This is a genomic window from Pseudomonas sp. PA-4-8C (assembly GCF_021606625.1).
GTDB lineage: Bacteria > Pseudomonadota > Gammaproteobacteria > Pseudomonadales > Pseudomonadaceae > Aquipseudomonas > Aquipseudomonas lactis.
This window is the reverse complement of the sequence record NZ_WKCD01000026.1, coordinates 1-40,647: the sequence shown is the minus strand read 5'-3', so window position 1 is coordinate 40,647 and position 40,647 is coordinate 1. Positions and strand designations below refer to the sequence as shown.

The following is a 40,647-nucleotide window of genomic DNA, read 5'->3' as shown; positions in this document are numbered from 1 at the left end:
GTTCAAATGGTTGCCGCCGACCTGCGGATACCGCCTGGTCAGCGAGCGCAAGGACTTGCCGCTGTGGCATCACCTGGTCTGCGGCGACCGTGACGCGGTGCACCACGAACGCATTTCCCAGTCCGGGCGCATGCTCAGCGAAGGCAGCGTGCCCGAGGATGACTGGGAGGATTACCTGATTTTCCGCGCAGGCTGAACGAGGAGTGTGTATGAAGGTGGCCGCCAAGTGGGCAGCGGGCCTGGTCGTGCTGGCGCTGAGCGGGCCGGGCTGGTGCGCGAAGAAAGTCGACCTGGATTACCACATCAAGCTGTTGCCCCAAAGCCAGCAGGCCGAGGTGCGCGTCAGCCTGTCCCAGGGCGCGGCGGTGCGCAGCCTGAACTTCGACCTGGGCCGCGACGGTGACTACAGCGACTTCAAGGCCGATGGCCAGTGGCAGGTCACCGGCAACCGTGGCCTGTGGCAACCCAGCGCCGACAAGGCCAGCCTGACCTACCGGGTGCGCCTGGCCCATGCGCGCAAGCCCGGGGTTTATGACACACGGATCACGCCCGGCTGGGCGTTACTGCGCGGCGAAGACCTGGTACCGGCCGCACGTCTCGATCAGCAAGACGGCATCGAGCTGGTCTCACGCCTGCTGTTCGAACTGCCTACCGGGTGGAAGAGCGTCGAAACCGCCTGGCCGCGCATCGGCCAAAACAAATTCCGCATCGACAACGTGTCCCGCCTGTTCGACCGTCCCACCGGCTGGATGCTGGCGGGCAACCTCGGCAGCCGCCGCCTGCGCCTGGGTGAAACCGACGTCACCGTGGCCTCGCCAAAGGGTCAGGGCATGCGCCGTATGGACGTGCTGACGCTGCTGACGTTTGTCTGGCCCCAGGTGGAAGCCGCCTTCCCGCGCCATCCCGGCAAACTGTTGATCGTCGGCGCCAGTGACCCGATGCGGCGGGGGGCTTATTCACTGCGCGACTCGATCTACCTCAACAGCCGCACGCCGCTCGTTGGCGAAAATGGCAGCAGCCCGTTGCTGCGCGAAGTGGTACAGGCCATCGGGCGCTTCAACGACCACGATAGCAGTGACTGGATCAGCGAGGGCTTGGGCGAGTACTACGCGATTGAACTGATGCGGCGTGCCGGTGGCATCACCGATGAACGCTATGCGGCGATCCAGGCGCGGCTGACCAAAGAAGGTAAAGACGTCACTACGCTCAAAGGCGAGCACGTCAACGGCGCGACGCTGGCGCGTTCGGTGGTGGTGTTGCAGGAGCTGGACCGAGAGATCCGCGTGAAGACCCACAACAAACGCTCCCTGGACGATCTGGCGCAGGCAGTGATGCGGGTGAACAGCATCAACACCAAAGAGTTCGTGCAGTTGGCCGAGAGCGTGATCGGCGAGTCGTCGGTGGTGCTGGACAGCAAACTGCTGCGCTGATTCCTAGCCCTGTGCAATTCAACATGTGGGAGGGGGCTTGCCCCCGATGGCGGTGGGTCAGCAAAAAGTAGGCTGCTGACACTCTGCTATCGGGGGCAAGCCCCCTCCCACATTTGAATCTCCAGCATGTCCAAGTCTTAGATCAGGCTTTAGGTTTCACCACCTTTTCAGCCGCCACTTCAGCCTTGGTTTTCAGGTTCTTCAACTCTTCCCCGGCCCGTTCGATCTTGGTGCGCACGCTGTTCATTTCCTGGCGGCCCTGTTCCAGTTTGTCCTTGAGCGAACTGTGCCCGGTAAAGCCACGGGCCAGTGCCACGCCACCAATCGCCACCTGGATCAAGCCGAAAATCCCACCGCGGCGCAGGCCTTTACCCACCATCATCACTCCGCCGGCCACTGAGCCAATGCGTTCCCAGCCATGCACGTTCTGGTTGGGTTGAGGTTTCAACGGTGTGGCTTCGATGACAGGTCGCAAGGTTTTGCTGTCGCTCATGATCAGTCTCCAACAAGGGCAAGTGTTACTAGCTGACTACGCGCATGTGCCGGATGTTCCCGCAATATCAGTACTTGGGGCCCGAACGGGTGTTGTTGCCCTTGGCCAGGCGGTCATAGAGCACCACGTTGACCGTGGCCGCTAGGTTCATGCAGCCGGTGGTGGGGATGTACACCACGTCCTCGCACCAGTCGCGGATCTCTTTGTCCAGGGAACCGTCTTCGGGGCCGAAGATATACAGCGCGCGGTCGGGGTGAGTGTATTCAGGCAACGGGCGGGCGCCTTCGACCAATTCCACGGCGACCGGGATGCAACCCAGGGGCAGGATCTTTTTCAGGTCGTCGATGCCGATCAGCGGGATATCGTGGTGCACCTTCTTGGTGTCGGTGATGAAATCCCGGGCGCGCTCGTAACGTACGCCGGTGTAGAACACCGAGGCCACGCCGTAGCAGCCGGCGGCACGCATCACCGAGCCGACGTTTTCGGGGGATTTGGGGTTATACAGACCGATGCAGCTGTAGCGTTTATTGCCCACGGGGAAGGGTGCCTTGAGAAAAACGGCGATTATACGGCCTGGGGGGATGCAGTGCTTGGACGATCGTCATCGCGGGCAAGCCCGGCTCCCACAGGGAAATGCATTCCTACTGTGGGAGCTGGCTTGCCTGCGATGAGGCCGGAACAGGCAAAGAAAAGCCTCAGTCGTCCTTCTTCATCAACCCCGCCAACGCCGCAAACGGGTTGTGCGTTGCCTTGGCAATGCTCGGGCTGCTGGTGGAGCCTTCGCCGAAGTACTGCTGGTCGGTGTAGCGCGAGTGTTCGTTGTCGTGGCAGTACAGGCACAGCAACTCCCAGTTGGAACCGTCCTGGGGGTTGTCATCATGGTTGTGGTTACGGTGGTGGACGGTCAGTTCACTTAAGCGCTTGCCGGAAAACTCACGGGCGCAGCGGCCGCACACATGGGGGTACATCTTCAAGGCTTTATCGCGGTAGCCCATTTCGCGGTCGCGCTGGGCATCGGCGAGGATGCGGTCCAGCTTGGCGGTGTGGGAGGGCGGGTTGTTCGAGCTCATCATGGCTCCTGGCTATTATTGGGTGGTTCACGGATAGGGTTGATTCTAGCCGCTCCCACAGGGGATTGGCGCGATTGAATCAACCGTGATCAGCCCTTGAGCTTCTCTGCAATCCAGATGGTATGCCGCGTGCCCTTGTTGCCATGGGCAAATACTTGCACTTCCTCGGCCTTGAAGCCGGCCTTGCGCAGTTTGTCACTGAACAGCTTGTCGGCGCTGGCCGACCACACCGCCAGCACACCCTTGGGCCGCAGGGCCTTGGCGCACGCGGCCAGGCCACTGGCCGAGTACAGCCAACTGTTGGCTTTTTGCGTGAGTCCCTCGGGGCCGTTGTCGACGTCGAGCATAATCGCGTCAAAGCCTTGTGGTTCGGCCTGCAGTACCTTGGCCACGTCTTCCTGGCGGACCACGGTGCGCGGGTCCAGCAGCGGGCGACCGGATTTCTCCCCCAGCGGCCCACGGTTCCATTCCACGACGCCGGGCACCAGTTCGGCCACCACCACTTCGGCGCTCTTGCCCAAATGCTTGAGCGCCGCAGCCAAAGTAAAGCCCATGCCCAGGCCGCCGATCAGCACCCGTGAACCCGGGCGACCGGCCACCTTGCGGCAGGGAATCTCCGCCAGGGCATCTTCGGAGCCGTGCATGCGCGTGTTCATTAACTGGCCGCCGTCACCGCCCTGGATCTTGATGACGAAGTCCTCGCCGTATTCGAACAGGCACAAGGCACCGCCGTTGTCGGGGATTGGGGTGGTGTCCAGCAGAACGAAACGTTTCATGGAAATCTCATTGGGAAGGGCATTCTTGCGCGGTTGGGAGTAGCCTTAAGGCATTCCGGTCAGGCCATGGAGCCATCGATGAAGTGCAGCATTCTAACGGTCATTGTGTTGAGCGCGCTCGCATTGGGTACCGCGCAGGCTCAGGAGTTACAAACCGTACCGGTCGCGCCCACGCCAACCCCAGGCGCGCCGGGCACGCCAACGCCCACGTTGTACCCGCAAGTCACGCCGCCCGTTGCGCCCAAGACCCATAATGGCGCGCCACCGCTGGCGCCCATCGTGCTGCCGGCACCGCCCAAGGACCAGACGGTCCCTGGCCTGCAGCAGAACGACAGCAAGCCAAAGACGCCAGGCGGTTAGACCAGGCCGAGGGCCTTGAACACAAAGGCATATTCGAGGGCGACGTCACGTAGCCCCTGATAGCGCCCGCTCATGCCGCCATGGCCGGCGCCCAGTTCGGTCTTGAGCAGCAGCAGGTTGTCGTCCGTCTTGGTATCACGCAGCTTGGCCACCCACTTGGCGGCTTCCCAGTACTGCACGCGGCTGTCGTTGTAACCTGCGATTACCAGGGTAGCTGGGTAAGCCTGGGCGCGGACGTTCTCGTACGGCGCGTAAGCCTTGATGCGCGCGTACACCTCGGGGTCTTCGGGGTTGCCCCATTCGTCGTACTCGGTGATGGTCAGCGGCAGTTCCGGGTCGAGCATGGTATTGAGCACGTCGACGAACGGTACTTCGGCAATCGCCGCCTGGAACAATTCCGGGCGCTGGTTGAGCACCGCGCCGATCAACAGGCCGCCGGCACTGCCGCCGCTGATCGCCAGTTGCCGGGAGGTGGTCAGGCCCTGGGCGATCAAATGCTCGGCGCAGGCGATAAAGTCGCTGAAGGTGTTCTGCTTGTGTTCCTGCTTGCCGTTGCGATACCAGGCTTCCCCCAGCTCACCGCCGCCGCGCACATGGGCGATGGCAAACGCCACCCCGCGGTCGAGCAAGCTCAGGCGCGCATGGGAAAACCACGGGTCCAGGCTTGAGCCGTAGGCCCCGTAGCCATACAGGTACAGCGGCGTCGGCTTGCCGAGCTGGTCACGTTTGACCACCAGGCTGATGGGCACCTGGGTGCCGTCGGCGGACGTGGCCCACAGGCGTTGGCTGACGTAATCATCGGCGTTGAAGACGCCCAGCACCGGGGTTTCCTTGAGCACAACCTGCGCGCCTGTCGCCAGGTCGAGCTGGCGCACTTGGGCGGGACGGTTCAAGGCTTCATAGCGCAGGCGGATCTTGTCGCTGGGAAACTCCAGGCTGTTCTGCACGTAAAGGCTGTAGGCGGCGTCAGGCAATTGCACCCGATAGGCCGGCACGTTCTCGGGGTGTACTTCGATAACCGGCAGGCCACCAATGCGCAGGCTCAAGGTCATGGCGTTGGCGTTCAGGCTCACGCCGTCGAGCATGACCTCATCGCTGTGGGGGATCAGGTTCTGCCAGTCGGCTTCGGTGGGCGGCGTGCCGGTGTCGGCGGCCACGTACAGTGCATGGTTGATGCCGTCGCGGTTGCTGCGGATAAACCAGGTCCATTCGCCGTTACGCTTGCCGTGGTCGACATCGTACTCGTGGTCTTCGACCCGTGGCGCCAGGCAGGTGAAGGCCAGGTGCGGTTGCTCGGCGTCCAGCGCCCAGACTTCACTGGTGGTCTTGCTGCCCAGGGCCAGCAACAGTTGTCGTTCGGAGCTTGAGCGGTAGCAATGCAGGAAGAAACGGCCGTCGGGCTCGTGGAAGACTTCCTGCGCGGCGGTGCCGTCCAGGCGATAGCGATACAGTTTGTGCGGACGATGGGTGTCGTCCAGCTCACCGAAAAACAGGGTCAGGCTGTCATTGGCCCAGGTCATGCTGCCGTCGCAGTTGTCGAACGCCAGTTCGCTGACCTTGTCGGACGCCAATTCCTTCACGAACAGGGTGTAAATCTCTTCGCCACTGGTGTCGAGGCTGTAGGCCAGGCGTTGGTGGTCGGGGCTGATGCTGAATGCGCCCAGGGAGAAAAAGCCGCCATTGGCCAGTACGTTAGGGTCCAGCAACAGTTCTTCGCTGCTGGCGTCCACGTGGTTGCTGTCATCGGCCGGGCGGCGGCAGCGGTAGTGGCGGGCGTATTCGTCGCCGGCGGTGGTGCGGGTGTAATACAAATACGGGCCCCAAGGGGAGGGCAGGGACAGGTCGGTTTCCAGAATGCGGCCCTTGATCTCGTCGAACAGGGTCTCGCGCAACGCCTGCTGATCGGCCAGTTGCGCTTCCTGCCAAGCGTTTTCGACCTTGAGGTAGTCGAGCACCTCAGGGTTGTCGCGTTCTTGCAGCCAGGCGTACGGGTCTGGGCCTGGGGCCTTGCGGGCAATCGGTGCGGTGGAAATAGGCATGGATAATTCCCTATCTGGCAGACGGTGGCAGGCATTGCAGCCGCGACACGCAAAAGCCGTTATCATAGCCGCCTGTTTGCCAACCTTGCCATGGACACCATGACCGAGAACGACTATCTGACCGCTTGGGGCCTTTACGCCTTCGCCGCTTTGGGCTGCCTGTTGGTGTGGTGGCGCATGACCCGCTGGATCTGGCGCTGGCTGCGCGAGCCCCTGCAATTGCTGATGGCGGTGTTGCTGCTCAGCCCGACCATTGTCGACCCGGTCAAGACCCAGTTTGCGCCGGCCGTGGCCATTACCGCCCTGGACCTGCTGCTCAAGGTCGGCAACAACGCCTGGCGCGCCATTTCCGACCTGTTCATGTACACGATGATCGTGTTTGCCCTGTACATCGTGTTTGTGCTGATCCGCTGGCCCATCGAACGCGCCGCCAACGCTCGCCGTGAGCGCAAGGCGGCTGCGGATGCCGCCTTGGCCGCTGAGCCGGAAGACGACGAACCGTTCCGTCGCCCGGCGCCTGCCGGTGGTATGCGGGTCGAACCGCGCCTTTAACGTTGTTTGCCCTGCAGCGAGAGCCCTGGCATGTGTGAATTATTGGGCATGAGTGCCAACGTCCCCACCGATATCGTGTTCAGCTTTACCGGGCTGATGCAGCGCGGTGGGCGCACTGGCCCGCACCGCGACGGCTGGGGTATTGCCTTCTATGAAGGCCGTGGCCTGCGCCTGTTCCAGGACCCGGCCGCCAGCAGCGAGTCGGAAGTCGCGTTGCTGGTGCAGCGTTACCCCATCAAGAGTGAAGTGGTGATCGGCCATATTCGTCAGGCCAACGTGGGCAAGGTCAGCCTGGCCAATACCCATCCGTTCGTGCGCGAGCTGTGGGGGCGTAACTGGTGTTTTGCCCACAACGGCCAACTGGCGGACTTCAATCCCCGCGCCACCTTCTACCGCCCGGTGGGCGATACCGACAGCGAAGCAGCGTTCTGCGACCTGCTCAACCGCGTGCGCGAAGCCTTCCCCGAGCCAGTGGACATTGAGCAGGTGCTGCCCGACCTGATCGCCGCCTGCGCCGAATACCGCAGCAAAGGCGTGTTCAACTGCCTGCTCAGCGACGGCGACTGGCTGTTCTGCTACTGCTCGACCAAGCTTGCGCAGATCACCCGGCGTGCGCCTTTTGGCCCGGCGCGCTTGAAAGATGTCGATGTGATCGTCGATTTTCAGGCTGAAACCACCCCCAATGATGTGGTAACGGTGATCGCCACCGAGCCGTTGACTGACAACGAAAACTGGACCCGCTACGAACCGGGCCAATGGAGCCTGTGGCGACGCGGTGAATGTGTCAGCCAGGGCGTTACCGAGTAAGGAATCGAGCATGTTGCTGAGCTATCTGCGGTTGGTATTGTTTGCCGTTGGCTTGTTGGTCGGCGTGCAGGTGCCTGGGTTTATCAATGACTACGCCAAGCGCGTCGAGGCCCACCTGATCGAGGCGCAGACCGGCTTGCGCGGTTTCGAGTCCACGGCGCAGCAGTTCTTCAACGGTGATATGCAAGCCTTGGTGGCGCATTACCGCGCCAGCGATGACCCGGTGTTCCAGAGCGACGCCAGCAGCCTGGGCGCCATGCTCGACCGCCAGCTCGAGCTGGACAAGCAATTCCAGGCCATGCAGGGTCCGTGGTACATCCGCGCCCTGCAAGTGGCCGTGGCTGCCGACCCGGATATCCGTTCGGAGACCTGGAATGGCTACAGCTACCAGATCTTGCTGACGCCCGAAGCCATGGGCTGGGGCCTGGGCGGGGCGATGCTGTTGTCGTTCGGCATCGAGTGCCTGTACCGCTTGATCGACTGGGTGGTGCTGGGTGGTCGGCGCCTGCGCCAGAGCCGGCCCATCGAAGAGCGGGACCTCAAGGGCCTCTAACGACCCACTGATCGTTCCCACGCTCCGCGTGGGAATGCTTTTTCTGACGCTCCGCGTCGCGCGTGAGGGCGCAGAGCGCCCTGTGCTGCATTCCCACGCAGAGCGTGGGAACGATCAGTCGGGTTTATTCAGTTGCATGCGTTCTGCACCGACTTGCTCGGCATAGCGGGCAACGACTTTCTGGCACAACCCCACAATCTCCTCCACCAACTCCACCCCCACACGCCACGACACCACCACCTGCAAGTTCGGCAGACGCTGGGCCATGGGCAGCATGACCAATTCCCCTCGCTCCAGTTCTTCGCTCACCAGCACCGGTGGCAGCGCGCCGATGCCGAAGCCATCGCGCAGCAACCGGGTGATCGCCGACACCGAGTTCACGCAGTTCATGCGCGGTGCGGCCACGCCATTGGCCTGCATCAAACTCAATACGTCCTGATGCGGGTGGGAGTTTTTCGAGTAGGTGATGATGCGCTCCTGGGCCAGCTCGGCGAGGGAGGCGTAGTCACGGTTGTAAATCGACTGGCTGGCCACGATCCAGGCCATGGGGTGGCTGGCCAGTTCCAGGCTGCGCACGGTTTCCAGGCGCAGCAGGTCGGTTTGCAGGATCAGGTCGAGGAAACCTTTTTGCAGTTGATCGCTGAGGTTCAGCGCAGTGTCGGCGACCAGCTCGATTTCCACCAGCGGGTACAGCTTCATCAGCTCAGCAACCAGCGGGCTTAGCCAGGTGTGGATCACCGTGTCCATTGCGCCGATCCGAATGCGCCCAACCTTGCTGCTGGTGGTCTCCAGGGACTGCTTCAAACCCTGCATGGTCACCATCATCTGCTCGGCATAGTCGAGCACTTTCAAACCTTCCGGGGTCAGGCTCACGCCACGCGAATCACGCAGGAAGAGCTTCACCCCCAACTCGCTTTCCAGCACGGCGATGCGGCTGGAGATCGAGGCCTGGGTGGTGAACAGCTTCTCGGCCGTGAGCCGGAAGCTCTTGAGCTTGGCCACCCAGACGAAGGTTTCGAGGAACTTCAAATTCATGGGATCAACTTTTTCTTATGCATGGATCGGTTTTTATTAGTTGGACGTCGCACCGGGCAAGCGCCAAAAATCGAGCTATTCCACGATAAGCGTCGTTGGGGTGTCAGGACAAGTTGCGAGTTCTGCGTAAAAAATCCCACACTACAAGAAAACAAAGCCTACAGGAGCGACCCCCGTGAGCCGCCTGCTACTGAACTGCGACATCGGCGAAAGCTTTGGCAACTGGACCATGGGTCTGGACGCCGAAGTCATGCCGTTCATTGATTGCGCCAACGTGGCTTGCGGTTTCCATGCCGGCGACCCGAGCATCATGCGCAAGACCGTCAGCCTGGCGTTCAAGCACGGCGTGCAAGTGGGCGCTCACCCGGCCTACCAGGACCTGCAAGGCTTCGGCCGGCGCTCCATGAATTACACGCCGCAGGAAATCCAGGACCTGTTGCACTACCAGATCGGCGCGCTGGACGGCATCTGCCGGGCCCAGGGCGGGCGCGTCAGCTATGTGAAACCCCATGGCGCGATGTACAACGACATGATGGCCAACCCGGCGCAATTGCGTGCGGTGATCCAGGCCGTGGCCGCCTACGGCGACCTGCCGCTGATGCTGCTGGCCACCCGCGACAACCGCGCGGCCCAAGCCTTGGGCGACGAATACGGCGTGACCCTGTGGTTCGAAGCCTTCGCTGACCGTGCCTATGACAGCAACGGCCATCTGGTGTCCCGCCAGTTGCCCGGCGCGGTGCATCACGACGCCGACACCATCGTGCATCAGGCCCTGACCCTTTCCCGTGGCGAATCGCTGATTGCCAGCGACGGCAGCCCATTGGTGCTACAGGCCAATACCCTGTGTGTGCATGGCGACAACGCCAGTTCGGTCGCCGCCGTGCAGCGTATCCGCGAAGCGTTGAAAACAGCATGAACCCACGCATTGAAGTGGTGGCGATCGACTGCCTGATGGTGCGCCTGTTTGACGTGATTGCCGAAGCCAACATGCCGTGGATGCTCGCGGCTACCGAGCGCCTGCGCAACGGTTTTGGCCCGGCCTTGGTGGACCTGGTGCCGTCCTACACCACCTTGATGGTGCATTACGATCTCACGGCGCTGACTCCGGCCCAGGCCCGGGCGCTGATCGACCAGGCCCTCACCGATCTGCAACCCCAGGCTCAGGGGAGTGGCCAGTGCCATGTGCTGCCAGTGTGGTACGACCTGAGTGTCGGCCCGGAACTGACCTTGCTGTCCCAGCGCAGCGGGCTGGCGGTGGAGGAGGTGATCCGCCGCCACAGCGCTCACGAATATCAGGTGTTCGCCCTCGGTTTTGCTCCTGGGTTTGCCTTTATGGGGCTGGTGGACGAAGTGCTCGCCACACCGCGCCTCAACACGCCGCGCAAACGCGTGGCCGCCGGCAGCGTCGGCATCGCTGAACGACAAACTGCCGCGTACCCGGTGGTGTCCCCAGGCGGCTGGAACCTGATCGGCCGCACCCCGGCCAAACTGTTCGACCGTGAGCGCGACGGCTACAGCCTGATGCAGCCCGGCGACACGGTGCGCTTCGCCCCGGTCAGCCACGCCGAATTCGTCAACCTGGGTGGCGATGACACGCCGCTGGAGGCGCAGGCATGAGCCGCTTGATCATCGAGGCCAGTACGCCGCTGTGCCTGTTGCAGGACGCCGGGCGGTTTGGCGTGCGTCATCTGGGCGTGACCCAGGGCGGCGCGCTGGATTGGGTGTCGATGGCCTGGGCCAACTGGCTGCTGGACAATGCCCTGGATGCCCCGGTGGTGGAAATCACCCTCGGCGGCCTTACCGTGCAGGCCGAGGACTATTGCCTGCTGGCCCTGGCCGGTGCGGATCTGGGCGCCTATGTCGATGAGCGTGCGATAAGCCCGGGTCGCAGTTTTATTCTGCAAAAGGGCCAACGCCTGCGCTTCACCCAACCGTTCAACGGGGCACGCGCTTATCTGGCCGCGCCCGGTGGCTTTGATGCGCAGGCTGTACTGGGCAGTTGTGCCACGGTCGTGCGCGAAGCGCTGGGCGGGGTGGACGGTTTCGGTAAGGCCTTGGCCGAAGGCGGGCGGTTGGCGTATTCCGGTACGGGCGGTGCAATGAAGGTGCTGGCCAAGCCGGAGTTGCAGTCCGGTGCCTCATTGGACGTGATCATCGGCGCGCAGATAGGCCAGTTCAGCGGGCAGAGCCTGTTCGATGCTTTCAACACCGAATGGGCTCTGGACAGCCGTGCAGACCGCATGGGCATGCGTTTGCTCGGTACACCGTTGCAATACCAGGGGCCGTCGTTGATTTCCGAAGGGATTCCATTGGGCGCGATCCAGGTGCCACCGGATGGGCAGCCGATTGTGTTGCTCAATGACCGGCAGACGATCGGTGGTTATCCGCGGTTGGGCGCGTTGACGCCTTTATCCTTGGCGCGGCTGGCGCAGTGCTTGCCGGGGGAGAAGGTGCGGTTGGCACCGGTGGTGCAGGAGGCGGCGCATCGGCAGCACATCAAGTTTTTGCAGCGCTTTGCTGACTGCTAAAAGCATCGCAGGCAAGCCAGCTCCCACATGTTGACTGCATTTCAAAGTTGGAATGCATTCCTCTGTGGGAGCTGGCTTGCCTGCGATGAGGCCGGCCGGGACACCACCGCCTATTTGGAGAGAAAACGCATACCTTCTTCCAACCCGCGCAGCGTCAGCGGATACATCTGATCCTCCACCAACTCCCGCACAATCCCCGTCGACGCTGTATAGCCCCAGGTATCTTTTGGGTAGGGGTTAATCCAGATCAGCTTCTTGTACTTGGCCATGAAGCGCTGCATCCACACATACCCCGGCTCCTCGTTCCAATGCTCGACGCTGCCACCGGCCTGAGTGATTTCATAAGGTGCCATGGCCGCATCACCGATAAAGATCACTTTGTAATCGGCGCCGTATTTGTGCAGCAGGTCCTGCGTGGAGGTGCGTTCGGAGGTGCGACGCTGATTGTTCTTCCACACCGACTCATACACGAAGTTATGGAAGTAGAAGTACTCCAGGTGCTTGAACTCGGTCTTGCACGCGGAGAACAGCTCTTCGCAGATCTTCACGTGGGCATCCATCGAGCCGCCGATATCGAACAGCAGCAACAGCTTGATGGTGTTACGCCGCTCGGGGCGCATCTGGATATTCAGCAAGCCGGCATCGCGGGCGGTGTGGTCGATGGTGCCGTCGATGTCCAGCTCTTCGGCCGCACCCTGGCGCGCAAACTTGCGCAGGCGGCGCAGGGCGATCTTGATGTTGCGCGTGCCCAGTTCCACCTGGTCGTCCAGGTTCTTGTACTCGCGCTGGTCCCAGACTTTCACCGCCTTGCCCTGGCGCTTGCCGGCGTCACCGACGCGAATGCCTTCGGGGTTGTAGCCACCGGAACCAAAGGGGCTGGTGCCGCCGGTGCCGATCCACTTGTTGCCACCGGCGTGGCGTTCTTTCTGTTCTTCCAGGCGTTTCTTGAATTCCTCGATCAGCTTGTCGAGGCCACCGAGGGACTGGATCTGCGCGCGTTCTTCATCGCTCAAGGAACGTTCGAACTCCTTGCGCAGCCATTCTTCGGGGATCAGTGCCTGCAGGTGGTCGTCGAGCTTTTCCAGGCCGTTGAAATAGGCGCCGAAGGCCCGGTCGAACTTGTCGAAATGCCGCTCGTCCTTGACCAGGATCGCCCGGGCCAAGTAGTAGAACTCGTCCATGTCGGCGAAGGTCACGCGCTGTTTGAGCGCGTTGATCAGGTCGAGCAGCTCGCGCACCGACACCGGCACCTTGGCGGCACGCATCTCATTGAACAGGTTGAGCAGCATCAGCGATTACCGCGACGGCTCATGAACGCCAGACGCTCCAGCAACTGCACGTCTTGCTCGTTCTTAACCAAAGCGCCGGCCAGGGGCGGGATGGCCTTGGTCGGGTCGCGCTCGCGCAGCACCGCTTCGCCAATATTGTCGGCCATCAGCAGCTTGAGCCAGTCGACCAGCTCGGAGGTGGAAGGTTTTTTCTTCAGGCCCGGCACCTTGCGCACATCGAAGAACACATCCAGCGCTTCGCTGACCAGGTCTTTCTTGATGTCCGGGTAGTGCACATCCACGATCTTTTGCAGGGTTGTGCGGTCGGGGAAGGCGATGTAGTGGAAGAAGCAGCGGCGCAGGAACGCGTCCGGCAGCTCTTTTTCGTTGTTGGAGGTAATGATGATGATCGGGCGTTTCTTGGCCTTGATGGTCTCGTCGATTTCGTAGACGTAGAACTCCATCTTGTCGAGTTCTTGCAGCAGGTCGTTGGGGAACTCGATGTCGGCCTTGTCGATTTCATCGATCAGCAGGATCACCCGCTCTTCGGACTCGAAGGCTTCCCACAGCTTGCCCTTCTTCAGGTAGTTGCGCACATCGTGCACCTTGTCCACGCCCAGTTGTGAGTCACGCAGGCGGCTGACCGCGTCGTACTCGTACAGGCCCTGGTGTGCCTTGGTGGTGGACTTGATGTGCCAGGTGATCAACCTGGCACCGAAGGATTCGGCCAGTTGCTCGGCAAGCATGGTCTTGCCGGTGCCCGGTTCGCCCTTGACCAGCAGCGGCCGCTCCAGGGTGATGGCGGCGTTGACGGCCAGTTTCAGGTCATCGGTAGCCACATAGGCCTGGGTGCCTTCGAACTTCATCGGTCATTCCTCGAATTCATCAATGGCCTGACTATACCGCGCAGCCCCGGCGACTGTGAACGCAGACGGGGCATTCAGTCTCTGAATGGCGGGTCACATCAGCCCTGGCCCATGCAGGACGTGTGGGAGCTGGCTTGCCTGCGATGGCGGTGGGTCAGTTAACTAATCTGTCGCTGATACACCGCTATCGCAGGCAAGCCAGCTCCTACAGGGTTAATCAGCGCTGGGCTTGGGCTGTTCGTAACGGGCATTGAACGCCTGGATAAACCCATTGCGCAGAATCGCGATCACCGCCGAAAACGCACTGACATTTTGCTGATGCACGCTACCGCTCAGCTCTACACGGGTGGCGAACTGGTTTTTACGCTGGTTTTTCAGCACGGTTTCGCTGGCGCCCACCACGGCTTCCCAGATCGAGCGGAAGATATTCTTGTCCTGGTTTTCAACGTCTTGTTGCCAGTCGAACACCTCCACATCGCGCAGCAGCGGCTTGATGTAGCCGGTGAGCCGGCCATTTTCCGCCTGGGCTTCGATCACCACATCGCCCGTGCCGGCCTTGAAGTCGAACTTGCCATAGGCCGATGCGAAGTCATTCATGCGCTTGAGTTGCAGGTCGCGGGCGCGGAAGCGGAACTCGAACTCTTCGAAATCGCTCAGCGGATCAAAGGTGGCGTTGGCCTCCAGAGGCGCCTGGCCTTGCAGGAGTGCCTTGCCTTCGAAGCGGGCGTCGCGCTTGCCTTTGACATCCACCACATTGGTCAAGTTATAGAAGCTGGCGTTGACCCCGGTGGCGTTGATATTCACCTGGGGCTTGGAGCTGAAGTTATGGAAGGCGATCTCACCGTCTTCGATGCGCACTTCGTTGAGGGTGATCGGTAACAGTTTGCGCAGTTGCTCCTGCCAGTCGGTGCCTTTACCGGTCTGGGACGCCTGCTTGTTGGCACCGCCATCGACAAAGTTGATCTGCGGGCGCACAAAATGCCCCTCGGCCACGACGGCATGGTCGTACCACAGCGAATGCCAGCTCACCGCGAACTCGATCAGCGGTGCCTTGACGAACGGCACCGGGACCTTGCCGTCCACCTTGACGATTTGCAGGCCATTGATCCGGTAGGCGCCGCGCCATAGCGCCAGGTCCACATCGGCAATCTCGCCACGGTAATCGCCCATGTTGGCGAGTTTGTCGTTCAGGTAGTTGCGCACCAGGTAGGGCAGCGCAAGGTGGATGGCAATCAAGACCAGCACCAGAGCGGCGATGGTCCCTAACGGCCAACTGTAGCGACGTTTCATAGGGCAGTTCTCCTTGCTTGTAGGAGATTGACTGTTCTGATGAACGCAACGTTCCTCCGTCTGGACGCTTGGGAGTACGCGGCATACCCTTGGGGCCTTTCCCAACGCCTCGACAATAGGAACCGCCATGAGCCGTATCTTTGCAGACAACGCGCACTCCATCGGTAACACGCCCCTGGTTCAGATCAACCGCATCGCACCGCGTGGCGTGACGATCCTGGCCAAGATCGAAGGGCGCAACCCGAGTTATTCGGTGAAGTGCCGCATTGGCGCAAGCATGGTCTGGGATGCAGAAAGCAGCGGCAAGCTCAAGCCGGGCATGACCATCGTCGAGCCCACTTCGGGCAACACCGGTATCGGCCTGGCCTTTGTCGCCGCTGCCCGTGGCTACAAGTTGCTGCTGACCATGCCGTCGCAATGAGCCTTGAGCGCCGTAAAGTGCTCAAGGCTCTGGGCGCCGAGCTGGTGCTGACCGAGCCGGCCAAGGGCATGAAGGGTGCCATCGACAAGGCCGCCGAGATCGTCGCCAGCGACCCGGCCACCTACTTTATGCCGGCCCAGTTCGACAACCCGGCAAACCCTGCGATCCACGAGAAAACCACCGGCCCGGAAATCTGGAACGACACCGATGGCGCCGTGGACGTGCTGGTGGCGGGCGTGGGAACCGGCGGCACCATCACCGGGGTATCACGCTATATCAAGAACACCGCGGGCAAGCCGATTCTGTCGGTGGCCGTGGAGCCCATGGTTTCCCCGGTGATCACCCAGGCCTTGGCGGGTGAAGAGATCAAGCCCAGCCCGCACAAGATCCAGGGGATCGGCGCCGGTTTTGTGCCGAAAAACCTCGACCTGTCGATGGTCGACCGGGTGGAGCTGGCGACCGACGAGGAGTCCAAGGCCATGGCCCGGCGCTTGATGCTGGAAGAGGGCATTCTGTGCGGGATCTCCTGTGGCGCCGCCATGGCGGTGGCCGTGCGCCTGGCCGAGAAGCCGGAGATGCAGGGCAAGACTATTGTGGTGATCTTGCCGGACTCCGGTGAGCGCTACCTGTCGAGCATGTTATTCAGCGATTTGTTTACCGAACAGGAAAACCAAGCCTGAATCGACTGTAGGAGCGAGCTCGCTCGCGAAAAACCTGAGAACGCCACGTTGTATCAGTAAACCCGCGTTATCGTTGACGTTCTTCGCGAGCAAGCTCGCTCCTACAGGTGTTGATACAGGTCAGTCTGGTTTCCTGGGCCTTCTGCATAATGGTTCAAGTGTTTATCATGGCCGGCTGCTACGTCTGGTTTCCCATTGATGGAAATTTGCTGGCCAGGCGCTTATTTCCAGGAGTTGCTGCATGACCTTTTCTTTGGCCGCCAAACTGTCGGTGTTGCTGCTGTTCATCGGCAGCACGCTGTATGTGCACCTGCGTGGCAAGGCCCGTTTGCCGATGTTGCGCCAGTTCGTCAACCATTCGGCGCTGTTCGCCCCGTATAACGCCCTGATGTACCTGTTTTCCGCGGTGCCGTCCAAGCCGTACCTGGACCGCAGCAAGTTCCCGGAACTGGATGTGCTCAAGGACAACTGGGAAGTGATCCGCGAAGAGGCCATGCACCTGTTCGACGAGGGCTACATCCGCGCCGCCGAAAAGAACAACGACGCCGGTTTCGGTTCGTTCTTCAAGAAGGGCTGGAAGCGTTTCTACCTCAAGTGGTACGACAAACCGCTGCCATCGGCCGAGGCGCTGTGCCCCAAGACCGTGGCGTTGGTGAGCAGCATTCCTAACGTCAAGGGCGCGATGTTCGCGTTGTTGCCGGGCGGCAGCCACCTCAACCCGCACCGCGACCCGTTCGCCGGTTCCCTGCGTTATCACCTGGGGCTTGCCACGCCGAACTCTGACGACTGCCGTATCTTCGTCGACGGCCAGGTTTACGCCTGGCGCGACGGTGAAGACGTGATGTTCGACGAGACCTACGTGCACTGGGTGAAAAACGAAACCGAACAGACCCGTGTGATCCTGTTCTGCGACATTGAGCGCCCATTGAGCAACCGCGTGATGACCCGCATCAACCGCTGGGTCAGCAAGCAACTGGGCCGTGCCACAGCGCCGCAGAACCTCGATGACGAGCGCGTGGGCGGCATCAACCAGGCCTATGCCTGGAGCAAGACCTTCAGCGACAAGTTCAGCGGCCAGGTCAAACAGTGGAAGCGCAAGCATCCCAAGGCCTACCGCATTGCGCGGCCGGTGCTGGCGGTGGTGGTGTTGGTACTGCTGTGGAAGTGGCTGTTCGGCTAAACCGCACACCATAAAAAGGCGCTGTATCGAAAGATACAGCGCCTTTTTTATGCCTGGAATGTGATCAAAACTGTGGGAGCTGGCTTGCCTGCGTTGGCGGAGTATCAGCTATAAAAAGGTTGACTGACCCACCGCTTTCGCAGGCAAGCCAGCTCCCACATTTGATCTGCGTTGCTCTTAAGAGGCGATCAACTGGCGCAGCACATAGTGCAGAATCCCACCCGCCTTGAAGTACTCCACTTCATTCAAGGTATCAATCCGGCACAGCACCTCAACCTTCTCGCTGCTGCCATCCTCGCGAGTGACCACCAACGTCAGGTTCATTCGCGGCTCGATCTCGGCAGCGGTCAGCCCGAGGATATCGATCTTCTCCTTGCCGGTGAGCTTGAGTGTCTTGCGGTTCTGATCCAGCTTGAACTGCAACGGCAACACGCCCATGCCCACCAGGTTGGAGCGGTGGATGCGCTCGAAGCTCTCGGCGATCACCGCCTTGACGCCCAGCAGGTTGGTACCCTTGGCCGCCCAGTCGCGGCTGGAGCCGGTGCCGTATTCTTGGCCGGCGATCACCACCAGCGGTGTGCCGGAGGCCTGGTACTTCATGGCCGCATCGTAGATCGCCATTTTCTCGCCAGTGGGGATATACAGCGTGTTACCGCCTTCTTCGCCGCCGAGCATTTCATTGCGGATACGGATATTGGCAAAGGTGCCGCGCATCATCACTTCATGGTTACCCCGGCGTGAACCGTAGGAGTTGAAGTCACGCGGCTCCACGCCCTGTTCGCGCAGGTAGCGCCCGGCCGGGCTGTCGGCCTTGATATTGCCGGCAGGGGAGATGTGGTCGGTGGTTACCGAATCCCCCAGCAGGGCCAGCACGTTGGCGCCCTTGACGTCCGTGATCACCGGCAGCGGGCCGGCGATGTCGTCGAAGAACGGCGGGTGCTGGATATAGGTGGAATCCGGCTGCCACACGTAGGTGGCTGCCTGCGGCACTTCAATGGCTTGCCACTGCTCGTCGCCGGCAAACACTTCGGCATATTCCTTGTGGAACATGCTGGTGCTGACTTGGGCCACCGCCTCGGCGATTTCCTGGCTGCTGGGCCAGATGTCCTTCAAGTACACCGGATTACCCTGCTGGTCATTGCCCAGCGGCTCGCTGCTGATGTCGATGCGCACGGTGCCGGCCAACGCGTAAGCGACGACCAGGGGCGGCGAGGCCAGCCAGTTGGTTTTCACCAGAGGGTGCACGCGGCCTTCGAAGTTACGGTTACCGGACAGCACCGACGCGACGGTGAGGTCGGCCTTCTGGATGGCTTTTTCGATCGGCTCGGGCAGGGGCCCGGAGTTGCCGATACAGGTGGTGCAGCCGTAGCCCACCAGGTCGAAGCCAAGCTTGTCCAGGTATTGGGTGAGGCCCGCCGCCTTGTAGTAGTCGGTGACCACTTTGGAGCCCGGCGCCAGGGAGCTTTTCACCCAGGGCTTGCGAGTCAGGCCTTTTTCCACGGCTCTCTTTGCCACCAGCCCGGCGGCCATCATCACGCTGGGGTTGGAGGTGTTGGTGCAGGAGGTAATCGCGGCAATCACCACTGCGCCGTTTTTCAGGCGATAGGTGTTGCCTTCGTATTCATAATCCGCCTCGCCGACCAGGTCCGCATTGCCCACGGCAACGCCGCCTCCGCCTTCGCTTTCCAGGCGGCCTTCTTCTTTGCTGGTGGGCTTGAATTGCAGGTCGAGAAAATCGCTGAACGCTTGGCCTACATTCGGCAGGGCGACACGGTCCTGGGGACGTTTGGGCCCGGCAAGGCTGGCCTCGACAGTGCCCATGTCCAGAGCCAGGGTGTCGGTGAAGATTGGCTCCTGTCCGGCATTGCGCCACAGGCCCTGGGCCTTGGTATAGGCTTCCACCAGTTTGACCGTCTCAGCCGGGCGGCCGGACAGACGCAGGTAATCCAGGGTCACCTCATCCACCGGGAAAAAGCCACAGGTCGCACCGTATTCCGGGGCCATGTTGGCGATGGTCGCGCGGTCGGCCAGGGGCAAATCGGCCAGGCCGTCGCCGTAGAACTCGACGAACTTGCCCACCACGCCTTTCTTGCGCAGCATTTGCGTCACGGTCAGCACCAGGTCGGTGGCGGTGATGCCTTCCTTGAGCTTGCCGGTGAGCTTGAAACCGATCACTTCCGGGATCAGCATCGACACCGGCTGGCCGAGCATGGCCGCTTCGGCTTCGATCCCGCCCACGCCCCAGCCGAGTACGCCGAGGCCGTTGATCATGGTGGTGTGGGAGTCGGTGCCGACCAGGGTGTCGGGGAAGGCGTAGGTGCGGCCGTCTTCCTCTTTGGTCCACACGGTGCGGCCCAGGTATTCGAGGTTGACCTGGTGGCAGATGCCGGTGCCCGGCGGCACCACGCTGAAGTTGTCGAAGGCGCTCTGGCCCCAGCGCAGGAAGGCGTAGCGTTCGCCGTTGCGCTGCATTTCGATATCGACGTTCTGTTCAAAGGCGCTGGTGCTGCCGAACTTGTCGACCATCACCGAGTGGTCAATCACCAGGTCCACCGGTGACAGCGGGTTGATGCGCTGCGGGTCACCGCCGGCCTTGGCCACGGCGGCGCGCATGGCGGCCAGGTCGACCACGGCGGGTACGCCGGTAAAGTCTTGCATCAGCACGCGAGCGGGGCGGTACTGGATCTCGCGGTCCGACTGGCGCGCCTTGAGCCAGGCGGCGATGGCCTTGAGGTCGGTGCCGGTGACGGTCTTGGCGTCTTCCCAGCGCAGCAGGTTTTCCAGCAGCACCTTGAGGGACATCGGCAGCTTGTCCAGGTCACCCAGGCTCTTGGCGGCTTCGGGCAGGCTGAAGTAGTGGTAGGTTTTGCTGTCTATGTGCAGTGTCTTAAGGGTTCTCAGGCTATCAAGGGATGACATTACATGACTCCTTATGGTCCGCACGGCTACGGACCTGACGGGACGAACAGAGCTATCACGTTAGCGCTGTTTTCATTAGCAGGCTAATAACTGGACTCTATCGCTGAGTCCAAGGTTCCGAACTCGGCTATCATGCGCGCGTTTTCATGACAGGTATTGCGATAGCGCAAGGCCAGTTGATTCACCAGGAGATTCAATGAACACCCTTTTTATGCACTGCCGCCCGGGTTTTGAAGGCGAAGTCTGTTCCGAGATCGCGGAGCACGCCGCGCGCCTGAACGTGTCCGGCTACGCCAAGGCCAAGACCGGCAGCGCCTGCGCCGAATTTGTCTGCACCGAAGAAGATGGCGCCCAGCGCCTGATGCACGGCCAACGCTTTGCCGAGCTGATCTTCCCCCGGCAGTGGGCGCGCGGGGTGTTTATCGACCTGCCGGAAACCGACCGCATCAGCGTGATCCTCGCCCACCTGCGCGAATTCCCCGTGTGCGGCAGCCTGTGGCTAGAGATGGTCGACACCAACGACGGCAAGGAGCTGTCGAACTTCTGCAAGAAATTCGAAGTGCACCTGCGCAAAGCCCTGCTTAACGCCGGCAAGCTGGTGGACGACCCGAGCAAGCCGCGCCTGCTGCTGACCTTCAAGAGCGGCCGCGAAGTGTTCATGGGCCTGGCCGAATCGAACAACTCGGCGATGTGGCCCATGGGCATCCCGCGCCTCAAGTTCCCGCGTGACGCGCCCAGCCGCTCGACCCTCAAGCTGGAAGAGGCCTGGCACCACTTCATCCCCCGCGACCAGTGGGACGAACGCCTGCACGGCGACATGACTGGCGTCGACCTCGGCGCAGCGCCAGGCGGCTGGACCTGGCAACTGGTCAACCGTGGCATGCTGGTGACCGCCATCGACAACGGCCCCATGGCCGAAAGCCTGATGGACACCGGCCTGGTGCAACACCTGATGGCCGACGGCTTCACCTTCGTGCCCAAGCAGCCGGTGGACTGGATGGTCTGCGATATCGTCGAAAAACCCGCGCGCAACGCGGCACTCTTGGAAACCTGGATTGGCGAAGGGTATTGCCGCGAGGCGGTGGTGAACCTGAAGTTGCCGATGAAGCAGCGTTACGCCGAAGTGAAGCGTTTGCTGGAGCGCATCGAAGAGGGCTTCAAGGCGCGCGGCATTCGTGTGGAGATTGGCTGCAAGCAGCTCTACCACGACCGCGAAGAGGTCACCTGCCACTTGCGTCGTCTGATAGACATAAAGAAATCTAAAGGCCGCTGATATTAAATGTGGGAGCTGGCTTGCCTGCGAAAGCGGTATAACAGTCGAAATTTATGTTGAATGTGCCCCCGTCATCGCGGGCAAGCCCGCTCCCACATTGCTGAGCGGTGCCAGTTTTAGGAGTGAAGTATGAGTCTTGAACCTGTTGACGGTACCCTCGACGCCACCGGCCTCAACTGCCCGGAACCCGTGATGATGCTGCACCAGCACATCCGCGACCTGCCGGCGGGCGGTCTGCTCAAGGTGATCGCGACCGACCCGTCGACCCGTCGCGATATCCCCAAGTTCTGCGTGTTTCTCGACCACGAACTGGTGGATCAGCAGGAAGATGCTGGCACCTACCTGTACTGGATCCGCAAGAAAGCCGATTAAGCCTGCGCCTTTTCGGCCCGGATGCGTCGGCGTGCACTGCGCGCCAGGCGCACCACCAACATCCCCGCTGCACAGCTCAAGCCCACGATCAGCCCTTGCCATAAACCGCTCGGGCCGCTGGGCTCGCCGAGCCAGTTTGTCAGGCCCAGGGCGTAACCTACCGGCAGGCCCACGCCCCAGTAGGCGAACAAGGTCAGCACCATGGTCACCCGGGTGTCCTGATAGCCGCGCAATGCGCCCGCGGCGGTGACCTGGATCGAGTCGGAGAACTGGAACAACGCCGAGAACACAATCAGCATCGACGCCAAGTGGATCACCACCGGGTCAGGGGTGTAGATCGCTGCAATCTGCTCGCGAAACAGCAGCATCAAGCTGCAGGAAAAACACGCGTACGCGAGGGCGGTGCCCATGCCGACGCCGGCGGCGAAGCGAGCTTCCCGGGGTTCGCCGCGCCCCAACGCCTGGCCGACCCGCACGGTGACGGCCATGCTCAGGGAATAGGGGATCATGAACACCAGGGAGCTGACGTTCAGGGCTATCTGGTGACCGGAGACCACCGTGGCGCCCAGGCTGCCAAGCAACAGGGCAATCACCGCGAAAATGCTCGACTCGGCGAAGATCGCCACACCAATCGGTAGGCCGATGCCCAGGATGCGCTTGATCACCGTCCATTGCGGCCAGTCGAAGCGCTTGAACAATTCGCTGCTTTGATAGGCCGCGCCCCAGCGCGTCCAGATGGCCAGGCCGATCATCATCACCCACATCGCAATGGCGGTAGCCCAGCCACAGCCCACGCCGCCCATGGCCGGTACGCCAAAGTGGCCGTAGATGAAGATGTAGTTCAGCGGAATATTCAGCGCCAACCCGCACAAGCCCATGACCATGCTCGGCCGTGTGCGGCCCAGGCCGTCACTGAAACAGCGAAACACGTAGTACAACGCAACCGCCGGCATACCGGCGGCGATGCCGTGCAGGTAGCCCATGGACGGCTCGATCAGGTCGGGCTCGACCTTCATGGCATGCAGGATCGGCTCGGCGCACAGCAACAGCAGCGCGCCGCAGAGACCGACCACCACGGCCAACCACAACGATTGGCGCACCAGAGGCCCGATCTCGGTGAGTTTGCCCGCGCCATAACGCTCGGCAACTTTCGGTGTGGTGGCCAGCAGAGTACCGGTCATCAACAGGTACACCGGGATCCAGATCGAATTACCCAGGCCCACCGCCGCCAGGTCCTGCGGGCTCACGCGCCCAGCCATCACCGCATCGACGAAGCTCATCGCGGTGGTTGCCAGTTGGCCAATCATGATCGGCAAGGCCAGCGTCAGCAGGCCGCGCACTTCCCGGCTGATGCGGGCGGGGCGGGAGAGGGTAGCGGTGGCAGTGTTCACGTACAGGTGTCCAATAAAAAGGCAGTCGCAAGGACGGCGGATTCTACGCGTTGACGCAGTGGTCAGGAAAAAACCTGTGTTAGGGATTTGTAAGCAATGCGCCCAGGCCAGCGCTGACCCCTGTGGGAGCTGGCTTGCCTGCGATGCAGGCACCTCGGTGCATCAGGCAAACCGGGTCGATGCAATCGCAGGCAAGCCAGCTCCTACACAGGATCTTCTGTACACTGCCAATCCGCCAAAGGAGCCTGCCATGCTGATTGTTGCCGACGAAAATATCCCGCTGCTCGATGCATTCTTCGAAGGGTTTGGCGAGATTCGCCGTGTGCCCGGCCGTTCCATCGACCGCGCCACGGTCGAGCAGGCCGATGTACTGCTGGTGCGCTCGGTGACCAACGTCAACCGCGCCCTGCTCGAGGGCAGTAAGGTGCGTTTTGTCGGCACTTGCACCATCGGCACCGACCACCTAGACCTCGACTACTTCAAGCAAGCAGGTATCCAGTGGTCCAGCGCGCCCGGCTGCAATGCGCGTGGGGTGGTGGACTACGTGCTCGGCAGCTTGCAGACCCTGGCTGAAATCGAAGGCGCCGACCTTAAGCAGCGCACCTACGGTATCGTCGGTGCCGGTGAAGTCGGCGGGCGGTTGGTCAAGGTGCTCAAGGGCCTGGGCTGGAATGTGTTGGTGTGCGACCCACCGCGCCAGGTCACCGAAGACGGCGATTACGTCAGCCTGCAGCAGATCATCGAGCACTGTGACGTGATCAGCTTGCATACGCCGCTGATCAAGTCCGGCAATGGTTCGACCTGGCACCTGTTTGATCGCCAGCGCCTGGAACAGCTCAAGCCGGGCACCTGGCTGATCAATGCCAGCCGGGGCGCGGTGGTGGATAACGCCGCCCTGCGCGAGGTGTTGCTGGCGCGCGAAGACCTGCAAGCGGTGCTGGACGTGTGGGAAGGCGAGCCTGAGGTGGATGTCGAGCTGGCAGACCTGTGCGTGCTGGCCACGCCCCATATCGCCGGCTACAGCCTCGATGGCAAACAGCGCGGCACCGCGCAGATTTACCAGGCGCTGTGTGCGCACCTGGGCCAGGAGCCGAGTATCCAGCTGAGTGATTTGCTGCCGGCCCCCTGGCTGGCCGAGATGCACCTTAACGCTACGACTGACCCGGCCTGGGCGCTGGCGACCTTGTGCCGCAGTGTGTACGACCCACGCCGTGACGATGCGGATTTCCGCCGCAGCCTGGTAGGTACCGTGCAGGAGCAGCGCCAGGCCTTTGACCTGCTGCGCAAGCATTACCCGGAACGTCGCGAGATCGATGGCTTGAAGGTGCGCATCATGGGGGAGTCGGCGGTGCTGTCGCAGATCGTGGCTGCTCTGGGCGCCGAACACCTATAACTGTAGGAGCGAGCTTGCTCGCGAAAAACGTCAACGATAACGCAGCGTTTCTGATTTAACGCGGCGCCCTCAGGTTTTTCGCGAGCAAGCTCGCTCCTACAGGGGGCATAAAAAACCCGGCCACCGGGGCCGGGTTTGAAAGAGCGTGGGCACTTCAGCCTTGCTGGGCAGGCTTGACCAGTCGCTGTTCCAGTTCGCTGCAGGCTTGCTGGATCATTTCTTCGGTAATCTGCACTTCCTGGCCTTTGGCATCGATATACGAGCAAGGCAGCTGTTGCGGCTGGCGGATCACTTCAATCTTGGCGTCGCTGCTATTTTGCAAGGTCATGGCCTGTCTCCTCATCAGGTTGTGTACCTACTTTAATTCCCCCGCATGAACGCGCCGTTACAACTCCTTACACGCTCATCGGTTTGAACACCCAGTCCACCAGAAACCGGTACATATTTCCAGATGAGGCTTAGACCGATAGCCTCTAGTGGCCTGCATCGGTGGGCATAATTAACCTGACTCATTGTTATTCGCGCAAGTTCCCCCAATGTTGGAGGGTACAGATTCCTCATTGGTGATACCTTCCATGTTCTCCATCCGTCAACGCCGTGCGATTCGCCTGGCCAGCCGCTTTATCGCGCCCTACCGCTGGCAGGCGCTTGGCGCACTGCTGGCGCTGATCGTCACCGCTGGCATCACCTTGTCCATGGGGCAGGGCATACGCCTGCTGGTGGACCAGGGCTTCATGACTCAGTCGCCGCACCTGCTCAACCAGTCTATCGGCCTGTTCATGCTGCTGGTGCTCGGCCTGGCCGTGGGCACCTTCACGCGGTTTTACCTGGTGTCGTGGATTGGCGAGCGGGTGGTGGCCGATATTCGCCGGCAAGTGTTCAACCACCTGATCTACCTGCACCCAGGCTTCTACGAGAACAACCGCAGCTCCGAAATCCAGTCGCGGCTGACCACCGACACCACCTTGCTGCAATCGGTGATCGGCTCATCGCTGTCGCTGTTTTTGCGCAATGCCCTTATGGTCATCGGCGGCATCGTGTTGCTGTTTATCACGAACCCCAAACTCACCAGCATCGTGGTGGTGGCGTTGCCGCTGGTGCTGGCGCCGATCCTGATTTTCGGACGTCGGGTGCGCAGCCTGTCGCGTTTGAGCCAGGACCGTATCGCGGACGTTGGCAGCTATGTCGCCGAGACCTTGGGCCAGATCAAGACCGTGCAGGCCTATAACCATCAGGTGCAGGACGAACAGCGCTTTGCCGTCACCGTCGAGGACGCCTTCATCACCGCACGTAAGCGCATCTTGCAGCGCTCCTGGCTGATTACCCTGGTGATCATGCTGGTGCTCGGTGCGGTGGGCGTGATGCTGTGGGTGGGCGGCATGGACGTGATCAGCGGGCGTATTTCCGGCGGTGAGCTGGCGGCGTTCGTGTTCTACAGCCTGATTGTCGGCAGCGCCGTTGGCACCCTGAGCGAAGTGCTCGGCGAGTTGCAGCGTGCCGCTGGGGCGGCGGAGCGGATCGGTGAGCTGTTGCAGTCAGGCAACGACATCCAGGCGCCGGCCACTGGCGGTGTACGTTTGCCGGAACGGGTCAGCGGCCGCATGGAACTGCAAGACCTGCGCTTTTCCTACCCGTCACGGCCGGACAGCTACGCCATCGATGGCTTGAACCTGACCATCAACCCGGGCGAAACCCTGGCGTTGGTAGGGCCGTCCGGCGCGGGCAAATCGACGATTTTCGATCTGCTGCTGCGCTTCTACGACCCCCAGCAAGGCCGAATCCTGCTCGAAGGCCAGCCGCTGACCGAGCTAGACCCCCTGGACCTGCGGCGCCATTTCGCCCTGGTGTCCCAGAGCCCGGCGTTGTTCTTCGGCAGCGTCGAGGACAACATCCGCTACGGCAACCCGTCCGCCACCACCGCCCAGGTGGAAGCCGCCGCGCGTATTGCCCACGCCCACGACTTCATCCTGCAAATGCCCGACGGCTACCAAACCCACCTCGGCGAAAGTGGCCAGGGCCTCTCTGGCGGCCAGCGCCAACGCCTGGCCATCGCCCGCGCCTTGCTGGTCGACGCGCCGATCCTGCTGCTGGACGAAGCCACCAGCGCCCTCGACGCTCAGAGCGAACACCTGATCCAACAAGCCCTGCCGCAGCTCATGCAGGGGCGCACCACGCTGGTCATCGCGCATCGTTTGGCCACGGTGAAGAATGCCGACCGCATTGCGGTAATGGACCAGGGCAAGCTGGTGGCGGTGGGCACGCATCAGCAGTTGATTGCGAGCAATCCGTTGTATGCGCGGTTGGCGGCGTTGCAGTTCAACGATGGAGATGAACAGGTGAAATAAAAAATGCCCGCATCTCTCGATGCGGGCAATGGCGCCTCTGTAGGAGCGAGCTTGCTCGCGAAAAACTCACAGGCGCCGCGTTTATCCAGGAAGCACGCGTTAGCGTTGACGTTCTTCGCGAGCAAGCTCGCTCCTACTGGTCGTCGAAGTACCGCTCATGCCAATCCACCAACGGTTGCGGTGAGTTGAGCTTCTGCCCGTAGATCACCGAATAAGACAGCACGTTCTGCACATACTGGCGGGTTTCGTCGAAGGGGATGCTTTCCACCCACACGTCGAAACTCAGGTGGTCTGCGCCGCGCAGCCATTGGCGCACGCGGCCGGGGCCGGCGTTGTAGGCAGCGGAGGCGAGCACGCGGTTGCCGTTGAACTGGCTGTGAACCTGGCTCAGGTAAGCAGCGCCGAGCTGGATGTTTTTATCCGGGTCCAGCACCTGGGCCGGGGAGGCCAGGGGGATGCTGAACTTGCGTGCAGTTTCCTTGGCGGTGCCGGGCATCAGTTGCATCAGGCCGCTGGCGCCGACGCCGGAGCGGGCATCGTCCATGAACGCGCTTTCCTGACGGGTGATGGCAAAGATCCAGCTGGAGTGCAGGCCACGTACCTTGGCTTCGCGCACTAGGGTGTCGCGGTGGGCCATCGGGAAGCGGATGTCCAGATCGTCCCAGTACTGCGCCTGGCTGATGGTGCGGATCGCCGGGAAGTACCACTTCATGTCGTAGGCCAGTTTGGCCTGGGCCACCATCTCGTCACGGTTGAAATGACGGCTGACGTGGTACCACTCGCGGCGACCGTCGACGATCTGGCCGCGGGCGTAGAACTCCAGGGCCCTGCGCACGCCTGGGGTGTTGCGGACCTTGTTGACCAGGGCCTGGCTCATCACCAGCGGCTTGTTGTTCAACTGATAAGGCGATTTGGAGCGGTCAGCCGCGAGGAAACCGTAGAAGTCCCGCTCCTTGGCGACGTTTTTGTACAGCACCAAAGCCTGCGGGTTTTTCGGCTCGGCCAGCTCCAGGCTGCGCGCCTGCCAGTAGCGCCAGCGGTTGGTGGTGGCCAGGTCTTGTGGGAGCTTGCGGGTCAACTGGTAGGCGTCTTCCCAGCGCGCCAGGCGCAACAACAGGCGCAGGCGCCATTCGGAGACCGTATTGTCGCGCAGTTCGGGGTCGTACTTGGTCATGACCTCCAGCGCGCGCGGGTCGAAGCGCTTGGCCAGGGTCAAGCCGATCTCGCGGGCAATCGACACTTTTTCGTCACGGGAGAAGTGCATGCTGCTGGCGTAACCGTCGAGCAGCGACATGGCTTTGTCCGGATCCTGGCGCGCCAGGCGACGCAGGCCCAGGCCCACGGCGTCAGCCATGGCCTCGGTGGCCGGCTGGAAGCGTGACGGGTCGCTGAGCATGTCGGGCTTTTGCGCAACATCCACCATCAAGCGGCCTTGGGCGCCGAGGGTGGGCAGGGTTTTCACCAGGCTATTGGCCAGCGCGTAGTTACGCGCTTCGGCGGCGAGCTTGGCGCGCTCCCAGATCTTCTGCTCGGTGAGTTGGCCGGCAGCGGCCCATTGGCCAAACGTGACGTCACAGGCGGCGGGCTGGGATTTGCCGGTCATCCACAGCTTTTCGGCAGTCTTGTAGCCTTCGGCTTTCAGGTTGTGGCTGAGCTGGTACTGGCCATGCAGGCAGTCCAGCTCGACAAAATTGAGCTTGGTGTCGTAGTACTTTTCAAAGGTCTGCCAATCGCCACGTTCGGCCAGCCAGCGCAGCCAACGCAGTTTCATCCAGTTGGCCTGGGGCAGGTCGCCGTGTTTGGCGAGGAATTGTTCGATTTCCTCGTTGCTCGCGGTTTTCAGGCGCGCGGTCAGCTCGTCATAGGCCAGGTAGGGCGTGAGCGGGTAATCGGCCAGGGCTTGGCTGTATTGCATGTAGGGGCCGCTGTCGCCCTTGGCCAGGGCGCGTTTGGCTTGATCGTAATACTGGCGTTGAGTGGTGAGGTCCACCGCCTGGGCGGATTGAACGGCAGTGGCGGAAAGAAGCAGACAAGATAAAAAGTTGAAAAGGCGACTGCGCATGAGACGTCCGTGCAGAGAAATCACGACTAGCACCGGCACTGCCGACACTGATTGCCCCTAGCTTAGCCTTTTGCCAGCGGCCCGCGAAAGCTTTGCCGGCTGGTTCGTTCAAGTTCGCCGGAAATGTCCTACAGAACGTGTCAATAGAGAAAATGCCGACCGCATCCCACCCTCACATCAGGTAGAATGCGCGCCCAGTTTTTGGAGAAGCGTATGACCCTGCTCAAATTCAGCGATGTGTCCCTTGCTTTCGGCGCCATGCCGTTGTTGGACAAGGTGTCCTGGCAGATCGCCCGTGGTGAGCGGGTGTGCATCATCGGCCGCAACGGCACCGGTAAGTCCAGCATGATGAAGCTGGTAAAAGGCGACCAGAAGCCCGATGACGGCTCTGTGTGGCGTGCCCCGGGCCTCAAGATCGGCGAATTGCCGCAAGAATTGCCGGTGGCCGACGGACGGACAGTGTTCGACGTGGTTGCCGAAGGCCTGGATGGCGTTGGCGAGTTGCTCGCGCAATACCATCACCTGGCGCAGAACTGCGTCACCGAGGAAGACCTCGACAAGCTGATGCACGTCCAGCAAGACCTCGAAGCCCGTGACGGCTGGCGCTTGCAGCAACTGGTGGACAGCACCCTGAGCCGCCTGCAACTGCCGGCCGACAAGACCCTCGCCGAATTGTCCGGCGGCTGGCGTCGTCGCGTGCTGCTGGCCCAGGCCCTGGTGTCCGAGCCGGACCTGCTGCTGCTCGACGAACCGACCAACCACCTGGACATTGGCGCCATCGCCTGGCTTGAAGAAGCCATCAAGGACTTCCAAGGCGCCGTGCTGTTTATCACGCACGACCGTGCTTTCCTGCAGAGCCTGGCCACGCGCATCCTCGAACTGGACCGTGGCGGCCTGATCGACTGGAACGGCGACTACGCCAGCTTCCTGGTGCACAAGGAAGCCGCCCTGGCGGCCGAAGAAACCGCCAACGCGCTGTTCGACAAGAAGCTGGCCCAGGAAGAAGTCTGGATCCGCCAGGGCATCAAGGCCCGTCGCACCCGTAACGAAGGCCGCGTACGTGCCTTGAAAGCCTTGCGCGTCGAGCGCAGTGAGCGCCGCGAGCGCACCGGCAAGGCCAATATCCAGCTCGATACTGCCGACAAGTCGGGCAAGCAAGTGATGGTGCTGGAGAACGTCAGCTTCCATCACCCGGACGGCCCGTTCCTGATCAAGGACTTCTCCATGGTCCTGCAGCGCGGCGACCGTATCGGCCTGCTGGGCGCCAACGGTACCGGCAAGACTACGTTGCTCAAGCTGATGCTCAGCGGCCTGCAACCGACCAGCGGCAAGGTCGAAGAGGGCACTCGCATCGACGTGGCCTACTTTGACCAGTTGCGCCACCAGTTGGACCTGGAAAAGACCGTGATCGACAACGTCGCCGAAGGCCGCGACTTTATCGACATCGACGGCCAGAGCCGCCACGTACTCAGCTACCTGGGCGACTTCCTGTTCAGCCCGCAGCGTGCACGTACGCCGGTCAAGGCGCTGTCGGGTGGTGAGCGCGCGCGCCTGCTGCTGGCCAAGCTGTTCAGCAAGCCGGCCAACTTGCTGGTACTCGACGAACCGACCAACGACCTCGACGTGGAAACCCTGGAACTGCTGGAAGAGGTCTTGCTGACCTTCAACGGCACTGTGCTGATGGTCAGCCACGACCGGGAATTCCTCGACAACGTGGTCACCAGCACCCTGGTCTTCGAAGGTGAAGGCAAGGTGCGTGAATACGTGGGCGGTTATCAGGACTGGCTGCGTCAGGGCGGCTCGCCGCGCCTGCTGGGCGTAACCGAGAGCAAGTCGGGCAAAGCAGACTTGAACACGGCGGTGGTGGCTCCGGTCGCTGCCGAAGCGCCTGCACCGGCGGCTGACGCTGCGCCGGCCAAGAAAAAGCTGAGCTATAAGTTGCAGCGCGAGCTGGAAGCCTTGCCGGGTGATATCGACGCCAAGGAACAGCAGATTGCTGCGGTCGAAGCGGAAATGGCTGACGCTGGTTTCTACCTGCGCCCTGCGGCAGAGACCGCCAAGGTCATCGCCTCTTTGGAGACGTTGAACCAGGAGCTGGAAGCGTTGGTTGAGCGTTGGGCCGAGTTGGATGCCTGAGTGATCTTGCAGCACTGAAAAGCCTGGCGTTCATTCCTATGAGCGCCGGGCTTTTTAATATGAAATGCGATCCAACTGTGGGAGCTGGCTTGCCTGCGATAGCGGTGTATCAGCCACCTGATGCATCAACTGACAGGCTGCTATCGCAGGCAAGCCAGCTCCCACATTAGACCTTCATCGGTCTTACGAACTCTTTACCAGTTTGACGGCCAGTACATCGCACGGCGCGCCGTGCAATACATCATTGGCGGTCGAGCCCAGCAGCAAGGCCAAGCCGTGGCGCCCATGGCTACCCACTACGATCAGGTCACAACCCTGTTCCTTGGCCAAGTGGTGAATTTCCTGGCGCGGTTGGCCGTATGTCAGGTGGCAGTCTTCCTTTTTCAGGTGCGGGTATTTGAGAATCAAACGGTCCAGGCGCTCCTTGGCCTGGTCGAATTGTTGCTGCTGCAGCTGGGAAAGGTCCATCGGCACGTCACCACCAAAGGCCATCGCCATGGGCTCGACGATGTGCGCCAGCGACAGTTTGGCGCCATTGGCAATCGCGGATTCCTGTGCGCGCTTGATCACTGGATCGCACTCTTCGGTCAGGTCGACAGCGACCAGAATATGTTTGTAGGGCATGAGGCGTTCCTCCAGGGGACTGCAATAAATTCAGTATGGCTGCTTTCAAGCGGATGGGGTTGCCGCAGATCAAATCCGCTCATCTAGAAATTCGGGAGTACACATATGACGGTCTGGATAGTGGTGTCAATCCTTGCGGTGGTTTTGAGCCCCCTGGTATGGCTGCGACCTTCGCGCCAGCAGAGCGGGCGCATGGCCCTGCGCATGGAGGCACGCCGCATCGGGTTGGCCATGCAGTTGGCGCCTCAGGAGTGGCCGCACTGGCTCAAACAGGAGCCGCCGAGCCCTTGCGCGCAGTACTGCCGACCACGGCGTGGCAGCATGCCCGCGACCTGGAGTTACTGGCAGCTGGAGCCGGGGCTGTGGGTCAATCAGTGGCGTGAGCCTTGTGTGGATGAGAAGTTGTTGCCGCATTTTGCAACGCTGCCGGCGAACGTCTACAAGGTCGAGGCCGACAAACAGATGATTGCTTTGTATTGGGGCGAGAAGGGCGACGCAAGCGTACTCAAAGACATCGATACGCTGCTCAAGGCCCTGGCCTGACCCAAACCCTGTAGGAGCGAGCTTGCTCGCGAAAATCGCCAACGATAACGCGGATAATCAGGCTATACGCGGCGCTCTCCAGGTTTTCGCGAGCAAGCTCGCTCCTACTCAAAAGCCGGGCAATAAAAAGCCCGACATCATCATCGGGCTGGAGGTGGCCAGGCAGGCCGGTAAATCTGTAGGTTGCCGCTAGCCTAGCCGGGTATTCCTTTCTGTACAGCCTTTTCCCACATCTTTTCTATTATTGATCCTGTGAATATTTGGATATTGACGGGTGGCCCGCCTGTGGGCCGGGTTCTGAAATGACTGGAAAGTCGCGTTTTTACTAGCCTTTGGAGCGATTGACAATTGCTCGGAATTGGATGAAGGTGGCGTACCCAAATCAAACGGGCGTATGAATTGAGCGTTTGCCTGTCAGACGACTCATACAAAACCCGACTATCGCACTGGCGGGTGTGCCTGGCGGATTGGCGTGAGCATTGATTCAACTGTCAATGTCAAACCAGAGACCAGCGTCCAGTGTGTACTGTTCAGCTTCCATATCGTGGAGATCAGTTGATGATTTACGAAGGTAAAGCCATCACGGTTAAGGCTCTTGAAAGTGGCATCGTCGAACTCAAGTTCGACCTCAAGGGTGAGTCCGTCAACAAGTTCAACCGTCTAACCCTGAACGAACTGCGTCAGGCCGTAGACACCATCAAAGCAGATGCTTCGGTCAAGGGCGTGATCGTCTCCAGCGGCAAGGACGTGTTTATCGTCGGCGCTGACATCACCGAATTCGTCGACAACTTCAAGCTGCCCGATGCCGAGCTGGTGGCTGGCAACCTCGAAGCCAACAAGATCTTCAGCGATTTCGAAGACCTCAACGTGCCGACCGTTGCTGCCATCAATGGCATCGCGTTGGGCGGCGGCCTGGAAATGTGCCTGGCGGCAGATTTCCGCGTCATGTCCGCGACGGCCAAGATCGGCCTGCCGGAAGTCAAGCTGGGCATCTACCCAGGCTTTGGCGGTACCGTGCGCCTGCCGCGCCTGATCGGTGCTGACAACGCGATCGAATGGATCGCCGCCGGCAAGGAAAACAAGGCTGAAGACGCACTGAAAGTCGGTGCCGTCGACGCTGTAGTAGCTCCGGACAAGCTGGCCGAAGCCGCGCTGAACCTGATCAAGGGCGCCATCAGCGGCGAATTTGACTACAAAGCCAAGCGTCAACCGAAGCTGGAAAAACTCAAGCTCAACGCCATCGAACAGATGATGTCGTTCGAAACCGCCAAAGGTTTCGTGGCAGGCCAGGCCGGCCCGAACTACCCGGCGCCGGTTGAAGCGATCAAGACCATCCAGAAGGCCGCGAACTTCGGTCGCGACAAAGCCTTGGAAGTGGAAGCGGCAGGCTTCGTCAAACTGGCGAAAACCTCGGCGGCCCAGAGCCTGATCGGCCTGTTCCTGAACGATCAGGAACTGAAGAAAAAGGCTAAGGCCTACGACGAAATTGCCAAGGACGTGAAACAGGCCGCCGTACTCGGCGCCGGTATCATGGGTGGCGGTATCGCCTATCAGTCGGCGTCCAAAGGCACGCCGATCCTGATGAAAGACATCAACGAGCACGGTATCGAGCAGGGCCTGGCCGAAGCCGCCAAGCTGCTGGTGGGCCGCGTTGATAAAGGCCGCATGACCGCTGCAAAAATGGCTGAAGTGCTTAACGGCATTCGTCCTACGCTGTCCTACGGCGATTTCGGCCACGTCGACCTGGTGGTCGAAGCGGTTGTCGAAAACCCGAAGGTCAAGCAAGCCGTGCTGGCTGAAGTGGAAGCCCAGGTCAAAGATGACACCATCCTGGCCTCCAACACTTCGACCATTTCCATCTCGCTGCTGGCCAAGGCCCTCAAGCGTCCGGAAAACTTCGTCGGCATGCACTTCTTCAACCCGGTGCACATGATGCCGCTGGTAGAAGTGATCCGTGGCGAGAAGTCCAGCGAGCTGGCCGTGGCCACCACCGTTGCCTACGCCAAGAAAATGGGCAAGAACCCGATCGTGGTCAATGACTGCCCGGGCTTCTTGGTCAACCGCGTGCTGTTCCCGTACTTCGGCGGTTTCGCCAAGTTGATCAGCGCCGGTGTGGATTTTGTGCGTATCGACAAGGTCATGGAAAAATTCGGCTGGCCAATGGGCCCGGCGTACCTGATGGACGTGGTCGGCATCGACACCGGCCACCACGGTCGCGACGTCATGGCTGAAGGCTTCCCGGACCGCATGAAAGACGACCGTCGTTCGGCTGTCGACGCACTCTACGAAGCCAAGCGCCTGGGCCAGAAGAACGGCAAGGGTTTCTACGCCTACGAGACCGACAAGAAGGGCAAGCAGAAGAAAGTGGCCGACCCATCGGTGCACGAAGTACTCGCTCCGGTCATCTACGAACAGCGTGAGGTGTCTGACGAGGACATCATCAACTGGATGATGATTGCCCTGTGCCTGGAAACCGTGCGTTGCCTAGAAGACGGCATCGTTGAAACCGCCGCCGAAGCCGATATGGGCCTGGTGTACGGTATTGGTTTCCCTCCATTCCGTGGTGGTGCGCTGCGTTACATCGACTCCATCGGTGTGGCCCAGTTCGTTGCCCTGGCTGATCAGTACGCTGATCTGGGCCCGCTGTACCACCCGACCGCGAAGCTGCGTGAAATGGCCAAGAATGGCCAGAGCTTCTTCGGTTAAGTGCCCAGACGACTAGAGCGAGAATATTTATGAGCTTGAATCCAAGAGACGTCGTGATCGTCGACTTCGGTCGTACGCCGATGGGCCGCTCCAAGGGCGGCATGCACCGCAACACCCGCGCCGAAGACATGTCGGCGCACCTGATCAGCAAAGTGCTGGAGCGCAACACCAAGGTCGACCCGAACGAGGTCGAGGACGTGATCTGGGGCTGCGTCAACCAGACCCTGGAGCAGGGCTGGAACATCGCGCGCATGGCGTCGTTGATGACCCAGATCCCGCACACTGCCGCTGGCCAGACCGTCAGCCGACTGTGTGGCTCCTCGATGAGCGCGCTGCACACCGCTGCGCAAGCGATCATGACTGGCAACGGCGATGTGTTCGTGGTCGGCGGCGTGGAGCACATGGGCCACGTCAGCATGATGCACGGCGTCGATCCTAACCCGCACATGTCCCTCTACGCGGCGAAAGCCTCGGGCATGATGGGCCTGACCGCGGAAATGCTCGGCAAGATGCACGGCATCACCCGTGAAGCCCAGGACGCCTTCGGCCTGCGTTCCCACCAGCTCGCTCACAAGGCGACTGTGGAAGGCAAGTTCAAGGATGAAATCATCCCGATGAACGGCTACGACGAAAACGGTTTTCTGAAACTGTTCGACTACGACGAAACCATTCGTCCGGACACCACCCTGGAAAGCCTGGCGGCCCTCAAGCCAGCCTTCAATCCAAAGGGCGGCACCGTGACAGCCGGTACTTCCTCGCAAATCACTGACGGTGCTTCGTGCATGATCGTGATGTCGGCGCAGCGTGCCCAGGACCTGGGTATCCAGCCGCTGGCCGTGATTCGTTCGATGGCGGTGGCGGGTGTGGATCCGGCGATCATGGGCTATGGTCCAGTACCGGCCACACAAAAAGCCTTGAAGCGCGCAGGCCTTTCCATCTCCGATATCGACTTCTTCGAGCTCAACGAAGCTTTCGCCGCACAGGCCCTGCCAGTGCTGAAAGATTTGAAAGTACTCGACAAGATGAACGAGAAGGTTAACCTGCACGGCGGTGCGATTGCCCTGGGCCACCCATTCGGTTGCTCCGGTGCGCGTATCTCCGGCACTTTGCTTAATGTGATGAAGCAAAATGGCGGCAACCTTGGGGTTGCAACCATGTGCATTGGTCTCGGCCAAGGCATCTCTACCGTCTTCGAACGCGTCTAAGCGTTCGGTTGACGGAAGCCGGGGCCCAGTGCCCCGGTTTTTGTTTTTTGGAACTTTTAAATATTTTTTTTCAACAAATTTTGTACGAGGGCCAGAGCATGAAAGTCGAACCAGGGCTCTACCAGCATTACAAGGGGCCGCAGTACCGTGTTTTCAGCGTGGCGCGCCACTCTGAAACCGAAGAAGAAGTGGTGTTTTACCAAGCGCTGTATGGCGAATACGGCTTTTGGGTGCGCCCTTTGAGCATGTTCCTGGAGACCGTCGAAGTTGACGGCGAGCAGGTCCCGCGCTTTGCTTTGGTCACGGCCGAACCCAGTCTTTTTACAGGGCAATAACGGCAGGTCGCGCAGAATGCTGCGCTTGACCTCATCCGGTTGCCACTATATATAGCGTTGCCGCGTCAGGCGCCAACTGCCTTTCACTTCTCGAATTCAGGAATTTTCCGATCCATGGGCAAATCGCTGGTCATTGTGGAATCCCCGGCTAAGGCCAAGACCATCAACAAGTACTTGGGCAACGAGTACGTGGTGAAGTCGAGTATCGGCCATATCCGAGACCTGCCCACCAGCGGTTCGGCTAGCGCCAGCAAGGAGCCTGCCGCCAAGCGCGGCAAGGCCGCCGCGGGCGAAGGTCCGGTACTCACGCCTAAAGAAAAAGCGCGCAAGCAACTGGTTTCGCGCATGGGTGTGGACCCGGACCATGGCTGGAAGGCCAAGTACGAAATCCTTCCGGGCAAGGAAAAGGTCATCGAAGAGCTGCGCCGGCTCGCCAAAGATGCTGACACCATCTATCTCGCGACGGACTTGGACCGCGAAGGGGAAGCCATTGCCTGGCACCTGCGCGAAGCCATCGGCGGTGATGACAGCCGCTACAAGCGCGTGGTGTTCAACGAAATCACCAAGAAAGCCATCCAGGAAGCGTTCTCCAAGCCGGGCGAGCTGGATATCGACCGTGTCAACGCCCAGCAGGCCCGTCGCTTCCTCGACCGCGTCGTCGGCTACATGGTCTCGCCATTGCTGTGGGCGAAGATCGCCCGTGGCCTGTCCGCCGGCCGTGTGCAATCGGTAGCGGTCAAGCTGGTGGTGGAACGTGAGCGCGAGATCCGTGCGTTCATCCCTGAAGAGTACTGGGAAGTCCACGCCGACCTCGGCACTGCCAAGGGCGCCAATGTGCGCTTTGAAGTGGCCCGTGAGAAAGGCGAGGCCTTCAAACCGCTGAACGAAGCCCAGGCCATGGCCGCGCTGGAGAAGCTCAAAGCCTCCAGCTACAGCATCGTCAAGCGTGAAGACAAACCGACCAGCAGCAAGCCGTCGGCGCCGTTCATCACCTCCACCCTGCAACAAGCCGCGAGCAACCGCCTGGGCTTTGGGGTGAAGAAGACCATGATGATGGCCCAGCGCCTGTATGAGGCTGGCTATATCACGTATATGCGTACGGACTCCACCAACCTGTCGCAAGACGCGGTGGCGATGGCGCGTACCTATATTGAAAGCGAATTCGGCAAGACCTACCTGCCGGAGAAGCCGAACGTCTACAGCAGCAAGGAAGGCGCACAAGAGGCTCACGAAGCGATTCGTCCTTCTGACGCCAACACCACGCCTGCCAAGCTGAGCGGCATGGAGCGCGACGCTGAGCGCCTCTACGAGCTGATCTGGCGCCAGTTCCTGGCTTGCCAGATGCTGCCGGCGCAATACCTGTCCACTACCGTAAGCGTGGGCGCGGGCGATTTCGAGCTGCGTGCCAAGGGCCGTATCCTCAAGTTCGACGGCTATACCCGTGTGATGCCGCAGATTGCCAAGCCTGGCGATGATGACGTGCTGCCGGACATGGCCCAGGGCGACACGTTGAAGCTGATCAAGCTCGACCCGTCCCAGCACTTCACCAAGCCGCCGGCGCGTTATTCCGAAGCCAGCCTGGTCAAAGAGATGGAGAAGCGCGGTATAGGTCGTCCATCGACCTACGCGGCGATCATCTCCACCATCCAGGACCGTGGCTACGTTGCGTTGCACAACCGTCGTTTCTATTCGGAAAAGATGGGTGACATCGTGACCGAGCGTCTGTCGGAGAGCTTCTCCAACCTGATGGACTACGGTTTCACCGCGGGCATGGAAGAGAACCTCGATGACGTGGCCCAGGGCGAACGCGACTGGAAAAACGTGCTCGACGAGTTCTATGGCGACTTCAAGAAAAAGCTCGAAGTGGCCGAGAACCCTGAGAACGGGATGCGCGCCAACCAGCCGGTGATGACGGATATCCCGTGCACCACCTGCGGTCGGCCGATGCAGATTCGTACCGCCTCCACCGGCGTGTTCCTCGGTTGCTCAGGCTACAGCCTGCCGCCGAAAGAGCGCTGCAAGGCGACCGTCAACCTGGTGCCGGGCGATGAAATTGCGGCTGATGATGAGGGTGAGTCCGAGTCGCTGGTGTTGCGCGGCAAGCACCGCTGCCCGATCTGCAGCACGGCGATGGACGCTTACCTGCTGGACGAGAAGCACAAGCTGCACATCTGCGGTAACAACCCCGATTGCAACGGCTACGAGATCGAAGAGGGCACCTACCGCATCAAGGGCTATGAAGGCCCGAGCCTGGAATGCGACAAGTGCGGCAGCGAGATGCAGCTCAAGACCGGCCGTTTCGGCAAGTTCTTCGGTTGCACCAATCCGACCTGCAAGAACACCCGCAAACTGCTGAAAAGCGGGGATGCGGCGCCGCCGAAAATGGACCCGGTGAAGATGCCTGAGCTCAAGTGCGAGAAGGTCAACGACACCTACATCCTGCGTGACGGCGCTTCGGGGCTGTTCCTGGCTGCGAGCCAGTTCCCGAAAAACCGCGAGACCCGTGCGCCGTTGGTGATGGAGATCGTGCCGCACAAGGACGAGATCGATCCTAAGTACCACTTCTTGTGTGAAGCGCCGAAGAAGGACCCGGATGGTCGCCCAGCCGTGATCCGCTACAGCCGCAAGACCAAGGAGCAGTACGTGCAGACCGAAGTGGACGGCAAGCCGACTGGCTGGAAAGCGTTCTACGACGGCGGCAAGTGGAAGGTCGAGGACAAGCGCCAAGGCGCTTGATCCGCTAGTCTGTTAACGCCAAAAGCCGTCTGTATAGACGGCTTTTGCTTACTGTAGGAGCGAGCTTGCTCGCGAAGATCGTTAACGAAAACGCCGGAAACCTGGCACCCTACGGTGCCTGGAGGTTTTTCGCGAGCAAGCTCGCTCCTACACAGCCAGCATCACGCCTATTCGTTGTGGAGATTGCCGTCATGGCCAACGAACTCTATACCCGTACCAATCAGAAAATTTACTTCGCGGGTTTATCCCTGGAGGCCCTTGGCCGTGCCGAGGAAGGGAAAGAGATGAATGCCATCGCGCTGGTACAGGCGGGGCGCGAAGCGGCGTTGTTCCACCTGTACGGTGCCTTGCTGGGACTGTGCCATGAAATCGCCGGGTTCTACCGCTTGCCCCAAGCGGGCGCGCCTCGGGCGGAAATGATCATGAATCGTGAAGTGTTGGATTCCATGGCGATCCCCGAGTTGGCCGAGTTGGTGGAAATGGCCCAAAGCCCTGACAGTTGGGTGGCGCGGCTGCTCAAGGCCCATGCGGATATGTTTCAGCCACCGCGTATTCCCCATGTGCCCAAGGGGGATGTTACCCAGCCGCTGATCGTCGCCGTGGCATTGGAGCAGGATGAGCCCAAGCCTTTGAGCCGTGAGGAATTGGAAGGCTGGCGCCAGGAACTGAAGAAGATGGCGCTGCGTTTTCGTGAAGGGTTGAACGAGTGCTGAAGGGTTTGCACTAAGCAAATGTGGGGGCTGGTTTCGGAGCGACGCTGAACCTGTGGCGAGGGAGCTTGCTCCCGTGACGACCGGACAGCCGACGCTTATGTACCTGACGCTCTAGGATCCATATGTGGGGGCTTGTCTGAAAGCCGACACCTATCGACCTGACGCCCCGCGATCAAACTGTGGGAGCTGGCTTGCCTGCGATGACGGCCTGCCAGCCGACACCTATCGACCTGATGCCCCGCGTTCAACCTGTGGGAGCGGGCTTGCTCGCGAAGGCGGTCTGGCAGGCGACCCTGTTATACCGAGTACATATCCATTCCTGCGGTTACGGCCACTTAGGGTTCCGCCTGACGGCGGGTCACGTTCGAAAAGCGCGAAAGTAACCAAAGCGCTCTTGCCCCTCCACTCGGCCCCTCGCCTAGGCTCGGCCCCTCGCCTAGGCTCGGTGTGCCCGAACACAGGCTTGAATCCGTGGGCCGCCGCCACGCGCCATCCCTGGCGCGGGGCGGCTAACCCGGCGTCCTGCCAGGTTACCCACGAATTCAA

At 61.1% G+C, this 40,647-nt stretch carries 35 protein-coding genes and 2 pseudogenes; 23 read left to right on the top strand and 14 right to left on the bottom strand.

Going from position 1 to position 40,647, the window contains the following annotated elements:
- Positions 1-196: pseudogene (locus GIW04_RS07415) on the top strand (YcgN family cysteine cluster protein); the annotation flags it as partial.
- 13 nt (positions 197-209) lie between these two features.
- The gene (locus tag GIW04_RS07410) at positions 210-1,430 is read left to right on the top strand and encodes a hypothetical protein (RefSeq protein ID WP_034133631.1); all 1,221 of its coding nucleotides are present in this window, start codon (positions 210-212) and stop codon (positions 1,428-1,430) included.
- Between the two features lie 142 nt (positions 1,431-1,572).
- Here the strand turns inward: GIW04_RS07410 and GIW04_RS07405 are convergent, their stop codons facing one another.
- The 4 genes from GIW04_RS07405 to GIW04_RS07390 form a co-directional block, all read right to left on the bottom strand.
- Positions 1,573-1,923 carry a YgaP family membrane protein gene (locus GIW04_RS07405; protein ID WP_057710842.1) on the bottom strand — a complete coding sequence of 117 codons (351 nt, stop codon included), beginning with the start codon at positions 1,921-1,923 and terminating at the stop codon, positions 1,573-1,575.
- 67 nt (positions 1,924-1,990) lie between these two features.
- The gene (locus GIW04_RS07400; RefSeq protein WP_003189607.1) at positions 1,991-2,458 is read right to left on the bottom strand and encodes an RNA methyltransferase; all 468 of its coding nucleotides are present in this window, start codon (positions 2,456-2,458) and stop codon (positions 1,991-1,993) included.
- Positions 2,459-2,618: 160 nt separating this feature from the next.
- On the bottom strand, positions 2,619-2,993 hold the full coding sequence (locus GIW04_RS07395) for a YajD family HNH nuclease (RefSeq protein WP_003189609.1): 375 nt from the start codon (positions 2,991-2,993) through the stop codon (positions 2,619-2,621).
- A gap of 89 nt (positions 2,994-3,082) precedes the next feature.
- Positions 3,083-3,769 (bottom strand): spermidine synthase, encoded by a 687-nt coding sequence (locus GIW04_RS07390; RefSeq protein ID WP_003189610.1) that lies wholly within the window; start codon positions 3,767-3,769, stop codon positions 3,083-3,085.
- 78 nt (positions 3,770-3,847) lie between these two features.
- On the opposite strand from GIW04_RS07390, the gene GIW04_RS07385 reads away from it, so the two are divergent.
- Complete coding sequence (locus tag GIW04_RS07385) at positions 3,848-4,129, top strand: hypothetical protein (RefSeq protein WP_057710843.1); 282 nt, start codon at positions 3,848-3,850, stop codon at positions 4,127-4,129.
- On the opposite strand, the gene GIW04_RS07380 is transcribed toward GIW04_RS07385, so the two are convergent.
- On the bottom strand, positions 4,126-6,168 hold the full coding sequence (locus GIW04_RS07380) for a S9 family peptidase (protein WP_120247662.1): 2,043 nt from the start codon (positions 6,166-6,168) through the stop codon (positions 4,126-4,128). The genes GIW04_RS07385 and GIW04_RS07380 overlap by 4 nt on opposite strands.
- Before the next feature lie 24 nt (positions 6,169-6,192).
- Here GIW04_RS07380 and GIW04_RS07375 point away from each other — a divergent pair, with 24 nt between their 5' ends.
- The 3 genes from GIW04_RS07375 to GIW04_RS07365 are packed head-to-tail and all read left to right on the top strand — an operon-like array spanning position 6,193 to position 8,080.
- Complete coding sequence (locus tag GIW04_RS07375; protein WP_120247663.1) at positions 6,193-6,720, top strand: MFS transporter; 528 nt, start codon at positions 6,193-6,195, stop codon at positions 6,718-6,720.
- Between the two features lie 30 nt (positions 6,721-6,750).
- Complete coding sequence (locus GIW04_RS07370) at positions 6,751-7,527, top strand: class II glutamine amidotransferase (protein ID WP_003189615.1); 777 nt, start codon at positions 6,751-6,753, stop codon at positions 7,525-7,527.
- Between the two features lie 10 nt (positions 7,528-7,537).
- Positions 7,538-8,080, top strand: coding sequence for a DUF2937 family protein (locus tag GIW04_RS07365; protein WP_014717492.1), 543 nt, complete (start codon positions 7,538-7,540; stop codon positions 8,078-8,080).
- A gap of 114 nt (positions 8,081-8,194) precedes the next feature.
- Here GIW04_RS07365 and GIW04_RS07360 read toward each other — a convergent pair whose 3' ends face one another.
- Positions 8,195-9,115, bottom strand: coding sequence for a LysR family transcriptional regulator (locus tag GIW04_RS07360; protein WP_003189619.1), 921 nt, complete (start codon positions 9,113-9,115; stop codon positions 8,195-8,197).
- Positions 9,116-9,290: 175 nt separating this feature from the next.
- Between GIW04_RS07360 and GIW04_RS07355 the strand changes: the two genes are divergently transcribed.
- The 3 genes from GIW04_RS07355 to GIW04_RS07345 are packed head-to-tail and all read left to right on the top strand — an operon-like array spanning position 9,291 to position 11,643.
- The gene (locus tag GIW04_RS07355; RefSeq protein WP_120247664.1) at positions 9,291-10,031 is read left to right on the top strand and encodes a 5-oxoprolinase subunit PxpA; all 741 of its coding nucleotides are present in this window, start codon (positions 9,291-9,293) and stop codon (positions 10,029-10,031) included.
- A complete protein-coding gene (gene pxpB / locus GIW04_RS07350) occupies positions 10,028-10,732 on the top strand; it encodes a 5-oxoprolinase subunit PxpB (RefSeq protein WP_003189621.1) in 705 nt (234 codons plus the stop codon). The genes GIW04_RS07355 and pxpB overlap by 4 nt, the downstream gene beginning before the upstream one ends.
- Positions 10,729-11,643: a biotin-dependent carboxyltransferase family protein gene (locus GIW04_RS07345; protein WP_003189623.1), complete on the top strand. Its 915-nt coding sequence runs from the start codon at positions 10,729-10,731 to the stop codon at positions 11,641-11,643. Before pxpB ends, GIW04_RS07345 begins: the two co-directional genes overlap by 4 nt.
- Positions 11,644-11,753: 110 nt before the next feature.
- Here GIW04_RS07345 and GIW04_RS07340 read toward each other — a convergent pair whose 3' ends face one another.
- From GIW04_RS07340 to GIW04_RS07330, 3 genes are all read right to left on the bottom strand, one after another.
- A complete protein-coding gene (locus GIW04_RS07340; RefSeq protein WP_003189625.1) occupies positions 11,754-12,932 on the bottom strand; it encodes a vWA domain-containing protein in 1,179 nt (392 codons plus the stop codon).
- Positions 12,932-13,777 (bottom strand): AAA family ATPase, encoded by an 846-nt coding sequence (locus GIW04_RS07335; RefSeq protein WP_003189627.1) that lies wholly within the window; start codon positions 13,775-13,777, stop codon positions 12,932-12,934. Before GIW04_RS07335 ends, GIW04_RS07340 begins: the two co-directional genes overlap by 1 nt.
- Before the next feature lie 213 nt (positions 13,778-13,990).
- Complete coding sequence (locus GIW04_RS07330) at positions 13,991-15,067, bottom strand: DUF748 domain-containing protein (RefSeq protein ID WP_003189629.1); 1,077 nt, start codon at positions 15,065-15,067, stop codon at positions 13,991-13,993.
- A gap of 127 nt (positions 15,068-15,194) precedes the next feature.
- On the opposite strand from GIW04_RS07330, the pseudogene cysK reads away from it, so the two are divergent.
- Positions 15,195-16,168, top strand: a pseudogene (gene cysK, locus GIW04_RS07325) (cysteine synthase A).
- Between the two features lie 241 nt (positions 16,169-16,409).
- Positions 16,410-17,348 (top strand): aspartyl/asparaginyl beta-hydroxylase domain-containing protein, encoded by a 939-nt coding sequence (locus GIW04_RS07315; RefSeq protein WP_003189633.1) that lies wholly within the window; start codon positions 16,410-16,412, stop codon positions 17,346-17,348.
- A 177-nt stretch (positions 17,349-17,525) separates the two neighbouring features.
- On the opposite strand, the gene acnA is transcribed toward GIW04_RS07315, so the two are convergent.
- Positions 17,526-20,267 carry an aconitate hydratase AcnA gene (acnA, locus tag GIW04_RS07310; RefSeq protein ID WP_120247665.1) on the bottom strand — a complete coding sequence of 914 codons (2,742 nt, stop codon included), beginning with the start codon at positions 20,265-20,267 and terminating at the stop codon, positions 17,526-17,528.
- A 196-nt stretch (positions 20,268-20,463) separates the two neighbouring features.
- On the opposite strand from acnA, the gene rlmM reads away from it, so the two are divergent.
- Together rlmM and tusA are read left to right on the top strand one after the other, a co-directional pair.
- Complete coding sequence (rlmM, locus tag GIW04_RS07305) at positions 20,464-21,540, top strand: 23S rRNA (cytidine(2498)-2'-O)-methyltransferase RlmM (RefSeq protein ID WP_120247666.1); 1,077 nt, start codon at positions 20,464-20,466, stop codon at positions 21,538-21,540.
- Positions 21,541-21,669: 129 nt separating this feature from the next.
- The gene (gene tusA / locus GIW04_RS07300; RefSeq protein ID WP_003189637.1) at positions 21,670-21,912 is read left to right on the top strand and encodes a sulfurtransferase TusA; all 243 of its coding nucleotides are present in this window, start codon (positions 21,670-21,672) and stop codon (positions 21,910-21,912) included.
- On the opposite strand, the gene GIW04_RS07295 is transcribed toward tusA, so the two are convergent.
- Positions 21,909-23,303 (bottom strand): MATE family efflux transporter, encoded by a 1,395-nt coding sequence (locus GIW04_RS07295; protein ID WP_003189639.1) that lies wholly within the window; start codon positions 23,301-23,303, stop codon positions 21,909-21,911. The two genes, tusA and GIW04_RS07295, sit on opposite strands and share 4 nt — an antisense overlap.
- Positions 23,304-23,553: 250 nt before the next feature.
- Here GIW04_RS07295 and pdxB point away from each other — a divergent pair, with 250 nt between their 5' ends.
- Complete coding sequence (pdxB, locus tag GIW04_RS07290; protein WP_034134975.1) at positions 23,554-24,696, top strand: 4-phosphoerythronate dehydrogenase PdxB; 1,143 nt, start codon at positions 23,554-23,556, stop codon at positions 24,694-24,696.
- Between the two features lie 154 nt (positions 24,697-24,850).
- On the opposite strand, the gene GIW04_RS07285 is transcribed toward pdxB, so the two are convergent.
- On the bottom strand, positions 24,851-25,024 hold the full coding sequence (locus tag GIW04_RS07285; protein ID WP_003189642.1) for a PA1571 family protein: 174 nt from the start codon (positions 25,022-25,024) through the stop codon (positions 24,851-24,853).
- A gap of 247 nt (positions 25,025-25,271) precedes the next feature.
- On the opposite strand from GIW04_RS07285, the gene GIW04_RS07280 reads away from it, so the two are divergent.
- Complete coding sequence (locus GIW04_RS07280; RefSeq protein WP_032892853.1) at positions 25,272-27,041, top strand: ABC transporter ATP-binding protein/permease; 1,770 nt, start codon at positions 25,272-25,274, stop codon at positions 27,039-27,041.
- A gap of 133 nt (positions 27,042-27,174) precedes the next feature.
- Here the strand turns inward: GIW04_RS07280 and GIW04_RS07275 are convergent, their stop codons facing one another.
- Complete coding sequence (locus GIW04_RS07275) at positions 27,175-29,103, bottom strand: transglycosylase SLT domain-containing protein (RefSeq protein WP_057710848.1); 1,929 nt, start codon at positions 29,101-29,103, stop codon at positions 27,175-27,177.
- Between the two features lie 213 nt (positions 29,104-29,316).
- Between GIW04_RS07275 and GIW04_RS07270 the strand changes: the two genes are divergently transcribed.
- Positions 29,317-31,239, top strand: a complete 1,923-nt coding sequence (locus GIW04_RS07270; protein WP_003189646.1) for an ATP-binding cassette domain-containing protein — start codon at positions 29,317-29,319, stop codon at positions 31,237-31,239.
- Between the two features lie 183 nt (positions 31,240-31,422).
- Here GIW04_RS07270 and GIW04_RS07265 read toward each other — a convergent pair whose 3' ends face one another.
- Positions 31,423-31,863, bottom strand: a complete 441-nt coding sequence (locus tag GIW04_RS07265) for a universal stress protein (RefSeq protein ID WP_120247668.1) — start codon at positions 31,861-31,863, stop codon at positions 31,423-31,425.
- Between the two features lie 105 nt (positions 31,864-31,968).
- On the opposite strand from GIW04_RS07265, the gene GIW04_RS07260 reads away from it, so the two are divergent.
- From GIW04_RS07260 to GIW04_RS07230, 7 genes are all read left to right on the top strand, one after another.
- The gene (locus GIW04_RS07260) at positions 31,969-32,406 is read left to right on the top strand and encodes a hypothetical protein (protein WP_032900468.1); all 438 of its coding nucleotides are present in this window, start codon (positions 31,969-31,971) and stop codon (positions 32,404-32,406) included.
- Positions 32,407-32,428: 22 nt separating this feature from the next.
- Positions 32,429-32,599 carry a hypothetical protein gene (locus GIW04_RS31320; RefSeq protein ID WP_236269839.1) on the top strand — a complete coding sequence of 57 codons (171 nt, stop codon included), beginning with the start codon at positions 32,429-32,431 and terminating at the stop codon, positions 32,597-32,599.
- Between the two features lie 365 nt (positions 32,600-32,964).
- Positions 32,965-35,112 carry a fatty acid oxidation complex subunit alpha FadB gene (fadB, locus tag GIW04_RS07250; protein ID WP_120247669.1) on the top strand — a complete coding sequence of 716 codons (2,148 nt, stop codon included), beginning with the start codon at positions 32,965-32,967 and terminating at the stop codon, positions 35,110-35,112.
- A 29-nt stretch (positions 35,113-35,141) separates the two neighbouring features.
- The gene (gene fadA / locus GIW04_RS07245) at positions 35,142-36,317 is read left to right on the top strand and encodes an acetyl-CoA C-acyltransferase FadA (protein ID WP_003189650.1); all 1,176 of its coding nucleotides are present in this window, start codon (positions 35,142-35,144) and stop codon (positions 36,315-36,317) included.
- Positions 36,318-36,415: 98 nt separating this feature from the next.
- A complete protein-coding gene (locus GIW04_RS07240; RefSeq protein ID WP_003189651.1) occupies positions 36,416-36,652 on the top strand; it encodes a DUF1653 domain-containing protein in 237 nt (78 codons plus the stop codon).
- A gap of 114 nt (positions 36,653-36,766) precedes the next feature.
- Positions 36,767-39,388, top strand: coding sequence for a type I DNA topoisomerase (gene topA / locus GIW04_RS07235; RefSeq protein WP_003189652.1), 2,622 nt, complete (start codon positions 36,767-36,769; stop codon positions 39,386-39,388).
- Between the two features lie 191 nt (positions 39,389-39,579).
- A complete protein-coding gene (locus tag GIW04_RS07230; RefSeq protein ID WP_003189653.1) occupies positions 39,580-40,101 on the top strand; it encodes a DUF6586 family protein in 522 nt (173 codons plus the stop codon).
- Positions 40,102-40,647 lie beyond the last annotated feature (546 nt).

What these genes read in the sequence shown, in the direction of transcription:
- GIW04_RS07410 (WP_034133631.1), top strand. Translation starts at nt 210, where the DNA reads ATGAAGGTGGCCGCCAAGTGGGCAGCGGGCCTGGTCGTGCTGGCGCTG.
- GIW04_RS07405 (WP_057710842.1), bottom strand. Translation starts at nt 1,923, where the DNA reads ATGAGCGACAGCAAAACCTTGCGACCTGTCATCGAAGCCACACCGTTG.
- GIW04_RS07395 (WP_003189609.1), bottom strand. Translation starts at nt 2,993, where the DNA reads ATGAGCTCGAACAACCCGCCCTCCCACACCGCCAAGCTGGACCGCATC.
- GIW04_RS07390 (WP_003189610.1), bottom strand. Translation starts at nt 3,769, where the DNA reads ATGAAACGTTTCGTTCTGCTGGACACCACCCCAATCCCCGACAACGGC.
- GIW04_RS07385 (WP_057710843.1), top strand. Translation starts at nt 3,848, where the DNA reads ATGAAGTGCAGCATTCTAACGGTCATTGTGTTGAGCGCGCTCGCATTG.
- GIW04_RS07380 (WP_120247662.1), bottom strand. Translation starts at nt 6,168, where the DNA reads ATGCCTATTTCCACCGCACCGATTGCCCGCAAGGCCCCAGGCCCAGAC.
- GIW04_RS07370 (WP_003189615.1), top strand. Translation starts at nt 6,751, where the DNA reads ATGTGTGAATTATTGGGCATGAGTGCCAACGTCCCCACCGATATCGTG.
- GIW04_RS07365 (WP_014717492.1), top strand. Translation starts at nt 7,538, where the DNA reads ATGTTGCTGAGCTATCTGCGGTTGGTATTGTTTGCCGTTGGCTTGTTG.
- GIW04_RS07360 (WP_003189619.1), bottom strand. Translation starts at nt 9,115, where the DNA reads ATGAATTTGAAGTTCCTCGAAACCTTCGTCTGGGTGGCCAAGCTCAAG.
- pxpB (WP_003189621.1), top strand. Translation starts at nt 10,028, where the DNA reads ATGAACCCACGCATTGAAGTGGTGGCGATCGACTGCCTGATGGTGCGC.
- GIW04_RS07345 (WP_003189623.1), top strand. Translation starts at nt 10,729, where the DNA reads ATGAGCCGCTTGATCATCGAGGCCAGTACGCCGCTGTGCCTGTTGCAG.
- GIW04_RS07340 (WP_003189625.1), bottom strand. Translation starts at nt 12,932, where the DNA reads ATGCTGCTCAACCTGTTCAATGAGATGCGTGCCGCCAAGGTGCCGGTG.
- GIW04_RS07335 (WP_003189627.1), bottom strand. Translation starts at nt 13,777, where the DNA reads ATGAAGTTCGAAGGCACCCAGGCCTATGTGGCTACCGATGACCTGAAA.
- GIW04_RS07330 (WP_003189629.1), bottom strand. Translation starts at nt 15,067, where the DNA reads ATGAAACGTCGCTACAGTTGGCCGTTAGGGACCATCGCCGCTCTGGTG.
- GIW04_RS07315 (WP_003189633.1), top strand. Translation starts at nt 16,410, where the DNA reads ATGACCTTTTCTTTGGCCGCCAAACTGTCGGTGTTGCTGCTGTTCATC.
- acnA (WP_120247665.1), bottom strand. Translation starts at nt 20,267, where the DNA reads ATGTCATCCCTTGATAGCCTGAGAACCCTTAAGACACTGCACATAGAC.
- rlmM (WP_120247666.1), top strand. Translation starts at nt 20,464, where the DNA reads ATGAACACCCTTTTTATGCACTGCCGCCCGGGTTTTGAAGGCGAAGTC.
- tusA (WP_003189637.1), top strand. Translation starts at nt 21,670, where the DNA reads ATGAGTCTTGAACCTGTTGACGGTACCCTCGACGCCACCGGCCTCAAC.
- pdxB (WP_034134975.1), top strand. Translation starts at nt 23,554, where the DNA reads ATGCTGATTGTTGCCGACGAAAATATCCCGCTGCTCGATGCATTCTTC.
- GIW04_RS07285 (WP_003189642.1), bottom strand. Translation starts at nt 25,024, where the DNA reads ATGACCTTGCAAAATAGCAGCGACGCCAAGATTGAAGTGATCCGCCAG.
- GIW04_RS07280 (WP_032892853.1), top strand. Translation starts at nt 25,272, where the DNA reads ATGTTCTCCATCCGTCAACGCCGTGCGATTCGCCTGGCCAGCCGCTTT.
- GIW04_RS07275 (WP_057710848.1), bottom strand. Translation starts at nt 29,103, where the DNA reads ATGCGCAGTCGCCTTTTCAACTTTTTATCTTGTCTGCTTCTTTCCGCC.
- GIW04_RS07270 (WP_003189646.1), top strand. Translation starts at nt 29,317, where the DNA reads ATGACCCTGCTCAAATTCAGCGATGTGTCCCTTGCTTTCGGCGCCATG.
- GIW04_RS07265 (WP_120247668.1), bottom strand. Translation starts at nt 31,863, where the DNA reads ATGCCCTACAAACATATTCTGGTCGCTGTCGACCTGACCGAAGAGTGC.
- GIW04_RS07260 (WP_032900468.1), top strand. Translation starts at nt 31,969, where the DNA reads ATGACGGTCTGGATAGTGGTGTCAATCCTTGCGGTGGTTTTGAGCCCC.
- fadB (WP_120247669.1), top strand. Translation starts at nt 32,965, where the DNA reads ATGATTTACGAAGGTAAAGCCATCACGGTTAAGGCTCTTGAAAGTGGC.
- fadA (WP_003189650.1), top strand. Translation starts at nt 35,142, where the DNA reads ATGAGCTTGAATCCAAGAGACGTCGTGATCGTCGACTTCGGTCGTACG.
- GIW04_RS07240 (WP_003189651.1), top strand. Translation starts at nt 36,416, where the DNA reads ATGAAAGTCGAACCAGGGCTCTACCAGCATTACAAGGGGCCGCAGTAC.
- topA (WP_003189652.1), top strand. Translation starts at nt 36,767, where the DNA reads ATGGGCAAATCGCTGGTCATTGTGGAATCCCCGGCTAAGGCCAAGACC.
- GIW04_RS07230 (WP_003189653.1), top strand. Translation starts at nt 39,580, where the DNA reads ATGGCCAACGAACTCTATACCCGTACCAATCAGAAAATTTACTTCGCG.